The organism is Pseudomonas sivasensis, assembly GCF_021391435.1.
In the GTDB taxonomy this organism is placed as follows: Bacteria; Pseudomonadota; Gammaproteobacteria; order Pseudomonadales; family Pseudomonadaceae; genus Aquipseudomonas; species Aquipseudomonas sivasensis.
In genome coordinates this window covers 4045414-4102297 of record NZ_CP090029.1, presented here as the reverse complement: position 1 = coordinate 4102297, position 56884 = coordinate 4045414, and the positions used below count along the sequence as shown (strand labels likewise).

At 61.7% G+C, this 56884-nt stretch carries 52 protein-coding genes (2 of these 52 running past the window's edge); 24 read left to right on the top strand and 28 right to left on the bottom strand.

The window, feature by feature from the left end; genetic code table 11:
- Positions 1–298, top strand: the 3' portion of a protein-coding gene (locus tag LRO94_RS18360; protein WP_032888179.1) for a hypothetical protein. It extends 83 nt beyond the left edge of the window; only the last 298 of its 381 coding nucleotides appear in the window; its start codon lies off the left edge, out of view; the stop codon is at positions 296–298.
- A 317-nt stretch (positions 299–615) separates the two neighbouring features.
- Here LRO94_RS18360 and LRO94_RS18355 read toward each other — a convergent pair whose 3' ends face one another.
- The 7 genes from LRO94_RS18355 to LRO94_RS18325 all read right to left on the bottom strand — a co-directional run bounded on the left by LRO94_RS18355 (position 616) and on the right by LRO94_RS18325 (position 8815).
- On the bottom strand, positions 616–1716 hold the full coding sequence (locus LRO94_RS18355; protein ID WP_179178739.1) for an SMP-30/gluconolactonase/LRE family protein: 1101 nt from the start codon (positions 1714–1716) through the stop codon (positions 616–618).
- Positions 1713–2390 carry a sterol desaturase family protein gene (locus LRO94_RS18350; RefSeq protein ID WP_122680579.1) on the bottom strand — a complete coding sequence of 226 codons (678 nt, stop codon included), beginning with the start codon at positions 2388–2390 and terminating at the stop codon, positions 1713–1715. The genes LRO94_RS18355 and LRO94_RS18350 overlap by 4 nt, the downstream gene beginning before the upstream one ends.
- A 76-nt stretch (positions 2391–2466) precedes the next feature.
- Entirely contained in the window at positions 2467–3330 is an 864-nt protein-coding gene (locus LRO94_RS18345; protein ID WP_179178740.1) for a LysR family transcriptional regulator, read from the bottom strand.
- A gap of 70 nt (positions 3331–3400) precedes the next feature.
- Positions 3401–4162, bottom strand: a complete 762-nt coding sequence (locus tag LRO94_RS18340) for an alpha/beta fold hydrolase (RefSeq protein ID WP_179178741.1) — start codon at positions 4160–4162, stop codon at positions 3401–3403.
- 106 nt (positions 4163–4268) lie between these two features.
- Complete coding sequence (locus LRO94_RS18335) at positions 4269–5681, bottom strand: efflux transporter outer membrane subunit (protein ID WP_179178742.1); 1413 nt, start codon at positions 5679–5681, stop codon at positions 4269–4271.
- The gene (locus LRO94_RS18330; protein ID WP_179178743.1) at positions 5674–7644 is read right to left on the bottom strand and encodes a MacB family efflux pump subunit; all 1971 of its coding nucleotides are present in this window, start codon (positions 7642–7644) and stop codon (positions 5674–5676) included. The genes LRO94_RS18335 and LRO94_RS18330 overlap by 8 nt, the downstream gene beginning before the upstream one ends.
- Before the next feature lies 1 nt (position 7645).
- The gene (locus tag LRO94_RS18325; RefSeq protein WP_032888167.1) at positions 7646–8815 is read right to left on the bottom strand and encodes an efflux RND transporter periplasmic adaptor subunit; all 1170 of its coding nucleotides are present in this window, start codon (positions 8813–8815) and stop codon (positions 7646–7648) included.
- A gap of 260 nt (positions 8816–9075) precedes the next feature.
- Between LRO94_RS18325 and LRO94_RS18320 the strand changes: the two genes are divergently transcribed.
- The 4 genes from LRO94_RS18320 to LRO94_RS18305 all read left to right on the top strand — a co-directional run bounded on the left by LRO94_RS18320 (position 9076) and on the right by LRO94_RS18305 (position 13132).
- The gene (locus LRO94_RS18320) at positions 9076–9558 is read left to right on the top strand and encodes a sigma-70 family RNA polymerase sigma factor (RefSeq protein WP_099600935.1); all 483 of its coding nucleotides are present in this window, start codon (positions 9076–9078) and stop codon (positions 9556–9558) included.
- A 119-nt stretch (positions 9559–9677) separates the two neighbouring features.
- Positions 9678–11015: a lysine N(6)-hydroxylase/L-ornithine N(5)-oxygenase family protein gene (locus LRO94_RS18315; RefSeq protein WP_032888163.1), complete on the top strand. Its 1338-nt coding sequence runs from the start codon at positions 9678–9680 to the stop codon at positions 11013–11015.
- A 66-nt stretch (positions 11016–11081) separates the two neighbouring features.
- Entirely contained in the window at positions 11082–12302 is a 1221-nt protein-coding gene (locus LRO94_RS18310; RefSeq protein WP_032888160.1) for a putative DNA modification/repair radical SAM protein, read from the top strand.
- Entirely contained in the window at positions 12299–13132 is an 834-nt protein-coding gene (locus LRO94_RS18305) for a TIGR03915 family putative DNA repair protein (protein WP_032888158.1), read from the top strand. Before LRO94_RS18310 ends, LRO94_RS18305 begins: the two co-directional genes overlap by 4 nt.
- 15 nt (positions 13133–13147) lie before the next feature.
- On the opposite strand, the gene LRO94_RS18300 is transcribed toward LRO94_RS18305, so the two are convergent.
- The 7 genes from LRO94_RS18300 to ctlX form a co-directional block, all read right to left on the bottom strand.
- Positions 13148–13645, bottom strand: coding sequence for an Lrp/AsnC family transcriptional regulator (locus LRO94_RS18300; protein ID WP_032888155.1), 498 nt, complete (start codon positions 13643–13645; stop codon positions 13148–13150).
- Between the two features lie 5 nt (positions 13646–13650).
- The gene (locus LRO94_RS18295) at positions 13651–14481 is read right to left on the bottom strand and encodes an ABC transporter ATP-binding protein (protein WP_233896853.1); all 831 of its coding nucleotides are present in this window, start codon (positions 14479–14481) and stop codon (positions 13651–13653) included.
- Between the two features lie 3 nt (positions 14482–14484).
- Positions 14485–15198 carry an ABC transporter permease gene (locus LRO94_RS18290; RefSeq protein WP_032888153.1) on the bottom strand — a complete coding sequence of 238 codons (714 nt, stop codon included), beginning with the start codon at positions 15196–15198 and terminating at the stop codon, positions 14485–14487.
- Positions 15195–15896 (bottom strand): ABC transporter permease, encoded by a 702-nt coding sequence (locus LRO94_RS18285; protein WP_032888150.1) that lies wholly within the window; start codon positions 15894–15896, stop codon positions 15195–15197. Before LRO94_RS18285 ends, LRO94_RS18290 begins: the two co-directional genes overlap by 4 nt.
- 165 nt (positions 15897–16061) lie before the next feature.
- Entirely contained in the window at positions 16062–16841 is a 780-nt protein-coding gene (locus tag LRO94_RS18280; RefSeq protein ID WP_032888149.1) for an ABC transporter substrate-binding protein, read from the bottom strand.
- 257 nt (positions 16842–17098) lie between these two features.
- Positions 17099–18145: an ornithine cyclodeaminase gene (locus LRO94_RS18275; RefSeq protein ID WP_032888147.1), complete on the bottom strand. Its 1047-nt coding sequence runs from the start codon at positions 18143–18145 to the stop codon at positions 17099–17101.
- An 11-nt stretch (positions 18146–18156) separates the two neighbouring features.
- Positions 18157–19083, bottom strand: a complete 927-nt coding sequence (ctlX, locus tag LRO94_RS18270; protein WP_099600937.1) for a citrulline utilization hydrolase CtlX — start codon at positions 19081–19083, stop codon at positions 18157–18159.
- A gap of 238 nt (positions 19084–19321) precedes the next feature.
- On the opposite strand from ctlX, the gene LRO94_RS18265 reads away from it, so the two are divergent.
- The gene (locus tag LRO94_RS18265; RefSeq protein WP_081797742.1) at positions 19322–20215 is read left to right on the top strand and encodes a GNAT family acetyltransferase; all 894 of its coding nucleotides are present in this window, start codon (positions 19322–19324) and stop codon (positions 20213–20215) included.
- Positions 20216–20342: 127 nt separating this feature from the next.
- Here the strand turns inward: LRO94_RS18265 and LRO94_RS18260 are convergent, their stop codons facing one another.
- The 5 genes from LRO94_RS18260 to LRO94_RS18240 all read right to left on the bottom strand — a co-directional run bounded on the left by LRO94_RS18260 (position 20343) and on the right by LRO94_RS18240 (position 26518).
- Complete coding sequence (locus LRO94_RS18260; protein WP_032888142.1) at positions 20343–21362, bottom strand: branched-chain amino acid aminotransferase; 1020 nt, start codon at positions 21360–21362, stop codon at positions 20343–20345.
- A 219-nt stretch (positions 21363–21581) separates the two neighbouring features.
- On the bottom strand, positions 21582–22961 hold the full coding sequence (lpdA, locus tag LRO94_RS18255) for a dihydrolipoyl dehydrogenase (RefSeq protein ID WP_032888140.1): 1380 nt from the start codon (positions 22959–22961) through the stop codon (positions 21582–21584).
- Positions 22962–22965: 4 nt separating this feature from the next.
- Positions 22966–24222 carry a dihydrolipoamide acetyltransferase family protein gene (locus tag LRO94_RS18250; RefSeq protein WP_032888137.1) on the bottom strand — a complete coding sequence of 419 codons (1257 nt, stop codon included), beginning with the start codon at positions 24220–24222 and terminating at the stop codon, positions 22966–22968.
- Positions 24223–25281, bottom strand: a complete 1059-nt coding sequence (locus LRO94_RS18245; protein WP_032888135.1) for an alpha-ketoacid dehydrogenase subunit beta — start codon at positions 25279–25281, stop codon at positions 24223–24225.
- Between the two features lies 1 nt (position 25282).
- Entirely contained in the window at positions 25283–26518 is a 1236-nt protein-coding gene (locus LRO94_RS18240) for a 3-methyl-2-oxobutanoate dehydrogenase (2-methylpropanoyl-transferring) subunit alpha (RefSeq protein WP_032888133.1), read from the bottom strand.
- A gap of 194 nt (positions 26519–26712) precedes the next feature.
- Between LRO94_RS18240 and LRO94_RS18235 the strand changes: the two genes are divergently transcribed.
- Both LRO94_RS18235 and LRO94_RS18230 read left to right on the top strand, forming a co-directional pair.
- Positions 26713–27195, top strand: coding sequence for an Lrp/AsnC family transcriptional regulator (locus tag LRO94_RS18235; RefSeq protein ID WP_015884756.1), 483 nt, complete (start codon positions 26713–26715; stop codon positions 27193–27195).
- A gap of 181 nt (positions 27196–27376) precedes the next feature.
- A complete protein-coding gene (locus LRO94_RS18230) occupies positions 27377–29002 on the top strand; it encodes a methyl-accepting chemotaxis protein (protein ID WP_179178744.1) in 1626 nt (541 codons plus the stop codon).
- 58 nt (positions 29003–29060) lie between these two features.
- On the opposite strand, the gene LRO94_RS18225 is transcribed toward LRO94_RS18230, so the two are convergent.
- Complete coding sequence (locus tag LRO94_RS18225) at positions 29061–29924, bottom strand: MBL fold metallo-hydrolase (protein ID WP_032888127.1); 864 nt, start codon at positions 29922–29924, stop codon at positions 29061–29063.
- A gap of 94 nt (positions 29925–30018) precedes the next feature.
- On the opposite strand from LRO94_RS18225, the gene LRO94_RS18220 reads away from it, so the two are divergent.
- The 6 genes from LRO94_RS18220 to LRO94_RS18195 all read left to right on the top strand — a co-directional run bounded on the left by LRO94_RS18220 (position 30019) and on the right by LRO94_RS18195 (position 37130).
- Complete coding sequence (locus LRO94_RS18220; RefSeq protein ID WP_017527038.1) at positions 30019–30354, top strand: ArsR/SmtB family transcription factor; 336 nt, start codon at positions 30019–30021, stop codon at positions 30352–30354.
- 51 nt (positions 30355–30405) lie between these two features.
- Positions 30406–31650: an NAD(P)/FAD-dependent oxidoreductase gene (locus LRO94_RS18215; protein ID WP_179178745.1), complete on the top strand. Its 1245-nt coding sequence runs from the start codon at positions 30406–30408 to the stop codon at positions 31648–31650.
- Positions 31651–32463, top strand: coding sequence for a sulfite exporter TauE/SafE family protein (locus LRO94_RS18210; RefSeq protein WP_032888123.1), 813 nt, complete (start codon positions 31651–31653; stop codon positions 32461–32463).
- 157 nt (positions 32464–32620) lie between these two features.
- Positions 32621–33796, top strand: a complete 1176-nt coding sequence (locus LRO94_RS18205) for a porin (RefSeq protein ID WP_032888121.1) — start codon at positions 32621–32623, stop codon at positions 33794–33796.
- 303 nt (positions 33797–34099) lie between these two features.
- Positions 34100–35245, top strand: a complete 1146-nt coding sequence (gene nosP / locus LRO94_RS18200; protein ID WP_032888119.1) for a nitric oxide-sensing protein NosP — start codon at positions 34100–34102, stop codon at positions 35243–35245.
- Positions 35187–37130: a PAS domain-containing hybrid sensor histidine kinase/response regulator gene (locus LRO94_RS18195; RefSeq protein ID WP_050442845.1), complete on the top strand. Its 1944-nt coding sequence runs from the start codon at positions 35187–35189 to the stop codon at positions 37128–37130. Before nosP ends, LRO94_RS18195 begins: the two co-directional genes overlap by 59 nt.
- Positions 37131–38230: 1100 nt before the next feature.
- Here LRO94_RS18195 and LRO94_RS18190 read toward each other — a convergent pair.
- The 6 genes from LRO94_RS18190 to LRO94_RS18165 all read right to left on the bottom strand — a co-directional run bounded on the left by LRO94_RS18190 (position 38231) and on the right by LRO94_RS18165 (position 43264).
- Entirely contained in the window at positions 38231–38896 is a 666-nt protein-coding gene (locus tag LRO94_RS18190) for a response regulator transcription factor (protein ID WP_032889994.1), read from the bottom strand.
- 15 nt (positions 38897–38911) lie between these two features.
- Complete coding sequence (locus tag LRO94_RS18185) at positions 38912–39460, bottom strand: PQQ-dependent catabolism-associated CXXCW motif protein (RefSeq protein WP_032889991.1); 549 nt, start codon at positions 39458–39460, stop codon at positions 38912–38914.
- Positions 39461–39567: 107 nt separating this feature from the next.
- Complete coding sequence (locus tag LRO94_RS18180) at positions 39568–40359, bottom strand: ABC transporter permease (protein WP_095184363.1); 792 nt, start codon at positions 40357–40359, stop codon at positions 39568–39570.
- Positions 40356–41096 (bottom strand): ABC transporter ATP-binding protein, encoded by a 741-nt coding sequence (locus LRO94_RS18175; RefSeq protein ID WP_179178746.1) that lies wholly within the window; start codon positions 41094–41096, stop codon positions 40356–40358. The genes LRO94_RS18180 and LRO94_RS18175 overlap by 4 nt, the downstream gene beginning before the upstream one ends.
- Positions 41093–42052 (bottom strand): YVTN family beta-propeller repeat protein, encoded by a 960-nt coding sequence (locus LRO94_RS18170; protein WP_032889983.1) that lies wholly within the window; start codon positions 42050–42052, stop codon positions 41093–41095. Before LRO94_RS18170 ends, LRO94_RS18175 begins: the two co-directional genes overlap by 4 nt.
- Positions 42053–42082: 30 nt before the next feature.
- Positions 42083–43264: an ABC transporter substrate-binding protein gene (locus LRO94_RS18165; RefSeq protein ID WP_032889981.1), complete on the bottom strand. Its 1182-nt coding sequence runs from the start codon at positions 43262–43264 to the stop codon at positions 42083–42085.
- Positions 43265–43416: 152 nt separating this feature from the next.
- Here LRO94_RS18165 and LRO94_RS18160 point away from each other — a divergent pair, with 152 nt between their 5' ends.
- Both LRO94_RS18160 and LRO94_RS18155 read left to right on the top strand, forming a co-directional pair.
- Entirely contained in the window at positions 43417–44679 is a 1263-nt protein-coding gene (locus LRO94_RS18160; protein ID WP_179178747.1) for a sensor histidine kinase, read from the top strand.
- Positions 44676–45302, top strand: a complete 627-nt coding sequence (locus LRO94_RS18155) for a response regulator transcription factor (RefSeq protein ID WP_032889977.1) — start codon at positions 44676–44678, stop codon at positions 45300–45302. The genes LRO94_RS18160 and LRO94_RS18155 overlap by 4 nt, the downstream gene beginning before the upstream one ends.
- Positions 45303–45442: 140 nt before the next feature.
- On the opposite strand, the gene LRO94_RS18150 is transcribed toward LRO94_RS18155, so the two are convergent.
- The gene (locus tag LRO94_RS18150) at positions 45443–46090 is read right to left on the bottom strand and encodes a pentapeptide repeat-containing protein (RefSeq protein WP_179178748.1); all 648 of its coding nucleotides are present in this window, start codon (positions 46088–46090) and stop codon (positions 45443–45445) included.
- A 999-nt stretch (positions 46091–47089) separates the two neighbouring features.
- Positions 47090–48982 (bottom strand): quinoprotein ethanol dehydrogenase, encoded by a 1893-nt coding sequence (gene exaA, locus LRO94_RS18145; protein WP_032889973.1) that lies wholly within the window; start codon positions 48980–48982, stop codon positions 47090–47092.
- A 255-nt stretch (positions 48983–49237) separates the two neighbouring features.
- Here exaA and pedF point away from each other — a divergent pair, with 255 nt between their 5' ends.
- The 8 genes from pedF to ercA form a co-directional block, all read left to right on the top strand.
- The gene (gene pedF, locus LRO94_RS18140) at positions 49238–49699 is read left to right on the top strand and encodes a cytochrome c-550 PedF (protein WP_032889971.1); all 462 of its coding nucleotides are present in this window, start codon (positions 49238–49240) and stop codon (positions 49697–49699) included.
- Between the two features lie 3 nt (positions 49700–49702).
- The gene (locus LRO94_RS18135) at positions 49703–50578 is read left to right on the top strand and encodes a substrate-binding periplasmic protein (protein WP_179178749.1); all 876 of its coding nucleotides are present in this window, start codon (positions 49703–49705) and stop codon (positions 50576–50578) included.
- Between the two features lie 9 nt (positions 50579–50587).
- Positions 50588–51337, top strand: a complete 750-nt coding sequence (locus LRO94_RS18130; RefSeq protein ID WP_032889967.1) for a quinoprotein dehydrogenase-associated SoxYZ-like carrier — start codon at positions 50588–50590, stop codon at positions 51335–51337.
- 16 nt (positions 51338–51353) lie between these two features.
- Complete coding sequence (locus tag LRO94_RS18125) at positions 51354–52283, top strand: quinoprotein relay system zinc metallohydrolase 1 (RefSeq protein WP_032889965.1); 930 nt, start codon at positions 51354–51356, stop codon at positions 52281–52283.
- 107 nt (positions 52284–52390) lie between these two features.
- On the top strand, positions 52391–54166 hold the full coding sequence (locus LRO94_RS18120) for a PQQ-dependent methanol/ethanol family dehydrogenase (RefSeq protein WP_032889964.1): 1776 nt from the start codon (positions 52391–52393) through the stop codon (positions 54164–54166).
- A 121-nt stretch (positions 54167–54287) separates the two neighbouring features.
- Entirely contained in the window at positions 54288–55808 is a 1521-nt protein-coding gene (gene exaC, locus LRO94_RS18115; protein ID WP_032889961.1) for an acetaldehyde dehydrogenase ExaC, read from the top strand.
- Between the two features lie 240 nt (positions 55809–56048).
- Positions 56049–56120 (top strand): pyrroloquinoline quinone precursor peptide PqqA, encoded by a 72-nt coding sequence (gene pqqA, locus LRO94_RS18110; protein ID WP_010209364.1) that lies wholly within the window; start codon positions 56049–56051, stop codon positions 56118–56120.
- A 127-nt stretch (positions 56121–56247) separates the two neighbouring features.
- Positions 56248–56884, top strand: partial view of an alcohol dehydrogenase-like regulatory protein ErcA gene (gene ercA, locus LRO94_RS18105; protein ID WP_032889958.1) — the 5' portion only. It continues 527 nt past the right edge of the window; the window shows 637 of its 1164 coding nt (coding positions 1–637); it begins with the start codon at positions 56248–56250; the stop codon falls past the right edge of the window.

Below are 56884 nucleotides of genomic sequence, written 5' to 3'. Positions count from 1 at the left end.
GAAGCTCGACGAGCTGGAAAGTTACTTCAGTGAAAATGAAAAGGTTCGTAGACATAAGCGTTTTTGGAAAAGAAATCAGCGAATCGACCGGTATCATCGCATGGGGTTGATGGTCGACATTCTGTCGATGCCCAAGGCCTTCCTGAAAGCAGGCCTTGTGACTGAGGCCGAACTGGCATCTGTTCCTTTAGCGCTTAAGCGTTGGGCGTTGTGGCCGTATCGTCTTGGTTATGTTTGGACTATTGCCGCAGTCGTCTGGGCCGTTTGGCGAAGCTGGTGCGACATCCCGATTGACTGAATCTCAACGGGCAGCTTGACTGCATACATAGCTGTCGGCCTACGTGGTTGACCGGGCGACTTCAGATTAAAGGCAGAAGCGCGGCAGCCTTAGAGTCGATCGATTTTTTAGTGAACTCAGTCCAGATGTGCGATGGGGCCTGACCCCAGTGGCAGTGGGTCAGTCATAGATGTATCAACTGACACTCCCTCATCGCGGGCAAGCCCACTCCCACATTTGATCTTCATGCATCAGATAGACCTCCGGCTGGCTTAGGCTTGTTCTCTGCTTTTAATTTTGATCTCAGGCGTCCCGTCCGGACCAAACTGACCCTCTCTTCACTCCGGCTTTAACGCCAGTTGCAACGGCACGCGCGCCATGCTCGTGTTCGTCAACGAGCCCAGGTACAACCAGTCGCCATACTCCCGCGCCGTGGTAATCGGTGAGTAGTTGTCCGCGCTGCCATCCTGCAAGTTGGCGATGACCTTGCCGTTGGTATCCAACCCCAACACAAAGGCTTTGCGCTCGATGGGCTTGGGCACCACCATCAGTGCGCGCACCATCACTTTGCGCAGCAGTGGGTAGCCGGCGAAGCTGTCCAGCAACGGGTTGCGCGGTGAGTAGAGCGCTACCCAGAAACGGTCCCGGCCATTGAAACTCAGGTTGTCCGGCAGGCCGGGCAGGTTGTCGATAAACAGGTCGTGGCTGCCAGTACGTTCGCCTTTGAGCCAGTAACGGCTGATGCGGTAGGCGCCAGTTTCATTCACCAGTACGTAGCTTTCGTCCGGGCCCAGGGCTACGCCGTTGGCGAATTGCAACTGGTCGAGCAACACCTCGGTGTTGCCGTTGCTGAAGTCGTAACGCAGCAGCCGCCCATCGCCGCCATGTTCGATCACCGCTTCGCCGTCCTGCCCATAACCCCAGCGGCTCGACGCATCGCTGAAATACCCATAACGGCCGCTGGCGTCCACGATGACGTCATTGGTAAAACCGAAGGGCGCGCCATTGGCGCTGGTGCTCAGGGAAGTGAGTTGGCGGTTCGAGTCCAGCGCGAGCAGGCCTTTCACCCCATCGGCAATGATCAAGCGCCCATCCGGGTGCATCGCCAGGCCTAGTGGGCGACCGCCCGTATTGGCCAGTACTTCCAGGCTTTGACTGTCGGGCGATGTGCGGATGATGCGCCCGTCATGCAGGCCGCTGATGAGCAAACCCTGTGCATCCAACAGCAACGCCTCCGGTCCGGCGATGTCCTGGGCGCCGATTTTCTGTACAGCCTTGAGTCGCTGGTTTTCGGCGAAAGGGCCATCCTTCATCGATGGCGCTTTGGGCGGTGACCAGTTCACCGGTTGTACCTTGGTGGGCATCAGCAGCAGAAAGGCGACCACCGCCAGCAGCAACACAAACAGCAGATGGCGCAGTTTTTTTGGACGGGTACTCATGACGATTCCTGGTTGTCGTTGGGGTTCGGCTCCCAGTGCAGGGTGCCGAACAGGTAATCCATCAGGGGAAGGACGATATTGAAATTGCGCCCCTGCATCAGCTCGCGGCGATGGTGCAAGGCATGCAGCCGGTGCATCTGGCGAATCCACGGCAGGCGCGCCACCGGATGCTCCGCAGGCAGGTGCTCGCAGGCGTGGAACACTTCGTAGAACAGGTAGCCCAGGAGCATGCATCCGGCAAACAGCCCAGCAACGTTGGGGCTCAGTTGCTTGAGCAGCCACCAGGCGGGGAGCGTGATGGCCAGGCTGTGCAGCACGATCAACCAGGCCGGGAACAGGATCACCCGCCAGTCCCGTGGGCTGTCGTAAGTCATGTGGCCAGGGGTGAAGAAACTGTGGTGGTCACCGGTATGGCGTGCGTAGAACAAGCGCGCAAAGGCGTGTTTGTGATGGCCGAGATGGCGGTGCACGAGGTAGATGCAGAGGTTGAAGAACAGCAGGGTCAACGGCACGGTCAGCCATTGCAGCGCTGTGATCTGCTCAGTGCTGGACCAGGCCAGGGTAATGCAGGCGATGCCGTAACCCAGTACAAAAAAACCATGAAGCCAGGGGTTGTAGCGAGCGGAAACCGCGGCGCGGTAGCGGGCACGGAAAGCCTCGGTAGCGTCGGGCATGGTCGGGACTCATATTATTTTTGGGTGGTGACTGAGCTTAGTCCGCCTTCGCGATTGTGCGAGTCCATAGTCCGTTTCACAGCAGCGGATCCCAGCGTTGCGACCAGTCACCTTCGGCCTTGACCACGTCGCGCAGTAACTCCAGGGCCTGCTGCAACACCGCCGAATCCCGTGCCCGCGAATACACCAGGTAGGTTGGGAAACTGAACTCCGGCGCCTTGGCCACACGCTGCATCACACCGCTGTCCAGATAGCTTTGCACCACCCGCGTGCGGAAATACCCGGCGCCGCCGTTTTCGAGGATGTACTGCAAGGCCAAAGGCCCGAGGTTGAAGCTCACCGCAGCGCGGGCCTTGTCGGGCAGGGCCGCGTCATGTTGCTGGCGAAAGCCCGGGCCCCAGTCGATGTAGACGTACGGCGCCGGCTTGCTGACCAATTGCACCAGGATCAGCTTTTCTTCCAGCACCTGCTCCACCTGCAACCCCGGCCAGTACTGCGGCTGGAACACCAACGCAGCGTCGAGCACGCCCAGTTCCAGTTGGCGCAACAGGTATTCGCCTTCACGCACTTCGGTGCGCAATGCGTGGCCGGGAATATGCTCGCGCAGCGCCTGGGCCCAGCCGAGCATCAGCGGGTTGCACAGGCTGACCTCTCCGCCGATATGCAGCACATTGCGATAGCCATCGGGCAACGGCAGGTCGCGGCGCGCGGCTTCCCAGGTTTGCAGCAACTGGTTGGCGTACACCACGAAGGCCTCGCCGTCAGCAGTCAGGCGTGCACCCGCGCGGTTGCGGATGAACAGCGTACTGCCCAGTTGGCTTTCCAGGCTTTTGACCCGTGCGGTGATGGCGGTCTGGGTGACGTGCAGTTTCTCGGCCGCCGCCGCGAGGCTGCCGCAGCGGGTGATTTCGAGGAAGGTGCGTGCCAGTTCGATGTCCATGAAAACCCCTGGGGATGAATGGGGGGCATTGTAGAACTGATCACTGAAGAGGGGGGGCGTGGAATGCAATTCAACGGTGGACCTGCTCCCTGGCATGCCCGTCAAGACAGCGAGTGGAGGGCGGCGGCTGTTTGCCAAGGGCCAGGAAATCGCCCACCCATCGGCTGATACACCCTCCGCCGTCCGGTTTGGCGGGCTCCCTGAGGCGCAGGTGTGTGACTTGAAAGGCGTCTGCCGTGCCCTGTTCAGCGTTGACCAGCACCATGCGTGCGACGCGTTCGGGAAACTGCACCGCGTAACGGCTGCCCAGGCGGGTTGCGTGGCCGTTACCCAAAAAATGCAATCGTGGGTCGCCCAGTTGTGCGCGTACATACTCCATGTCCTGAACTGCCTGTTCGACGTCATGGGCCTGAGTGAGTTCGCGAGGGCTGAGTTCAATCACATCGTAGCGGTTGAGCAGAGTGCGGTAGGCCTGTGTGTAGTAGGTCTCCCAACGGCTGACGAGGTGAATGCTGAACGTACTTGCGCTGTTTTCCTGCAGTGTGTCACCGGGTTGGACGAATACCACACCTTCACGACTCAGTGGCTCACGGGCGCCGACACGGGTCAGGTACAGGCGTTGAGTGCCTTCCCCGGGGGCCGCGTGGTTACGCGGTACTGTCACGACGCCGCACTGGGTGCGCGCCAGCACCTCAGGAGCCATCTGTTCGTCTGTGGGGAGGGTGCAATCGAGCAGCCAATCGATGGCGGTGGGCTTGATCAGTGACTCTGCCTGGACAAGATGAGTGACCAGCCAGAGACAGCCGCATGCGAGGTGTTTTGCAACATTCATCAGGAGGTCCCGGGCAGCCGTGTGGAAGCGGCTTTTTACCAAGGATCCTGAGGTGACGAATGTAGGGGCGTGAGACGACTGGTGTACGAAACAAGAGTTTCGTTTATCAGATATTAGTCTTCCAACCGCCACCCAATGCCTTATACAGCGCAATGCTGGCCTGCAGGCGTGACAGTCGCAATTGCACGTTCAAGTCCTGGGCAGCATAAAGCGTGCGCTGGGTTTCCAGTACCGTAAGCAGGTCCTCGGCGCCCGCTTGGTAGCGGCTTTCAGCAATCTGGAAGGCGGTCTGGGCCTGCTGCAATTCTTCCGTTTGCCATTGGCGCTGCTGGTCCAGGCGCGTGATGCTGCTGAGGGCTTTTTCCACATCGGCAAAACCGTTGATGATCGCACCGCGATAGGCGTACAGCAGCTCATCCTGGCGCGCTCGGGCCTTGTCGCGTTCGGCGCTTAAACGGCCGTTGTTGAAGATCGGCCCTGCCAGTCCGGCAGTCAGCGTGTAATACGGGCTGCGCAGGATGTCCACGGCCTTGTAGGCGTCGGAGCCCAGTGTGGCGCCGAGGGTCAAGGCTGGCAGCATCGCGGCGCGCGCCACGGTGACGTCCGCTTGCGCGGCGGCCAGTTGGGCCTCTGCCTTGGCAATATCGGGGCGGCGGCTGAGCAACTGGCTGGGCATGCCGGTGCCGATGGTTGGCCATGTCAGGGCCTGGAAGGGCTCGGCGCCCAGGTCCAGGGTTTGAACCGGCTGGCCAAGGAGGGCCGCGAGGGTGATCTGGGATTCTTCGGCCTGTTGCTGAATCAATGGCAGTTGGCGTCGCTGGCTGGCGACCAGGCTTTTCTGTTGGGCCAGTTCCAGCGCCGTGGCGGAGCCCGCGTCGTAGCGGGTTTGCACCAGGTCGAGCACGTTGCGTGCATTGGCCAGGTTCAGCTCGGCGATTTGCTGGCGCTGATGTGCGGCCAGGGTTTGCGCGTAGCGGTCGGCCACGTTGCTGAGCAAGGTCAGTTCCACGGTGGCCTGATCGAACTCACTGGCCCGCAGGCCCTGCAGGGCGCTGTCTCGGGCGGCGGCGCGGCCGCCCCAGAAATCCACTTCATAACTGGCCGTCAAGCTGGCGCCGAAATTGTCGACCGCGTCGTCGCTCTGCGAGACGTCCAGGTCTGGTCCGCCCTGGCCGTGCAGCAGCTTCTGGTGGCTGGTGGCGAGGTCGAACTTCACCTCGGGTAGCAACGGCGCCCCGGCGATCACTGCACTGGCCTGGGCCTGCCGCACACGGGCCATGGCGGCGGCCACGTCGACACTGTCACGCCGGGCCTGTTCGACCAGCCGATTCAACTGCGGGCTGCCGAATTGCGTCCACCAGTGCTGGTTGGTGCTCTGGGCCGCGTCGCGCTCGGCGAACTGCCAGGCGGCCGGCGGCGCAATACCGCTGTCCACCGCGGGTGGATCGCCGGCGCAGGCATTGAGCAGCAGGCACAGGCTGATCAGGGACAGCTGCGAGGGGATGGATCGTTTATTCACTGGTCAACGCCTTAACCGGATCGAGCCGGGCAGCTTTACGGGCCGGCATAAAGCCGAATACGACACCGGTGACCAGCGCACAACCAAATGCGCCAAGCACCGCCACCAGGGAAAACTGCACCGCCACCTTGGCCAGCACCAGTACGCCGCCCACCAGCAGGGCCAGGGCAATGCCGCACAAGCCGCCGACCACCGAGAGCATGACCGCCTCGGTTAGGAACTGGCGCAGGATGTCGCGTTGGCGCGCACCGGTAGCCATGCGGATGCCGATTTCGCGGGTGCGCTCGCGCACGGTCATCAGCATGATGTTCATCACGCCAATACCGCCCACCAGCAAGGAAATCGCGGCAATTGAGCCCAGCATCAGCGACAGGGTGTTCTGGGTACGGGCCTCGGCCTGAATCATTGCGGCGTTGTTGGTCAACTCGTAGTCGGGTTTGCCGTTGTGCAGCTTCTGCATAAGTTGGTCGATGGCCACTTCGGCTTCGTGGACCCTGCCTGCATCGGCGGCGGCAATCACCACGTATTCGGGGTCGTAGCTGCCAAACAAACGCACGCTGGCGGCGGTGTAGGGGATGGCGATACGATCGTCGCTGTCCTTATCGCCGGAGGCGGCGCCTTTTTCCGCCAGCACGCCGATCACCTGGAAGGGCACGTTCTCGATCAGGATGTATTGTCCGATCGGATTGACCTGGCCCTTGAACAGCTTTTCGCGGATACGGTGGCCGATCACCGCGACCGTAGCCCCGCTGCGCTCGTCGGCGGTGGTGAAGTAGCTGCCCTCGACCACCGGCCAATTGAAGATATCCGGGAAGTTGGTGTCGTTGCCGCCCACGTACGCCATGTAGTCGACGTTGCCATAGCGCACGCCTGCTTTGCTGCCGTTGACCGGCATGATGCGCTTGACCTGGGGCAACGCACCCAGTGCCTCGACGTCATTGAGGGTGATGACGCCCAGTGGCGTGCGTGGGTTGGGCGATGCACCGCTCAGATAAAGAATGTTGGAGCCGAACGCGCCCATCTGCGCCATGACCTGGCGCTTGCTGCCTTCGCCGACCGCCAGCATCACCACCACCGACGCCACGCCGATGATGATCCCCAGCAGGGTCAATGCGGTGCGAAAACGGTTGATCCACATCACCCGCCAGGCGGCTTGTACCGCGTCCACCAATTCGGCTTTCCACGCGCCGTTATGCTCCGCACCGTCGACCAGGCGTTGACGCAGGTCCACGGCTTGCAACGCGCCGCTGGCGGCTGTTGGGGCGGTTTCACTGTCATCGGCCGAGTCGCTGATGATCAGGCCATCGCGGATCTCGATGATGCGGTTGGCCCGCGCGGCGACTTCGCGGTCGTGGGTGATCAGGATCACCACGTGGCCCTGGCTGGCCAGTTCGTCGAGCAGGGTCATCACCTCGGCGCCGCTATGGCTGTCGAGGGCACCGGTGGGTTCGTCGGCGAGAATGATATGGCCGCCGTTCATCAGTGCGCGGGCAATGGACACCCGCTGCTGCTGACCGCCGGACAGTTGATGTGGACGGTTACCGGTACGCTCGGCCAGGCCCAGACGCGTCAGCAGGGCGTTGGCTCGGGCATGGCGTTCGGCCGCGCTGATACCGGCGTAGATCGCCGGCATCTCGACGTTCTCCTGGGCCGTGCCTGAAGGAATCAGGTGGTAGCCCTGGAACACAAAACCAAAGGCCTCGCGGCGTAGCCAGGCCAATTCATCACTGTCCAGGTGGGCGACGTTTTCCCCGGCAAACAGGTAGTCCCCGACCGAGGGCCGATCGAGGCAGCCGAGGATGTTCATCAGCGTGGACTTGCCGGAGCCGGACGCGCCGACGATGGCGACGAATTCCCCGGCATGGATCGACAGGTCGATGCCGCGCAACACGTCCACCTGTGGGCTGTCGCCACCGCCGTAGGACTTGCGGATGTTCTTGAGTTCGATCAGAGGCGTGGTCAACTCAACCCCCGCTGCCAGCAGCCGGGCCGATCAACAGGTGGTCGCCTTCGTTCAGGCCACCGAGTACCTGCACCCGCAGGCGATCACTGATGCCCAGTTGCACCTCGCGCTCCTCGATGCGGCCGTTCTCCGTGACAACACGGGCGATCTGTTTGTCGGCGCTGTGGCTGCCCAGCAGGGCGGCGACCGGCGCGGTCAGGGCATCCTTGACCTGGCTGGCGACAAAAAACACTTGGGTGGTCATTTCGGCCATCAACGCGTTATCGCCGTTGTCCACATCCAGCAGCACGGTGTACAGCACGACGCGGCCGGTGCCGCTTTTGCCGGAGCTATTAGGGCTGCCGCTGCCCTGGGTTTCGTTCAAGGGCTGGGGTGGAATCGGCAAGATCTGCCGCACGGTGCTGGTCCAGCGCCGGTTGCCGCCGCTCAGGGTGGTGAAGTACGCCGTCATGCCGGGTTTTACATGGCCGATGTCGGCCTCCGAGACTTCGGCCCACACGGTCATCGGCGACAACTTGGCGATGCGCAGGATCAACGGCGTCTGCTGCTGGGCATTGAGGGTCTGGCCGACCCGCGCGTCCACGGCAACCACCGTGCCGGTCATTGGCGCGTAGATACGCGTATAGCCCAACTCCGCTTCATCGCTGCGCAGGCTGGCCTGAGCCTGGAGGATCTGCGCCTGGAACATATTGACCCGGGCCTGGGTGGCGCTCAGTTCCGCCTTGGCGGTCTGGACATCCTCTTCGCGGGTGGCGTTGCCGGCGACCAGACGCTGCTGGCGCTGGTACTTCTGCCGCGCCAGTTCGTGCTGGGCCTTCTGCTCCTGCAGCTGGGCCTTGAGGTTTTCGATGGCGTAGCGGCTGGCATCGAGCTTGGCTTTTTGCGTCGAGGGGTCGATCTCTACCAGCAATTGGCCTTCCTGCACCTGGTCGCCGGCTTCAACGTGGATCTTGCGAATCTGCCCGGACGCCTGGGCGCCCACGTCCACGTAACGACGTGGCTGCAGGGTGCCCAAAGCGGTCACGCTGTTTTCGATATCGCCGCGGGTCACGGTGACGGTGGTCAGCGTGTCGCGGCCGGTCGGCAGTACTTGCCAGGCGGCGACCGCGATGACGGGAATCAGGCACGCCACAACTAGCAGGGCGCGTCGGGCAGGTCGAGGGCGTTTCATGCTTAGGTTCCAGCCAGGAAAGTTCGGAGCGCAGTTGCGCAGAGCTGACAGTTAAACGAGAGAAACGCGTGAGGATTTAGGCTGTTACACACTGTGTAACGGGTCGTTTGCGTAAAAAAAACGACCGGTGGCGCAAGACTTGTTTAAAAGTAGATGAGAATTACTATAAATTGCACGCACCCAAACTGCCATTACGCTATGGGTTGTCATTTTCAGGTACTCAAGGAACGGATATCGCCTTTCTGTGGCGGTCGGGAGTCATGTTGGAAAACTACTATCGCGAGCTGGTGTGTTTCCTCAACGCCAAGCTGGGCAACCGTCAGGTGGCCGAAGATGTGGTGCATGACGCCTACGTTCGGGTACTTGAGCGTTCCAGCGCTGTCCCCATCGACCAGCCCCGCGCGTTTTTATACCGCACGGCGCTGAACCTGGTGATCGACGGGCATCGGCGCAACGTACTGCGCCAGCACGAGCCGCTGGAAATACTCGACAGCGAAGAACGCTTCTCCCCCAGTTCCCCTCACGCCAGCCACGACCAAGGCCAACGCCTGGAGCTGCTTGATCGTGCTCTGGCCGAGTTGCCGAAAGCCTGCCGCGACAGCTTCCTGCTGCGCAAACTCGACGGGCTGACCCACCTGCAGATTGCCGAGCGCCTGGGTATTTCCCGCGCCCTGGTGGAAAAACATATCGTCAACGCCATGAAGCACTGTCGGGTGCGGATGCGCGAGTGGGAAGGGCACTGATCGCTGATCAGGTAAATTTTATTTCACTGTCCTCGTTTCCTATCAACACATGACCTGTTGTGCAGGTCTTGAAGGTATTCCTGCCCCATCGCCAAGGGGCTTATCCAGAGGACACTGGAATGACACAGGCAATTGCTTCGCCCGCGGTTCACGACCTTATCGGTATCGGTTTCGGCCCATCGAACCTGGCGCTGGCCATCGCTCTGCAGGAACGAGAGAAAACCCAGGGCAAGCTGGACGCGCTGTTTCTCGACAAGCAGGCCGACTACCGCTGGCATGGCAATACCCTGGTGACCCAGAGCGAACTGCAGATTTCGTTCCTCAAGGACCTGGTGACCCTGCGCAACCCCACCAGCCCGTACTCCTTCGTCAATTACCTGAAAGCCCACGACCGCCTGGTGGACTTCATCAACCTGGGCACCTTTTACCCGTGCCGCATGGAGTACAACGACTACCTGCGCTGGGTCGCAGCGCAATTCCAGAACCAGGGCCGTTATGGCGAGGAAGTACTGGCCATCGAGCCGATCCTGCATCAGCAGCAGGTCGAGGCCCTGCGCGTGATTTCCCGCGATGCCCACGGTGAGCAGCACGTGCGCACGACGCGCTCGGTGGTGGTCAGCGCCGGTGGCACGCCACGAGTGCCTGCGGCGTTCAAAGGGCTCAAGGATGACAACCGCGTATTTCATCACTCCCAGTACCTGGCCCGCGTGGCGCAGCAACCCTGTGTGGACGGCAAGGCGATGCGCATCGCGATCATTGGCGGTGGCCAGAGCGCGGCTGAAGCCTTCATCGACCTCAATGACAGCTATCCGTCGGTGCAGGTCGACATGATCCTGCGCGGTTCGGCGCTAAAGCCGGCCGATGACAGCCCGTTCGTCAATGAGGTGTTCTCGCCGGCCTTCACCGACCTGGTGTTCCAACAAGTGGGGGCCGAGCGCGAGCGTTTGGTCGCGGAGTACCAGAACACCAACTATTCGGTGGTCGATCTGGACCTGATCGAGCGTATCTACGGGATTCTCTACCGCCAGAAAGTCTCCGGCATCGCCCGTCACGCGTTCCGCACCATGACCGTGGTGGAAAAAGCGGTGGCCGGCCCGATGGGTATTGAGTTGACCCTGCGCAACAATGCCAACGGTGACATCACCGTCAATCATTACGATGCGGTGGTGCTGGCCACCGGCTACGAGCGTCAGATGCACCGCGAACTGCTGGCGCCTCTGGAAGCGTATATGGGTGATTTCGAAGTGGCTCGTGACTACCGCATCGTGACCGACGATCGCTGTAAGGCGGGTATCTATATCCAGGGCTTCAGCCAGGCCAGCCATGGTTTGAGCGACACATTGCTGTCGATTCTGCCGATTCGCGCGGATGAAATTGCCGCGTCGTTGTATGAATACGACCGCAGCCGAGGCAAAGCGCGTTCGGTGCAGGACCTGCTGTTGGCCACCGCCAGCTGACAGACTGCACTTGTGACCCGGAGGGCTGCCTGATACTGTACAAAAAACCAGTATCGGTAGCCTTCCATGCAGTTGATCGAAAAACTCAGCATCCTCGCCGACGCCGCCAAGTACGACGCTTCGTGTGCCAGCAGTGGCGCACCCAAGCGCAGTTCGGAGGGCAAGGCGGGGCTGGGTTCAACCGATGGCATGGGCATCTGCCACAGCTATACGCCCGACGGCCGTTGCGTGTCGTTGCTCAAGGTGCTGCTTACCAACTTCTGTCTCTACGACTGCCAATACTGCGTTAACCGCCGCTCCAGCGACGTGCCCCGCGCGCGTTTCAGCCCGGAGGAGGTGGTCACCCTGACCCTCGACTTCTACAAGCGCAACTGCGTCAGCGGGCTGTTTCTCAGCTCCGGCATCATTCGTTCGGCCGACTACACCATGGAGCAGCTGGTACGGGTGGCGAAGCTATTGCGTGAAGAGCATGACTTCCGCGGCTATATCCACCTCAAGACCATTCCCGACGCCGACCCTGCGCTTATCGCCGAAGCCGGGCGCTACGCCGACCGGCTGAGCGTGAACATCGAACTGCCCACCGAGGCCAGCCTGAACACCCTGGCGCCGGAAAAACAAATCGTCACCATCAAGCAGGCCATGCAGACCATCTACACCGGCGAACAGACCGTGTTCAACGAACCTCGCGCCCCGCGTTTCGCCCCGGCTGGGCAGAGCACGCAGATGATCGTCGGCGCCGACGATACCGATGACAGCACCATCCTGCACGGCGCCGAGGCGCTGTATGGCAACTTCAAGCTGCGCCGCGTGTATTACTCGGCGTTCAGCCCCATCCCCAACAGCCCGAAAAGCGTGCCCCTGGCTGCGCCGCCTTTGATGCGTGAGCACCGTCTGTACCAGGCGGATTTCCTGCTGCGCAGCTATGGCTTCAGCGCCAATGAATTGTTCGAAGGCCCCGGCCATCTGGCGTTGGATATCGACCCCAAGCTGGCTTGGGCCCTGGAGCATCGTGAGGTGTTTCCCCTTGATCTGAACCGCGCCGAACCCACGCTTATTGCGCGCATCCCAGGTATCGGCCTGCGCACCACCCAACGCCTGGTGGACCTGCGTCGTGAACGCAAGATTCGCTTCGAAGACCTGGCCCGCATGCGCTGCGTGCTGGCCAAGGCCAAGCCGTTTTTCATCACCAGCGACTACCACCCGCAACAGGCTGACAGCACCAGCGTGCTGCTGCGCGAACAACTGCGCGATCGTCCGCAACCGCAACAGATGGGGTTGTGGGGATGATCAGCCTGGAATGCGACAACCTGTTCAGCACCTGGCGCGAACAGGCGCGCTGGTTGCTCAGCCATCAGGTCGACCCCAGCCAGGTGAGCTGGGGTGAGGCCGAAGTGGCGGATTTGTTCGCCACTGACGAGGCGATTCCTGAAGGTCTCGGTCCGTTTCAGGCGCGTATTCCCAAGGCGCTGATCGAGCTGCTGGAGTCTGCGGCCTGCTATCACGGCGACCAGCGTTGGAGCCTGCTGTATGAGGTGCTGTGGCGGGTCAGCCATGGCGACCGCACGGCGATGCTGGCGGGCGACAAGCTGGGCAGCGAATTGCAGCGGCGCATCAAACAGGTCAGCCGTGAAGCCCATCACCTGCATGCGTTTGTGCGGTTCATCGCGTTACCGGCAGAGGCGGGGCCTGAACTGCCGGAGTATGTGGCCTGGCATGAGCCGGCCCATGACATCTTGAAATCGGCCAGCCAGCACTTTGTCGGGCGTATGGGGCGTCATCGTTGGATGATCGCTACGCCGTTGGATGGGGTGTATTACGACGGTGAACAGCTGATTCATCAGCGCGAGTGCCCCGAGGCGTGGCAGCAATTGGCGCAGAATGTCGAAGACCCGCACAGCGCTATGTGGCTGACTTATTACAGCCATATTTTCAATCCGGCGCGGTTGAATCCCAAGGTAATGGAAGGGCACTTGCCCAGCCGGTTCTGGAAGAATCTGCCGGAGGGCAAGTTGATACCGGGGTTGATCAGCGAGGCGCGTACGGGGAAGCAGAAGGATGGGCAGGCGAAGCTGGTGGCGGCGCGCCAAGGTAAGAAAATCTTAAGCGGGCATGGTTAAAAATGTTGGAGGGGCTCAGGCCAGTTCGATGGCGGTATTTTTCACCACCGCCAACTCCGGATGCGCCACCAACTTATCAATGTGCAACTCATCATTGTTCAGCCAGATCTCCGATACCACCCGGTAATGCTCCATGTCCCGACAGCGCATGCGCAGACTGTAGTCAAACGGCCCGCTGATCAACTGGCATTCGAACACCTGGGGGCAGGCTTTGATGCAAGCTTCGAAGGCCTTTTGCGCCGAGCGCCCGCTTTGGTTGGACAAGGCCACCAGCACCAGCAACGACAGCCCTGGCGAGACCATCTGCACGTCGATGATCGCCCCATACCCACGGATCACTCCACGGCGCTCCAGCTTGCGCACCCGCTCCAGGCAAGGCCTGGGGGTGAGGTGCACCAGTGACGAGAGCTTTTCATAGGTGATCCGCCCCTGATGGCGCAGTACTTCGATGATTGCCTCATCGATGCGATCCAGCGCGGGGGAGGTATGGGGTCCGTTGGCCTTGGTATCCATGGGTTTCACTTCAAACGGTTGGAAAGAAATTGCTGCAAGCGCTCGCTTTTGGGGTGGTCGAGGATCTCGGCGCTGCCTTGTTCCTCGACCCGTCCCTGGTGTAAGAACAGCACTTGGCTGGACACCTGGCGGGCAAAGCCCATCTCGTGGGTGACCATCAGCATGGTACGACCTTCCTCGGCCAACGTCTGTATGACTTTGAGGACTTCTCCTACAAGTTCTGGGTCCAGTGCGGACGTTGGCTCATCGAACAGAATGATTTCCGGCTCCATCGCCAAGGCCCGCGCAATCGCCACGCGCTGTTGCTGGCCGCCGGACAGGAACGCCGGGTATTGATCTGCCACGCGGCCTGGCAGGCCGACCTTGTCCAGGTACATCCGTGCGCGTTTTTCCGCCTCGGCCGCACTTACGCCCAGCACCCGGCGCGGCGCCATGGTGATGTTTTCCAGCACGGTCATGTGGCTCCACAAGTTGAAGTGCTGGAACACCATGGCCAGGCGCGTGCGCAGGTTCTGCAATTGCGCCTGATCCGGGGCACGGGTGCCGGCACGTCCTTGCTGCATTTCTATGCTGATGCCGTCCAGGGTGATGACTCCAGCGTCGGGCTGCTCCAGAAAGTTGATGCAACGCAGCATGGTGCTTTTGCCGGAGCCGCTGGCGCCGATCAGGCTGATTACATCGCCTTGGCGCGCGTTAAGGGAAACACCCTTGAGCACTTCGTGCTCGCCGTAGCGTTTATGAATGCCTTCGACTTGCAGCTTGATGGCAGCAGTTGCAGCCTTGGTAGCGGGTACATCGACAGGATAAGTGGCCAGGGCCTGCGCGGACTGATTCATGGGTTAGCCTCGGGTAGGAACAAGAAAACGCATCCAGCGACGTTCGGCCAGTCGAAACAGGCCCACCAGTGCAAAGGACAGCAACATGTACAGCAGGGCAGCGATGCCAAAGGCCTGGAACGTCAGGAACGTCTCGGCATTGGCGTCGCGGGCCACTTTGAGGATATCGGCGACGGTGGCGGTGAACGCCAGCGAGGTGGCGTGCAACATCAGGATCATTTCATTGCTGTAGGCCGGCAACGCGCGGCGCAGGGCGGCGGGCACCACCACAAACAGATTCAAGCGCCAGCCGTGCAGACCGTACGCGCGGGCGGCTTCGATCTCGCCATGAGGGATATTGCGAATCGCCCCGGCGAAGATCTCCACGGTGTAGGCGCAGGTGTTCAAAACAAACGCCAGCAGGGTGCAGTTCAGCGCATTGCGGAAAAACTGGTTGAGCAGGGCGTTGTCCTGTACCACTTCAAGGCTGTAGAGCCCGGTGTAGCAAATCAGCAGTTGGATATACAGCGGCGTGCCGCGAAACAAGTAGGTGTAGACCTCCACCGGCCAGCGCAGCCAGAAGTGCTCCGAGACCCGCGCCAGTGCCAGGGGAATCGACAGAATGAAGCCCAGCACCACCGAGATGATGAACAGCCACAGGGTCATGGCCACGCCGGAAAGGCCCGAGCCATCACTGAACAGGTAGGCCAGGCCGTATTGCTGGAACAATTCGATCATCGCGCCATCCCCTTGATGCCGAGGTTATAGCGCCGCTCGAGGCGCTTGAAGATGCGGTTGGAGAGGGTGGTGATCACCAAGTAGACCAGGCCGGCAAGGATCAGGAAGTACAGCGGCTCGTTGGTGGTCTTGCCGGCGTTTTGCGCGGCTTTGACCAGGTCCGACAGGCCGATGATCGACACCAGCGCCGTGGACTTGAGCAGTACCAGCCAGTTATTGCCCAGGCCTGGCAGAGCGAAGCGCATCAACTGCGGAAACAGCACCAGATGAAACCGCTGCCAGCGACTCAAGCCATAGGCGGTGGCGGCTTCCAGTTGGCCGACCGGCACACTGAGGATTGCGCCACGGAAGTTCTCGGTGAAATACGCGCCGTAGATAAACCCCAGTGTGATCACGCCGGCGGTAAATGGGTCGATTTCAAAATAGTCCCAGCCGACGCGTTCGGTCAGGTCGTTGAGCCACAGTTGCAGGCTGTAGAAAATCAGCAGGATCAGCACCAGGTCCGGCACGCTACGGATCAACGTGGTGTACAGCGTGGCCGGCACCCGCAGCCATTTGGCGCTGGACAGCTTGGCGCCCGCGGCGAGCAGGCCGAGGGTGAGGCTCAAGGCCAGCGCGAGGAACGCCAGCTTGAGCGTCATCCAGGCACCCTGGGCCAGCATGGGGCCGTAGCCTTGCAGGTTGAGGAGTTCGTTCATGGGGGAATCTCTAAAGGGCGCAGACATACCCCTGTGGGGGGGCTTTTGTGGGAGGGGGCTTGCTCCCGATGAGGGTGTGTCAGTTGATGCAGTTGTGACTGACCCACCGCTATCGGGAGCAAGCCCCCTCCCACACAAATCTTTTCCCACAGGGATTGTGTTGGCTTATTCGTTGTAGATGTCCTGATCGCCGAAGTACTTCTTCTGGATCTGCGCGTAGGTGCCATCGGCCTGGACGGCGGCGATGCCCTTGTTGATCAGCGCACGCAATTCCTGGTCGTTCTTGCGCAACCCCATGGCGATATCCAGCGGCAGGGTCGGGTCCTTGAAGGCCGGGCCGGTCTTGAAGTCGGCGCCTTCAGGTTTGGACAGGAAGTTGAGCTGGGCTTCGAGTTTGTCGGTGAGGGTGGCGTCGAGGCGGCCGTTTTGCAGGTCGGCGTAGTTCTGTTCCTGGGACTGGTAGGCCTTGACCTGAGCCCCGAGCTTAGCCAGGTGCGCACGGGCATAGGCTTCCTGCAACGAGCCTTGCAGTACGCCGACCTGCTTGCCTTTCAACGATTCAGGCGTGTCGCCGAAGTCGGCGCTTTTGCGGGTGATCACGGAGGTTGGGCTGAGGAACAGCCGGTCGCTGAAGTCGATGACTTTTTCACGGGCCGGCGTCACGGCCATGGACGACATGATGGCATCGAATTTGCGCGCGCGCAGCGCCGGGATCATGCCGTCGAATTCGTTGTGCACCCAGGTGCATTTGACTTCGAGCTTGGCGCAGATGGCATTGCCCAATTCGATATCGAAGCCTTGCAGGCTGCCGTCAGCGGCCACGGATTCAAAGGGTGGGTATTCGGGGAATACGCCGAAGCGGATTTCTTTCCAGTCCTGGGCGTGGGCGGCGCTGGCGCACAGTGGCAACAGCAACGCAGCGAAAAGTGATCGCAGTGGAATCATGTGTCAGTCCCTATATTTTGTAATTGATGTCAGGGCAGTAAAAAGGGTGCGGCTTGCATTCATTCGGTGACTCTTCGGTCGGGCTCAGAATGCTTGATGGTGGTGCTTTTTTTGTGTCGTTTACCCGGTGCTCAAAGCGCAAATTGCGCTGTTAAAACGAGCATTGCAGCGGAATCGGCTGTTGCACCCGCTGAATCGGCTTTTCAGCTCTGTAAATCGGGCCTGCCCTCGGCGCAAAGGGGTAGGCCAGAGCGGTCTCACGCGCGCTTTTTGTGCTGTGCGCGTGGCTGCTGGGCCAGGCGTGCGAACAGGTCTTTCGGGTCGGCCAGGTCCGGCACCAACTCCAACTCGCTGCCCACATCCAGAGCCTTGGCCACGTCGAGCACGTAGCGCAGGGCCGAGTAGTCTTCGATGGCAAAACCTACCGAGTCGAACAGTGTGATCTGGCGCTCATTCTCGCGGCCGGCTACCTGGCCGTTGATCACCTGCCACAGCTCGGTCACCGGCGAGTCTTTCGGCATGTGCTGGATCTCACCTTCGATACGGCTTTGCGGCTCGTACTCGACGATGACCCGGGCGCGCTCGACGATGCGTTGGTCCAGTTCGGTCTTGCCTGGGCAGTCGCCGCCCACGGCATTGAGGTGCATGCCTGGTTCGATCATCTCGTCAGTAAGGATGGTCGCGTAGGCCTTGTCTGCGGTCACGGTGGTGACGATATCCGCGCCCTTGACCGCTTCCGCCACGCTGCCGGCCAGGATCACCCTGATCGCCGGGAAGGCCTTGAGGTTGGCTGCCAGTTTGGCAGTGGCCTTGGCGTCGATATCGAACAGGCGGATTTCGTTGATGCCGAGCATGGCGTGGAAGGCCAGGGCCTGAAACTCGCTCTGCGAGCCGTTGCCGATCAACGCCATGCTGCGGCTGTTGTCTCGGGCCAGATAACGCGCGACCAGCGCCGAGGTGGCGGCGGTGCGAATGGCGGTAGTCAGGGTCATTTCTGCCAGCAGCACTGGTTTGCCGGTGTCCACGTCGCCCAACGCACCGAACGCCATGACGGTGAGCATTCCGGCGAGGGTGTTTTTTGGGTGGCCGTTGACGTACTTGAAGGCGTACAGCGACGCGTCTGACACCGGCATCAACTCGATCACGCCATCCGGCGAGTGGTTGGCCAGGCGCGCGCACTTTTCAAACTCCTGCCAGCGCAGGTAGTCAGCGCGAATGTACTCGGCCATCTCGGTGATGCAGGTTTGCAGGCCTTTTTGCGAGACCAGGTAGCTGAGGTCGTTGACGTCGATATAGCGGGTCATGGCAAGACTCCTTATTGAAATGAGGGGCGGGCGGGCAGGTGCACTTCCGCGAGCATGCAGCGGGCACTGCCGCCGCCGATGCGTTCGATGTTGTCGATATTCACCACCACAGGCCGCGTATGGCGTTCCACATGCTGGCGCTGGGCCGGTTGCAGTGCGCCCCAGGCGCTGGCAGACATCACCAGCAGCGGCTGGCCGTCGCGGTCGTGGACTTCAAGCATGTTGCCGGCGAAGGCTTCCAATTGGTCGAAGTCGAGGGCGAGGATGTCCTTGCCGGTGTCGCGCAGGGAGCGTTCCAGGGCCAGGCGTTCGTTTTGGTCGGGCAGGGCTTGCAGGCACACCACCGAAAGGTCGCGGCCGACGCTCATCATCACGTTGCTGTGGTAGATCGGCGCGTGGTGGCGGTCAACCGCATGGAATACGCAGAGCCGGTAGTCGAGGCGTTCGGCGAATTCGCGCAGCGCATCCTGATGGGTGCGCCCGGAGTGGCAGGCGTAGCTGATGCGGTGTTGGCGGTCGAGCACCATGCTGCCGGTGCCTTCGAGGAATATGTTCTGTTGTTCGAGGTGGCTGAGGTCGATGGTGCTGTTGATCGCAAAACGTTGCTCCAGCACTTGCAACACACCCTTGTTGCGCTCCAGTCGTCGGTTCTGGCCTTCCATCGGGTACAGCACCAGGCTGCCGTCGGCGTGGCTACTCCACCAGTTGTTGGGGAAGATTGAGTCGGGAGTGTGGGGCGCCGGAGTGTCCTGCACCACCAGCACTTCCACGCCGTGCTGGCGCAGGGTGTCGACATAACCGTCGAACTCTTCCAGCGCTTTCTGCTGTGCGCTGAGCGGGTCAAGGGGCGGGCGTTGAAAGCGGTTGTTGATCGCAGTGTCCGGGTTGAAGGCAAAGCGCGCCGGGCGAATCATCAAGACGGTGTTGGTGGTTTGCATGGGTGCACGGATCCATGAGTAAGGCGGTGAACAAAGATGCAGTGGGGCTATTTTGTGGCTTGTGCGGGATGAATCCCGGCTGAAACCAAGGGGCGGCTCAGCCGGGAAAGCTGAAAAGGGGGGTAGGCCAGCCGAATCGGCTGCGAGAGGTGGAATGCGGTCAAAATGTGGGAGGGGCAAGCCCCCTCCCACATTGGTACAGTGGCGCCTGTTATAGCGCCGTCAGCCAGGAGGAATCATGTCTACCGCCGTTCGTCTCGCCCAACCCACCGATGCCGAAGGGATCAGCCAGGTCATCCTGGCGGCCCTGCACAGCAGCAATGCGCGGGATTACCCGGCGGACGTGATTGCCCGTGTGGCGAGCAACTTCACGCCGGACGCGGTGTTGGCCTTGCTCAAGCGCCGTGTCGTGCTGGTGGCGATTGAGGATCAGAGGGTGGTCGCCACGGCGGCACTTGATGCCAATGTGGTGCGCTCGGTGTTCGTCAACCCGACCTTGCAAGGGCAGGGCATTGGCCGGTTGCTGATGATGGAAATCGAACTACGCGCCCGCGAAGCAGGAGTCACCGTATTAAGTGTGCCGTCTTCGCTGACCGCCGAGCCGTTCTACACCAAGCTGGGGTTTCACACGGTGCGCGATGTTTACCATGGCAACGAGCGCACGCTGGTGATGGAAAAGACGTTGTCATCGCGCTACCCCATCGGGCCATATCGCGATCGTCCGCATCGCGCGCAGGTGATTGAGCTATGGCAGGCGGCGTTTGGTTATGACACGGCCCATAACCTGCCGAGCCTGGCGATCGATAAGAAGCTGGCGGTCAATGACGGGTTGTTCTTCGTGGCGACGGATAAAAAAAACGTGATCGGCACCATTCTCGCCGGGTACGACGGGCATCGTGGTTGGCTCTATTCGGTGGCGGTGCACACGGACTACCGGCGTCATGGCCTGGGCTCTTCGCTGGTGCGGCATGCGGAACAGGCGTTGACGGCGCTGGGCTGCATGAAGATCAACCTGCAGATCACCAGTGGCAATGAGGCGGTGGCGGGGTTTTACGAGGCGCTGGGGTATGGGGTGGAGGCGAGGGTCAGCATGGGTAAGAAGATTGCCGAGAATATCCCGAAAGAGTCTTGAATACGCCGGAGAGCAAATGTGGGAGGGGGCTTGCTCCCGATGGCGGTGTATCAGTCAACAGATTCATTGACTGACCCACTGCTATCGGGGGCAAGCCCCCTCCCACATGGGATATGCGTTGAGGCTGTTAGACCTTCACGATCCAACCCGCTGGTGCTTCGACGTCGCCGGTCTGCACACCGGTCAGCTCTTTGTAGAGCTTCTGGGTGATCGGGCCGACTTCGGTTTCGCTGTGGAACACATGCAGGTTGCCGTTGTACTGGATGCCGCCGATCGGCGAGATCACCGCAGCAGTACCGCAGGCGCCGGCTTCCTTGAAGTCAGCCAGCTTGTCGATGAACACTTCGCCTTCGACCACTTCCAGGCCCAGGCGGGTCTTGGCCAGTTCGATCAGCGACAGGCGGGTGATGCCTGGCAGCACCGAAGGCGACTTCGGCGTGATGAACGTGTTGTCGTGGGTGATCCCGAAGAAGTTGGCCGAGCCGACTTCTTCGATCTTCGAGTGAGTCATCGGATCCAGGTAGATCGCATCGGCGAAACCGGATTTTTTCGCTTCAGAGCCCGGCATCAAGCTGGCCGCGTAGTTGCCGCCCACTTTCGCAGCACCGGTGCCTTGTGGCGCGGCGCGGTCGAAGGTGGAGATCTGGAAGTTGTGTGGCACCAGGCCGCCCTTGAAGTAGGCACCGACCGGAATGCAGAACACCGAGAAGATGAACTCCGGCGCGGTACGCACGCCGATGTTGTCACCGGTACCGATCACGAACGGGCGCAGGTACAGCGCGCCGCCACTGCCGTACGGCGGGATGAAACGCTCGTTGGCCTTGACCACCTGTTTGCAGGCGTCGATGAACACGTCGGTCGGCACATGGGGCATCAGCAGGCGGGCGCAGCTGCGTTGCATGCGCGCGGCATTCTGGTCCGGACGGAACAGGTTGATCGAGCCGTCCTTGCAGCGGTAGGCCTTGAGGCCTTCAAAGCACTGCTGGCCATAGTGCAGAGCGGTGGAGCCCTCACTGATGTGCAGCACGTTGTCGTCAGTCAGGGAGCCTGCTTGCCACTCGCCGTCTTTAAAGGTCTGGATATACCGTTTGTCGGTCTTGATGTAGTCAAAACCCAGCTTGTCCCAATTGATGCTTTCGTTACCCATGACACCCTCTATCTTTGGTCAAGTCGGTTTTTTTCTGAATGGGCGCAACAATACTTCATTCTTGGCTTGTGTGGGAGCCACTGGGTGGAAGCCTTCAGCCTCTGTTTTGACCGATCCACCGCTATCGGGGGGCAAGCCCCGTCCCACATGTGGAATGCATTCCCCTGTGGGAGGGGCGGTGCGACGATTCGACTTGCCCCCGATGGCCTCACCACGGTTTTACAGATGCAACGCGTGGCCCAATGCGCGCAGCGCAGCTTCCTGCACCGCCTCGCCGAGCGTCGGGTGAGCGTGGATGGTGCCGGCTACATCCTCCAGGCGCGAACCCATTTCCAGGCTCAGGCCGAACGCAGTGGACAGCTCAGATACACCCACACCCACGGCCTGCCAGCCGACAATCAGATGATTGTCACGCCGCGCCACCACTCGCACGAAGCCGGTTTTCGACTCCAGGGTCATCGCCCGGCCGTTGGCTGCGAAGGGGAAACTCGACACGATGCAGTCCAGGCCTGCCGCCTTGGCGTCGTCCGGGGTCTTGCCGACCACCACCAGTTCCGGGTCGGTAAAGCACACCGCCGGGATTGCCGCCGGGTTGAATTCGCGGTGTTGACCGCTGATCAGTTCGGCAACCATTTCGCCCTGGGCCATGGCGCGGTGGGCGAGCATCGGCTCGCCGCTCAAGTCGCCGATGGCGTACACATTGCGCATGCTGGTCTGGCAACGGCTGTCGATCTTGATTGCCGCGCCATTCATCGCCAAGTTCAGCGCTTCAAGGTTCCAGCCTTGGGTGTTGGGTTTGCGACCCACGGCCACCAGGACCTGATCGGTCTTCAGCGACACCGTATCGCCGTTCGGATCACGCACTTGCAGGCAGTTGTCGGCAAACCCGGTGACGCTGTGCTTGAGGTACAGCTTCACCCCCAGTTGCTTGAGAGATTCGTTCACCGGCTGGGTCAGCTCGGCGTCGTAAGCCGGCAGGATGCGATCCTGGGCCTCGACCACACTCACCTCAGCACCCAGCTTGCGATAGGCAATCCCCAGCTCAAGGCCAATGTAGCCGCCGCCCACCACAATCAGGCGCTTGGGCACCCGGGTCGGCGCCAGGGCTTCGGTGGAGGAGATGATCGGCCCGCCAATTGGCAGCATCGGCAGGTTGACGCTTTTCGAACCGGTGGCCAGCAGCAGGTGTTCGCACTGGATGCGCTGGTCGCCAACGTCGACGGTCTTGCCGTCCACCACCTTGGCCCAGCCGTGGATCACCTGCACTTTGTGCTTTTTAAGCAGTGCGGCGACGCCAGTGGTCAGGCGGTCGACGATGCCGTTTTTCCATTCAACGCTTTTGCGGATGTCCAGGGTCGGCACATCCACTTCGATACCCAGTTGCGAACCCTGGCTATGGTGGATGGTTTGCTGAAACTGCTCGGCCACATGGATCAAGGCCTTGGACGGAATGCAGCCGATGTTCAGGCAGGTGCCGCCCAACGCCTGGCCTTCCACCAGGATGGTCGGGATGCCCAGTTGGCCGGCACGAATGGCGGCCACATAACCGCCAGGGCCGCCGCCGATAATCAGCAGCGTGGTATGCAATGTCTGAGTCATGCCATTACTCCAGGAACAGGCTGGCGGGTTGTTCGAGCAGGCCGCGAATGGCCTGGATGAATTGCGCCGCGTCCATGCCATCGACCACGCGGTGATCGAAGGAGCTGGAGAGGTTCATCATTTTGCGAATCACGATCTGGCCCTTGATCACCATTGGCCGCTCAACGATACGGTTGACGCCAACGATAGCCACCTCCGGCAAGTTCAGCACCGGGGTGCTGACGATGCCGCCCAAGGCGCCCAGGCTGGTCAAGGTAATGGTCGAACCCGACAACTCGTCACGACTGGCCTTGCCATTGCGCGCGGCCGTGGCCAAACGCGCGATTTCCTCGGCATTGCCCCACAGGCTGCGGGCTTCGGCGTGACGCACCACCGGCACCATCAAGCCCACGTCGCTCTGGGTGGCGACGCCCACATGCACCGCGCCGAGGCGGGTGATGACCTGGGCTTCGTCGTCATAACGCGCGTTGATCTGCGGGAAATCCCGCAGCGCCACGACCATGGCGCGCACGATAAACGGCAGTAACGTCAGCTTGCCGCGCGTTGCGCCATGCTTCTCGTTGAGGTGCACGCGCAGCTCGTCGAGGGCGGTGACGTCGATCTCTTCCACATAGCTGAAATGCGCGGCACGGCGGGTGGCGTCCTGCATGCGCTGGGCAATCTTGCGGCGCATGCCGATCACCGGGATCTGTTCTTCGGTGTTGCGTTCGGCGTAAGGGTTGGCTGCCGTCGAAGCGTTTGACGCCCCTTGTTGCAGGTAGGCGTCGAGGTCTTCGTGCAGGATCCGCCCGGCGGGGCCGGAGCCCTGGACCAGACGCAGTTGAATTCCGGCATCCAGCGCATGCTTGCGCACGGCGGGGGAGGCCAGGGGGCGTTCATCGGCATCGCGGGCCACAGGGGCCTGTGCGGTCACGACGGGCGCGGGCTTGCTTTCAACCACTGGTGCAGGTTTGGCCTCGACAACGGGAGCAGCTTTCACCGGCTCCGCCACCACGGGCGCCTCCTTGGCGTTGCCCGCACCTTCTACTTCAATGCTGATCAGAATACTGCCCACGGCCATCACTTCACCCGGCTCGCCGCCAAGGGAAATCACTTTGCCGTGCACCGGCGAGGGAATATCCACCATCGCCTTGTCGGTCATCACATCCGCCAGCACCTGGTCTTCGACGACCATGTCGCCGACCTTCACATGCCAGACCGACAGTTCAACTTCCGCGATGCCTTCGCCAATGTCCGGCATCTTGATAACGTGCGTGCCCATTCAGACCTCCATGACCCGTTTCAACGCCGCGCCCACTCGGGACGGGCCTGGGAAATACGCCCACTCCTGCGCGTGCGGGTAAGGGGTGTCCCAGCCGGTGACGCGTTCGATCGGCGCTTCCAGGTGGTGGAAGCAATGCTCTTGCACCAGCGCCACCAACTCGGCACCAAAACCGCAGGTGCGGGTGGCTTCGTGCACCACCACGCAACGGCCGGTTTTCTTCACGGATTTGACGATGGTCTCCAGGTCCAGCGGCCACAGGCTGCGCAGGTCGATGACTTCGGCGTCGATGCCGGTTTCTTCGGCAGCGACTTGGGACACATAAACCGTGGTGCCGTAGGTCAGCACGGTGACTGCCGACCCCGGACGCACAATGGCGGCCACGTCCAGCGGCACGGTGTAGTAACCGTCCGGCACTTGCGCTTGCGGGTGTTTCGACCACGGTGTTACCGGGCGGTCGTGGTGGCCATCGAACGGGCCGTTGTACAGGCGTTTAGGCTCAAGGAAGATCACCGGGTCATCGTTTTCGATCGAGGCGATCAGCAGGCCTTTAGCGTCGTATGGGTTGGACGGCATCACCGTGCGCAGGCCGCAGACCTGGGTGAACACCGCTTCGATGCTCTGGCTGTGGGTCTGGCCGCCGTAGATGCCGCCGCCACAGGGCATGCGCATGGTCAGCGGTGCAGTGAACTGGCCGGCCGAGCGATAACGCAGGCGCGCCGCTTCGGAGATGATCTGGTCGGTGGCGGGGTACACATAGTCGGCAAACTGAATCTCAGCCACCGGGCGCAGGCCATAGGCACCCATGCCCACGGCCACGCCGATAATGCCACTTTCCGAGATCGGTGCGTCGAACACCCGCGAGCTGCCGTACTTGGTCTGCAAGCCTTCGGTGCAACGGAACACACCGCCGAAGTAACCCACGTCCTGGCCGAACACCACCACGTTGTCATCACGTTCAAGCATCACATCCATGGCCGAGCGCAGGGCCTGGATCATGGTCATGGTGGTGGTGGTCATGGCGGTTTCCAATTCGATGCTGTTGTTGTGATCGTTCATGTCAGACCCCCAACTCTTGACGCTGGCGCTTCAAGTGCTCCGGCATCTCTTTATAGACGTCTTCGAACATGGTCGCGGCGCTTGGGATCTGGCCACCGGCCAGGGTGCCGTACTGTTCGGCCTGTTTCTGCGCGGCGATCACCTCGGCTTCAAGTTCAGCACTGACCGCCGCGTGTTCCTCTTCGGACCACTGGCCAATCTTGATCAGGTGCTGTTTGAGACGAGCAATCGGATCGCCCAACGGGAAGTGGCTCCAGTCATCGGCGGGGCGGTATTTGGACGGATCATCTGACGTGGAGTGCGGGCCGGCACGGTAGGTGACCCACTCGATCAGGCTCGGGCCGAGGTTGCGCCGCGCACGTTCAGCGGCCCAGGCGGAGGCAGCGTACACGGCGATAAAGTCGTTGCCGTCCACGCGCAGGGAGGCGATGCCGCAACCGACGCCGCGTCCGGCGAAAGTGGTGGCTTCACCGCCGGCGATGGCCTGGAAGGTGGAGATAGCCCATTGGTTGTTGACCACGTTGAGAATCACCGGCGCGCGGTACACGTGGGCAAAGGTGAGGGCGGTGTGGAAGTCGGATTCGGCGGTGGCGCCGTCGCCGATCCAGGCCGAGGCGATCTTGGTATCGCCCTTGATCGCCGAGGCCATGCCCCAGCCCACGCCCTGAACGAATTGGGTGGCGAGGTTGCCGGAAATGGTGAAGAAGCCGGCGTCTTTCACCGAATACATGATCGGCAACTGGCGACCCTTGAGCGGGTCGCGCTCGTTGGACAGCAACTGGCAGATCAGGTCCACCAGTGGCACTTCGCGGGCCATCAGGATGCTTTGCTGGCGGTAGGTGGGGAAGCACATGTCGTCGATGTTCAAGGCCAGGGCCTGGGCGCTGCCGATGGCTTCTTCGCCGAGGCTTTGCATGTAGAACGACATTTTTTTCTGACGCTGTGCGACCACCATGCGGTTGTCGAAGATGCGCGTCTTGAGCATCGCACGCATGCCTTTGCGCATGATGTCAGTGGAGACGCCTTCGGCCCACGGTCCCAAGGCTTGGCCCTGGTCGTCGAGTACGCGGATCAGGCCCTTGGCCAGGTCGGCGGTGTCGGCGGGTTCTACGTCGATGGCGGGTTTTCGCACCAGGCCGGCGTCGGTCAGGCGCAGGTAGGTGAAGTCGGTCTTGCAGCCTGGTCGGCCCGAGGGTTCAGGGACGTGCAGGCGCAGTGGTTCGTACTGCTGGGTCATGGCTTCTACGCTCGATCTTGTGAATTTCTTGTAGTGGGCGCGCTAGCTGACAGTCAGTCTTCGGGTAGAAGAAATCTTGTCCTACAACAATCATAGGCGTGGCGTAGAAGAATATTTATCTCTGTTTCGTTGCGCCTGGGATCAATTGCGGATAAAAAACCTGCATAAACATAATAAACAGGTGATTTTGTCTCATGCGCAAACTGGACCGTACCGATATCGGCATTCTCAACGCTCTGCAGGAGAATGCCCGCATCACCAACGCCGACCTGGCCCGCTCGGTCAACCTGTCGCCCACGCCGTGTTTCAACCGGGTCAAGGCGATGGAGGAATTGGGCCTGATTCGCGAGCAGGTCACGCTGCTCGACGCCGATTTACTGGGGCTGCACGTCAACGTGTTTATCCATGTGAGCCTTGAAAAGCAGAACGAACTGGCGTTGCAGCAGTTCGAAGGCGCGATTTCCGACCGGCCCGAGGTGATGGAGTGCTATTTGATGGCCGGTGATCCGGACTATTTGATTCGGGTGTTGGTGCCGACGATCCAGTCGCTGGAGCGGTTCATGATGGACTTTCTGACCAAGGTACCGGGGGTGGCGAATATCCGCTCCAGTTTTGCCCTCAAACAAGTGCGTTACAAAACAGCATTGCCGCTGCCAAGAGATGGACTGATGGTCTAATAAAGTGGCGCGGTTTCCCTTGGCACGTTAATAGTTAGCTAGACAACTAAACTCGCTATTTAAATATTTAGGGTTGCCAATAAAAAAATACCTAATTAGTCACGTATTTTTCACGTCTGGTTTAACACATTAATCCCCATCAGGCCGTGAAGTTCGCGGCCCAGGAAAGGGGTGCGCCGCGATGTCCATGAGAGCCTTGAAGCTGAACTTCCGTACCACACTTTGTTTTGGCGTGGTGTGTCTTCTGCTGTTGATCCAAGGAGCAATGACGCTGATAAAAGTCGATAAAGTCTATTCATCGACGGTTGAAATCGAAACTAACTGGCTTCCCAGTATTCGTTCGGCAGGTGAAATAGATTCGGCTTTTTACAAACTGCGTCTTGATCTACGCCGTTATGCCATGGATATCGGGCGCCAGGATCCGGCCTCCCTTGAGAAGCTCAAAGCGACGCGCAAGGAAGCCCTTGATATTGCAGAGCGTTATGCGCCGTTAGTCTCAAGCCCCGAAGAACAAGCCAAGTACAACGACGCATTGACTGGCATAAAGAACTACAGCCAGAAGATGGATGAGTTCCTCGCGCAATCCTCGACGTTGTCTGCTGAACAGATGTCGACTTATTTGCGTGACGTCAATGGGCCGATTGCCCTTGATGTACAGCGTTCCATCAGCGAGTTGATCGCGTTGAATTCCGGTGGCTCCAATACGGCGGTTCAGGTGGCTTCCAGCGAATATGACGCGGCGCGTCTGTTCACTTGGATATTGATGGGCACCTCCTTGATGGTCACCGTCGTGGTTGCAAGCCTGTTTACCCGCAGCATCATTACTCCGGTCCGTGAACTGTTGGTATCAACCGGCAAGATTGCTGACGGCGATCTGCGCGTGGCGATTGCCATCAATGGCAACGACGAGTTGACCGAGTTGCAACGATCTACCGCGTCTATGCAAATGAACCTGAAAAGCACCTTGCAGCATATCTCGGAGGCGTCCGGGCAATTGGCTGCGGCGGCGGAGGAGATGAGCGCCATTACCCGCGAGTCCAGCGCCGGTATTGAACGCCAAAGCATGGAAACCGATCAGGCCGCCACGGCGGTTAACGAAATGACGGCGGCCGTGGAAGAAGTGGCGCGCAATGCGGTGTCGGCTTCCCAGTCAACACAGGATTCCCAGCGCTCGGCCAAAGTCGGCCAGGAGCGTGTGAAGCAAACCATCGCCTCCATCGAGAAGCTCAGCGCCACGGTGCAGCAGACCGGCGTCGAAGTCGAAGGGTTGGCCAAGCAGGCCCAGGATATTGCCCGAGTGGTTGAAGTGATCCGTTCAATTGCCGAGCAAACCAACCTGCTGGCCTTGAACGCCGCCATTGAGGCGGCCAGGGCAGGGGAGCAGGGCCGAGGCTTTGCGGTCGTCGCCGACGAAGTACGGGCATTGGCCCATAGAACCCAGACCTCGACCCAGGAAATCGAGCAGATGATCGCGAAAATCCAAACATGCTCCAGCGAAGCGGTGTCTTCCATGGCCCTTAACCGCAACGAAGCAGTGGATTCATTGAAGATCGCCCATGAAGCGGGCGCCGCGATTACTCAGATCACCGACGCCATTACCGACATCAATGACCGCAACCTGTTGATCGCCACGGCCTCTGAAGAACAGGCCCATGTGGCCCGCTCGGTGGACCAGAACCTAATCAGCATCCGTGATCTTTCCATCCAGAGCTCTTCGGCGGCTGGTCAGACGTCGATTGCCAGCCAAGAGCTGTCGCGGCTGGCGGTGGACCTCAAGCAGATCGTGTCGAAATTTGCCGTAGCCTGATCACACCTGCGTAACACCCACGGAACATTCAATGGCATGGACGCCATGCGGGGCGGCTTTAGAGCTGGTTCAACGGAATCTTCAAGTAAACCACCCCGTTTGCCTCCGCTGGCGGCATATGACCGGCCCGCACATTCACTTGGATCGCCGGCAACAACAGCGTGGGCATCCCCAGCCCAGCATCGCGTTGGGTGCGCATCGCCACGAACGTCGCTTCATCCACTCCGTCATGCACATGAATATTGCCCGCTCGCTGCTGCGCCACGGTCGTCAGGCATTTTGCCTCGCGACCCTCGGGCGGGTAGTCATGGCACACGTACAGCTGCGTGTCGGGAGCGAAGGCCAACAGCTTGCGCATCGACGCATACAGCTGCCGCGCATCGCCGCCAGGGAAGTCGCAGCGGGCCGTGCCGACATCGGGCATGAACAGGGTGTCGCCGACCAGGATCAATCGATCCTCGATCAGATAAGCCATGTCCGCCGGGGTGTGGCCGGGCACGTGCAACGCCTGGGCCTTGAGGTTGCCGATGTGAAAGATTTCATCCGGCGCAAACAGGTGGTCGAACTGCGAGCCGTCGACGCGAAATTCCGGCTCCAGGTTGAACAGGTTCTTGAACACGCCCTGCACCTTGCTGATCGACTGACCAATGGCGATCTTGCCGCCCACTGTCCGGCGCAGGTACGGCGCGGCGGACAGGTGGTCGGCATGGGCGTGTGTCTCCAACAGCCACTGCACTTGCAAGCTGTGCTCACGCACAAAGGCAATAACCTTGTCGGCCTGGGCGGTGTCAGTACGCCCGGAGGCCGGGTCGTAGTTGAGAACCGAATCGACGATGGCACAGGGGCCGCCGTCCGTTTCATAGACGACGTAGGTGTAGGTCGACGACGTCTCGTCCAGAAAGGAATGAATCAACGCTGACATGACGGCTGCCCCTGATGCTGAAAAAAGTGATTACAATCACTTTACATTTACACATAATGTTTTGAGCTTAAGTGAGGCAAAGGACCCGAGGCAAATGGAATCTACTCTGAGTGAAGGCGAAGTCGCCCAGTTGCGCGCGTCGGCGTCCAAGGCCTGTGCGTTGCTCAAGGCCCTGGCCAATGAGGATCGCCTGTTGATCCTGTGCCAGTTGACCCAGGGCGAGCGCAACGTCGGCGAGCTGGAAACCATGACCGGTGTGCGCCAGCCCACCTTGTCACAACAGTTGGGCATCTTGCGCGACGAAGGGTTGGTCGCCACCCGTCGGGAAGGCAAGTACATCTTCTACGGGCTGGCCAGCCACGAAGTGATCCAAGTGATGAAAACCCTGTCCGGGCTGTACTGCGGCGCGGTCATAAAAAGCTGGGCGTGACGCCATACGGCAACGACCCTTGTGTGCATTGACGATAAAAGGCATCAGACCATGACCGAACAACACTGGGGCCCATCCATCAGTGGCGATATCGTTGTCATCGGCGGCGGTTCGGCTGGCATCGGCCTGCTGGCCAGCCTGCTCAAGCGCGACCCCGACCTGAACATCACCCTCATCGAACCCAACGACCACCATTGCTACCAGCCGGCCTGGACCCTCGTGGGCGGCGGCGCCTATGACCTGAAAAAGACCCGCCGCCCGTTGGCCGACGTGCTGCCTAATGGCGTCACTTGGATACAGGCAGCGGTCAGCGAGGTGCTGCCGGACGAGCAAACCCTCTTACTCGACAGCGGCCAGCGGGTGAGTTGGCAACATCTGATCGTGTGTCCCGGCCTGCGCCTGGCCTGGGAGGCTATCGAGGGCTTGCAAGACACCCTCGGTCGGCACGGCGTCACCTCCAACTACAGCTACGAATACGCCGCCTACACCTGGCAGTTGGTGCAGCAGTTGAAGGGCGGCAAGGCGATCTTCACCCAGCCGGCCATGCCGATCAAATGCGCCGGCGCGCCGCAGAAAGCCATGTACCTGTCCTGCGATCACTGGCTCAAGCAGGGCCGTCTCAAGCACATTGATGTGGAATTCAACCTGGCCGGCGCGGCGCTGTTCGGGGTGGCGACCTTTGTGCCGCCGTTGATGAAGTACGTTGAAAAATACAACGCGCGCCTGGCGTTCAATTCCAATCTGATGAAAGTTGACGGTCCGGCACGCAAGGCCTGGTTTGCAGTGAAAGACGCCGAGGGCAATACGACGGTTGAAGAGAAATCCTTCGACCTGCTGCACGTCGTCCCGCCGCAAGTCGCCCCGGACTTTATCCGCCAAAGCCCGCTGGCCGACGCCGCCGGTTGGTGTGAAGTGCACCCCCATACCCTGCAACACCTGCACTACCCGCACATCTTCGGCCTGGGCGATGTGTGCGGCACCACCAACGCCAAGACCGCCGCCGCTGTGCGCAAGCAGATCGTGGTGGTTGCCGAAAACCTGCTGGCCCTGCGTAAGCAAGCAACCTTGCCGCTCAAGTACGACGGCTACGGGTCCTGCCCGCTGACGGTGGAGAAGGGCAAGGTGGTGCTTGCCGAGTTCGGCTACGGCGGCAAGTTGCTGCCGACCTTCGCCCTCGATCCGACCAAGGCGCGCCGTTCGATGTGGTTCCTCAAGGCTACGCTGCTGCCGTGGTTCTACTGGAACGGCATGCTCAAGGGCCGCGAGTGGCTGACCCGTCTGAGCAAGGTGGACTGAATGCTGCTGGCCAGTGTGTTGGGTGTGTTGATGGGCCTGGTCATGGGCCTGACCGGTGCGGGCGGCGGCATCCTTGGGGTGCCGGCGTTGGTGCTGGGATTGGGCTTGAGCATGACCCAGGCCGCGCCGGTGTCTTTGCTGGCGGTGGGCGCGGCGGCGGCCGTCGGTGCGATTGATGGCTTGCGCCACGGCCTGGTGCGTTACCGCGCCGCGCTGCTGATCGCCTTGCTAGGCGCGCTGTTCTCGCCGCTGGGGGTATTTCTTGCTCACCAAATGACGGAACCGGTGCTGATGGGCTTGTTCAGTGCGCTGATGGTGCTGGTGGCCTGGCGCATGTTGCAGCGTGAAAAGGTCGAGGCCGGGCCGAGTGATCACGGCGCCGCCTCCTGGGGCCAGAAGAACTGCATGCTCAATCAACAGACCGGACGCCTGGCCTGGACCGCCAAATGCAGCGCCACCCTGGCCGCGCTCGGCGCCGTGACCGGTGCGGTCTCCGGTTTGCTCGGCGTGGGCGGAGGCTTCCTGATCGTGCCGGCGTTCAAACAACTCACCGACGTGCAGATGCGCGGCATCGTCGCCACCTCGTTGATGGTGATCAGCTTGATCTCGCTGATCGGCGTGGCCGGTGCGTTGCATGCCGGGGTGAGCATCGAACCGGTGGGCTGGGTGTTTATCGGCGCCAGTATCGTCGGCATGCTGGTCGGCCGGCGCCTGTGTTCCGTGATCCCCGCGCGCACCTTGCAGGTGGGGTTTGCCAGTCTGTGTGTACTGGTGGCTGTGGGCATGTTGGCCAAGGCCGGTCTTACGCACTAAGTGCCGGGCCTGTGACCGGGCCCGTCTTACACCAGAGTTGCCGGGCACCCGCTGCCCGTCCAAAGCACCCTGAAACCACGGCCAAGGCAGCGTAGGCCGTGGCCTGGCGCTTTTCGATAATCGCCTCCGACATCAAGTCCCCGTTGCGGAGCGCGCCATGCATAACAATAAAAATCTCCCCCTGCGTCTGTTACCTGCTTTTATCGTCGGCCTTAGCCTCAGCCCGTTCGCTGACGCCGAAATCATGCTGTACGACAAGGACGAAACCACCTTTTCCACCGACGGCTACATCAACGCTTTCTACGTCAACAGTGACGTGGACCGCGCCGGCGACCAATACGACCGCCGCCAGTCCCGGGTGAAGATGGGTTTTCTGCCCAACTACTTGGGCTTCAACATGGGCAAGCAGGTCGACGACCTCAAGCTCGGCGCCCGCGCCTCGTTTTGGGTGACGATCAACGACAGCGAAACCAACGGCACCGACACCGCCATCGATGTGCGCCAGTTTTACGGCACCGTGGCGAACCCAGAGTGGGGCGAAGTGCTGATCGGCAAGGACTTCGGCCTGTTCGCCCGCTCCAATATCCTGCTCGATGAACTGCTCGCCGGTTACGGCCAGGTCAGCGACAGCCTTGGCCTGGTGGACGGCGGCGGTGTGTCGTTCGGCAATATCGGCAGCGGCTACCCGTACCCGTTCCCCACCTCGCAGATTACCTACCGCACCCCAATGATGGACGGCCTGCGCGTGGCCGTCGGCATCATGGACCCGGTGGACACCAACGACAGCAGCGCACTGGGCAAGGCCTACCAGAAGAACCCGCGCACCGAGAGCGAGATCACCTACCAGTTCGACCTGGGCGGGGCGAAGATCTACAGCTGGCTCAATGGCAGCTACCAGACTTCGGACAACACCGACTCCACCGTCGAATCGGTGACGTCCAAAGGCCTGGGCTATGGCGTACAGGCGAAAATCGGCGGCTTGTCGCTGACCGGTTCGGGCTTCCAGGCCAAGGGCATCAACCCGTTCTTCACCAACAATGCCGGGGAAGCCACCCTGCGCAACGTGGACAGCAACGGATACCTGGTGCAAGGCTCGTACAAAGTGGGCAAGAACCGTCTGGCGCTGTCCTACGGCAAGACAGAGGACGACGGCAACGGCGTGGTGGGCAGCGGGGCGGATTATGAGACGCGCGGGATTGCGTTGTTTCATGACGTGAACGACAACCTGAAGCTGGTGGCGGAGTACAACCAATTCCAGATCAAGGGGCATGACACCCGTGCGCAGAATGAAGACACCGATACCTTTGCGGTAGGTGCGGTCCTGACTTGGTAAGCCATTCAAAAATGGGGGAGGGGCGGTGCGATGATTCGACTTGCCCCCCACAGGCAAAGATATCTATGCCTCTTTGGTGAAAACACATTCTGGGAAAATAGTGCTTTCGTGGTGAGCGGGGCAAGCCCGCTCACCACAGCGTTATGCGTCGGCTTTTAGGCAAGGTGTAGATACCTATGCCCCGATGGGGTGGATCGGTCAGTGGAGAGACTCATCCCATCGCATCCCCCCACCCAGTACCCAAGTAGCATAGGTCCCACCCCCCGCCCTTCGTACACTCATGCCTCAGAGGGGGAACCAACGATGCATAACAGTGAAGGCGTAATCAGCGCCATGTCCCAGGCCACCGACGCCGGGCAGGCGGCTGAGGAGTTGGCCCGTCAACTGCTGCACCCTTACCTGGGGTTTGTGCTGTTTTTCTGTTCGGCCTCCTACGATTTGCAGGCGTTGGGCCAGGCCCTGCAACAGTGCTTCGGTAACGTGCGCGTGGTGGGTTGCACCAGCGCCGGCGAGATCACGCCCCAGGGCTACGGCCGCAATTGCGTGACGGCGATGGGCTTTAACCACGCGCACTTTTCCATCGCCACCGAGCTGATCGATCAGGTGGAACACTTCAGCCTGATCGACGCCCAGCAGATGGTCGAACGCCTGGTCGGCGGTTGCCGCAGCAATACCCTGGCGCCGATCAAGGGCAACACGTTCGCCCTGACCCTGCTCGATGGCCTGTCCAGCCGTGAAGAAGTGGTGCTCGCGGCCCTCAGCGCCGCGCTTGGCGACATCCCGCATTTTGGCGGTTCGGCCGGCGACGACAACTTCCTCACCCACACCCACGTGTACTTTAACGGCGCCTTCCACAGCGGCGCGGCGGTGGTGGTGTTGGTCAATACCTGGCTGGACTTCGAGGTGTTTACCACCCACCACATTCTGCCGCGCAGTGAAAAGCTGGTGGTGACCGGCGCCGACAGCCCGTCGCGCCGGGTCTTCGAGCTCAACGCCGAACCTGCCGCCGAAGAGTACGCGCGGCATATCGGCGTGGCCGTGGCCGATCTCGATCACCGCGTGTTCGCGGCGCACCCGCTGGCGGTGCGCATCCACGATCAGTATTACGTGCGCGCGATCCAGCAAGTGCACGACGACTTGAGCCTGAGTTTCTACTGCGCCGTGGAAAACGGCATCGTCCTCACCGTAATGAAGCCCGGGCCGATCCTGCCGAACCTGCAAACCCTGTTCGACGGCCTGCAAGCGCGCCTTGGCGACCTGCTGTTGACCATCGGCTGCGACTGCTTCCTGCGCCGCCTTGAGCTGGAAGACAGTGACAATCTGGAACAGATCGGCGGCTTCCTGCGTGACCAGCGGGTGATGGGTTTCAACACCTACGGAGAACAGTTCAATGGCATGCATATCAACCAGACCTTCACCGGGGTCGCCATTGCCCGAGGCCGGCGCTGAACTGCTCGCCCAGGTTGCCCAACTGCAACAGGACAACCACAAGCTGGCGCGGATCAACGCCGCGCTGATCGAGCGCATCGAGTCCGGCGTGACCCAGGGCAACAACCCCTACACCACCTTCCAGCATTCGGTGGTACTGGCCGAGCAAGTGCGTGAACGCACCGACGCGCTGAACCAGGCGATGGCCGAACTCAAGGCCAGCAACCACTTGCTGATCAACGCCCGGCTGCGTGCCGAAACCCTGCGCGGCGAACAGGTGGCGGCGCAGAAAGCCCAGGAAAGCGAGCGCTGGATTCGCTTGATCACCGACCACGTTCCGGCCCTCATCGGCTACCTGAATGCTGACCTGGTCTACGAGTTCACCAACAAAGTCTACGAAGAATGGTATTGCTGGCCGCGCGGCATGATGCTCGGCCAGAGCCTGCGCGAAGTCCACAGCGAACAGCACTGCCAGCGCCTGGACGCCTACGTCGCCCGCGCCTTGGCGGGGGAGAGCGTGACCTTTGAATTCGCCGAGACCAATATCAATAACCAGGAGCGCTACATGCTGCGCTCCTATGTCCCCAATCTGCTGGCCAGTGGCGAAGTGGTGGGGATCTTTGTGCTGATCCGCGACATCACCGAACGCCGCCGCACCGCCGAGGCCCTGCATCAGGCCTATCAACACTTGGAGCAGCGTGTCGCCCAGCGCACCTCGGAACTCACTGCGCTTAACGACCAGTTGCTCAAGGAAATCGACGAGCGCCGCCGCATGGAAACCCGCCTGCGCGAAGCCAAGCTCGAAGCCGAACAGGCTAACCTGTCGAAAACCAAATTCCTCGCCGCCGTCAGCCACGACCTGCTGCAACCGCTGAACGCCGCGCGATTGTTCACCAGCGCTTTGCTCGAACGCCCCAGCGAACAGTTGGTGCGCAACGTGAGCAATTCCCTGGAAGACGTGGAAAACCTGCTGGGTACTCTGGTGGATATTTCCAAGCTGGATGCCGGGGTGATCAAGGCCGACATCGCGCCGTTTGCCCTGAGTGAATTGCTCGACAACCTGGCAGCCGAATACACCGAATTGGCTCGCAGCGAGGGCCTGGAGCTGCATTTTGTCGGCTGCTCGGCGCTGGTGCGCAGTGATATTCAGTTGCTGGCGCGGATTCTGCGCAACCTGCTGAGCAATGCGATTCGCTATACCTACAAAGGGCGTGTGGTGCTGGGATGTCGCCGCCAGCACCAGCGCCTGTCGATCCAGGTGTGGGACAGCGGCATGGGCATTGCCGAGGAGCGGCTGGAGGAGATTTTTCAGGAGTTCAAACGCGGCGATGTGCAGCGTCCGGATCAGGACCGCGGGTTGGGCCTGGGGCTGGCGATCGTGGAAAAAATCGCGGGGATACTGGGTCATCGCATCAGCGTCAAATCCTGGCCGGGTCAGGGCTCGATGTTCTCGGTGGAGGTGCCGTTGAGCGCCACGGCACCCAAGTCACTGCCGATGCTGGCCATGAGCGAACCGATGCTCGAACGCCTGCAAGGCGCACGGGTGTGGGTGCTGGATAACGACGCGGCGATCTGCGCGGGCATGCGCACCTTGCTGGAAGGCTGGGGCTGCCGGGTGATTACCGCCTTGTCGGAACAGGATTTGGCACGGCAGGTGGACAACTACCATGCCGAAGCCGACTTGCTGATCGCCGACTATCACCTCGACGACGACCAGAACGGTGTAGATGCCGTGGCACGCATCAACGCACGCCGGGCCAGTGCAATCCCGGCGCTGATGATCACCGCCAACTACAGCAATGAGTTGAAGCAACAGATCCGCGAATTGGGGCACACCTTGATGCACAAGCCAGTACGCCCGATGAAACTCAAGACCGCCATGAGCCACCTGCTCGGTCGGCCCTGACAAACGGAGATCAAGTGTGGGAGGGGGCTTGCCCCCGATGGCGGTGTTTCAGTCAAGTAGATGTCGACTGACCCACCGCTATCGGGAGCAAGCCCCCTCCCACATTTGACCGGTGTTGTGTTTGGAAGATTGGCTGCGCAGTTACGGCCAATGAAGCCCAAGACTGCCACGAGCCCCCCCTCGGTCGGCCCTGACAAACGTAGATCAAGTGTGGGAGGGGGCTTGCCCCCGATGACGGTGTTTCAGTCAAGTAGATGCCGACTGACCCACCGCTATCGGGAGCAAGCCCCCTCCCACATTTTATTTGTATTGTGTCTGGAGGATTGGCGGCTCTGGTACGGCCAATGAAGCTCAAGACCGCCACGAGCCACCCCTCGGTCGGCCCTGACAAACGTAGATCAAGTGTGGGAGGGGGCTTGCCCCCGATGGCGGTGTTTCAGTCAAGTGGATTCCGACTGACCCACCGCTATCGGGAGCAAGCCCCCTCCCACATTTGACCGGTGTTGTGTCTGGAGGATTGGCGGCGCAGTTACGGCCAATGAAGCTCAAGACTGCCACGAGTCACCTGCTCGGTCGTCCCTGACAAACGGAGAACCAATGTGGGAGGGGGCTTGCCCCCGATGGCGGTGTTTCAGTCAAGTAGATGCCGACTGACCCACCGCTATCGGGAGCAAGCCCCCTCCCACATTTGACCGGTGTTGTGTTTGGAGGATTGGCGCCGCAGGTTCGGCCAATGAAGCTCAAGACCGCCACGAGCCACCCCTCGGTCGTCCCTGACAAACGTAGATCAAGTGTGGGATGGGGCTTGCCCCCGATGGCGGTGTTTCAGTCAAGTAGATGTCGACTGACCCACTGCTATCGGGAGCAAGCCCCCTCCCACATTTGACCGGTGTTGTGTTTGGAAGATTGGCGGCGCAGTTACGGCCAATGAAGCTCAAGACCGCCACGAGCCACCTGCTCGATCGGCCCTGACAAACGGAGATCAAGTGTGGGAGGGGGCTTGCCCCCGATGGCGGTGTTTCAGTCAAGTAGATGCCGACTGACCCACCGCTATCGGGAGCAAGCCCCCTCCCACATTTACCACTGTTGTGTCAGGCGGGTCAGCGGCGCAGGTACGAGCCGAAATCGATATCCCCGGCACTGAGGATTGCCTGCACCCGGTTGTGCACGTTCAACTTGCGCAGGATCGCCGACACGTGGGCCTTCACGGTGGTTTCGGCAATCTCCAGGGTGTAGGCGATCTGCTTGTTCGACTCGCCCTTGGTCATCCGCTCCAGCACCAGCAATTGCTTGCGTGTCAGGGCTTGCAGCAGTTCGGGGGCGAAGCCGGGGTTTTCGTTGAGGCGCCGGTGGGTGCCGGGCTTCTGGGTGCGGATGATGTCCGGCGGCAGGTACACGTTGCCGTTGAGAATCTGCTGGATCGCCTCGGTCATTTGCAGGCGTGGCGAGGACTTGGTGATAAAACCCACGGCGCCATAGGTGATGGCTTGCAGCACGATCTGCTTGTCCTGCTCGGCCGAGACGATCACCACCGGAATGGTCGGTGCCTCGTTGCGCAGGTTGATCAGGCCATTGAGGCCGTGCATGCCGGGCATGTTCAGGTCCAGCAGGATCAGGTCGAGGTCGTCGTGTTCCTGGGTCAGCGCCAGGGCGCTGTCCAGGTCGGCGGTTTCCATCACTTCGCTGCCGGGAAAGCCGTCGCTGATGACGTTATGGATCGCTTCGCGAAACAGTGGGTGATCGTCGGCAATCAGGATTTTGTACATGGCCGTTCACCTTTCTTATTGTGATGTTTGAAATGGCTCGGGTTGGGCGACCGTCACCGGCAGCTTCGCCGCCTCCCAGGCATCCAGACCGTCGCGATACCAGTACACAGAGGTATAGCCGAGGTTGGCGGCACGTTTTACCGCGTTCCAACTCAGCCAGCAATCGGAGCGGCAATAGAAGACCAACGGTCGCGTGAGGTCGCCGCCGCTGTAGGCATACAAGTGGCGCACGAAATAGCTTTGCCACTCCGGCGTGAGGTCGCCGTCGCCGGTATTGGCCAGCCAGTGGCTGCCGGGCAGGTTGGCGTGGGGCTGGTCTTCGATGAAGCGGCCTTGCAGCCATTGGCGGCGGTACACATCGATCAGCACCGGCGCCGGGCTTTGGCCGAGCAGGGTTTGCAGGGCCGCGGTGTCGACAATCGTGGCGCCAGGCAGGTGGTCGGGCGTGGGGCTGCGGTACAGGCTGATGCGGTAGCCGTCGGCGGAAAACAGTGGGGTGTCGGCCTGGACGTGGGCGACGAACAGGCACAGCAGTGCCAACAGAGGCAGTCGGGCGTGCAGCATGGCAGGGCGATCCTTATCGTTATGCGCGCATTACACGTGAGTCCCGAGCCCTTGGGAATGCGACGATAGACAGGAAAACCAGTACCAAAGTAGTAGTTTTATCGGCTTCAGCCTTTTTTGCGCAGTACGGCATGCTGGGGATTGAAGGTCAGCACCGCCAGCAGCGTGAACAACAGGGTCAACCCCAGGCACACCGCCAGGGCCAGGCCGGCGAAGCGTTCATACAGGGCAAAGCGCACCAGTTCCACGGCGTGGGTAAACGGGTTGACCGCGCACAGCCAGTACAGCCATTCGCTGGAGTCGCGCATTTTCCACAGCGGGTACAACGCCGACGACAGGAAAAACAGCGGGAAAATCACGAAATTCATCACCCCGGCAAAGTTCTCCAATTGGCGAATCGCGTTCGACAGCAGAAGGCCCAATGCACTGAGCATCAACGCCACCAGCAGCAACGCCGGCAGGGCAGTCAACAGGCCCATGGCTGGCGGTTGCACGCCGTAGACCCAGGCAATCGCCAGGAATCCGTATACCTGCAACAGCGAGATCAATGCCGTGGCCAACAGTTTGCTGCACAGCAAAAACGTGCGCGGCAACGGGCTGGTCAGTAACACGCGCATGCTGCCCATCTCGCGGTCGTAGACCATCGACAACGAGCCCTGCATGCCGTTGAACAGCAGGATCATGCAGGCCAGTCCCGGAATGATGTAGACCTCGTAGGGGATGTAGGTGTCGTAGGGCTCGATCACCGAGATGCCCAACGCGGCACGGAACCCGGCGGCAAACACCACCAGCCACAGCAACGGGCGCACGAGGGCGCTGAGAAAGCGCGTGCGCTGCAACACAAAACGCAGCCACTCACGCAGCACGATGCCGCGCAGGCATTGCCAGTAAGCGTTCATGCGGCGGCTCCCGTCACAGTGGGTCGGGTCAATCGGGCGAACACACTGCCCAGGTCGCCGCCTTGTTGCTGGATCAACTCATCAACTTGCCCGCTGGCCACCAGGCGGCCTTGGTGCAGAATCATCAGTGCATCGTTGGCCTGCACTTCGTCGAGCAAGTGAGTGGTCCACAGCACGCTGATGCCGTGCTCGGCGCACAGGCTGCGCACATGCTGGTTCAGCGCCAGGCGGCTGGCCGGGTCGAGGCCGACGCTGGCTTCGTCGAGCAACAGCACGCGCGGTTCGTGCAGCAGGGCGCGGGCGATTTCTACGCGGCGCCGGTGCCCGCCGTTGAGTTCGCGGACTTTTTCGCGGCGGCGCTCGGTGAGGGCCTGGCGCGTCAGTTCGGCGTCGACCCGTGCGTCGGTCTGGCGCCGCGACAAACCGTGCAGCGCGGCGTGGTAGCGCAGGTTCTGCTCAACGCTCAAGTCCAGGTCCAGGGTGCTTTGTTGGAATACCACGCCCAATTGCTTAAGGGCGGCGCGCGGCGCATCGCGCAGGGAATGACCGCCCACGCGAATGTCGCCGCTTTGCAAGTCATACAGCCGCGTGAGCAGGGCGATCAAGGTGGATTTGCCGGCGCCATTGGGCCCCAGCAATGCCGCAAAACGCCCTGGCGCCAGGCTGAAACTCACCTCGCACAAGGCCTGCCGTGCGCCATAGGCGAAGCTCACGTCGCGCACCTCCAGGGCGTTCATGGCGTCACCACCACACCCCACGGGTAACGCCCGACTTTCACCGACTTGACCACCTTGAGGCTGTCCACGTCGATCACCGACACATCACCGCTCACGCCGTTGGTGGCGAGCAACTGTTTCTCGTCCGGGGTAAATGCCATCTGCCACACGCGGCGGCCCACCAACAGATAGTCGAGAATCTCAAAGGTCTTGGCATCAATCACCGCCACATGGTTCGCCGGGCCGAGGGCGACAAAACCGTATTTGCCGTCGGCGCTGAGCTTGATGCCGACCGGCTGGACTTTGTCCGGGTGCACGCCCTTGATCTTGAAGGTCAGGGTCTTGAGGATCGCGCGGCTGGCCACGTCGAGGATGGTCACGGTGCCGCCGATTTCTGCCGAGGCCCACAGCTGCGAGCCATCGTGGTTGAACTCGACGAAGCGCGGGCGCTGGTCCACCAGGGTGCTGTCGGCCAGGGTCTGGGTGCTGGTGTCGATCCAGTGCAGCATGTTGGTGGTTTCGCTGGTGTTCACCGCCCACTTGCCGTCCGGGCTGACGGCCATGCCTTCGGGTTCGACGCCGACGTTGATCTGGCCGAGCACTTTGGAGGTCTCGGTGTCGATCACGGTGACCAGCGCATCGTCTTCGTTGGACACGTACAGCCAGCGGTTATTGGGGTGCAGGGCGAACTGCTCGGGGTCTTTGCCGGAGGGCAGTTCCTTGATGATCTTGCGCGTGGCCACGTCCATCACCTGCACGCGGTCCGAGTCGCTGGCGCAGATGTACAGCAGCTTATTGTCATGGGACAGCAGCAAGCCTCGCGGGCGCTGGCCGACTTTGAGGGTGTCGGTGACTTGCAGGGTCTGCATGTCGATCAGGCTCAGGCTGTTGTCTTTCTCGTTGGAGACCCAGGCGGTACTGGCCACGGCGTGCCCGGCGGCAAGCAGCAGGGCGCATGAGAGCAGGGTGCGGCGCATGGCGGATTCCTTATTATTGTGGGTAGGTGATCAAGGGAAGCGGCAGGTCACCTCGGGTTTGTCATAGCCCAGGCTGTCCATTTCGTTAGTGGGGTGCAGGAAGCCTTCCTGGGGCGATGTGCTGACCAACGCGCGGGGTTGCACGATGGGAATCGGTTGGCGCAATTGGCCGTTCCAGGCGCGGTAACTGAGCTTGCGGCCCTTGAAGCCATCCAGGGGCAGTTGCTCGCTGATTTCCAGATCACGGATCGCCATGGGCTCGACCTGACGCAGCTTGCTCACGGCACTGGCGACGCTGCGTACGGCCATCCAGGCGGCGAAGTCGCGGTCGTTCATCCAACGTCCGGCCAGGGCCTCGAAGCGTTTCTGCAGTTGGGCGGCGCCGTAGGTCTCGACGGTCTTGTGCCAACCGGTGGGCGTCAGGCCCTGGGTGCCGGCGACGGGGCGCGGGTACCAGGTCTGGTAGGGCACGTACTCGCCGAAGTCGCCGCGCTCGTCGGCCACCAGCACCACGTCGTATTCGGCGGTCTGAGTGAACAGCGGCATATCCGCCTGGGCGCTGCGGCGTTGGTCGTTATCGAAGCGCCAGGCTTTCTCCGCCACCAGACGCACGCCGAAGCGTTTGGCGGCGCGGCGCAGAGCGGCGGCGTAGGCTTGGTCATCCTCGGTGGGGCCGACGATCAACAACGCTTTCTGCCATTTACGGACGACCAGGAACTGCGCCAGCGCATCGGCGAGCATCGCCCGGCTGGGCAGCGTATGCAGCACGTTGCCCAGGCAGTCGGTGCTGCGCAGGCTGTCATCCGGGCTGCCGGCATTGAACAGCAGGCTGTCAGGCAACGCGGCGCTGAGTTGGCGAAGGCTTGCGGCGGGGGCGTTGACCACGAACAAACGCAGGCCCTGGGCATGCTGGGCTTGGGCCGCGGCGAGCAGGGCGTCCGGCGTATCAACCGTGGCGGTCGTCAGGCTGTAGCGCTGGTTGAGAAAGGCGCCGGTGCTGTTGCTGTCGATGATCGCCAATTCGGCGCCGCGCTGCCCGGCATCGATGGGCTCGGGAATTACATTCGACAGCAGCGGGCCTGGATCGGGCCGATAACCCAAGTAGCCGATCTGCACCTGCAAGGGCTCGGCGGCCTGGCTGGCGGTGGCCACCCCGGCTGCGCAAGCAATCGCCAGCAGATAGATCACGGCGTAAGGGGCGAGCTGGCGCATAAGGCACTCCATGACAGGAAGCGCCAGCATAGAAAGCCTTAAGGTCGCTGCAAATATGCAGAAAGTAGCGCTGGGGCAGTACCAAGGTAGTAGCTCGCAGCGCGTGAAGCGGTCTTAGCATGACGCTTCAGTGTGTTGTTCGGGAGTTGGCTATGTCGGCGTTGTGGCGCATCAATCTATGGGTCTGCGGCTTCTTCGCCCTGGTGACCTGCGCCTGCACCGCGCTGTTGCTGCACCAGGCCCTGGCCGATGTGGAGCGCGAGTTGCAATCGGCCGAAGCGGTGGTGCACTACCTGAGCGAAACCGCCGAGCGCGACCCGGCCAGCCTGCAACCCCGCCTCACCGCGAGTTTGCGTCATGTACGCGTGCACTGGCTGGCGAGCGGCGACACCGCGCAAGCGCCGGCCTCGGACGGACTGGACGCCTGGCTTGGGCGCCTGCTGTTCGTCGAGGCGCGACGCAGTGCCCAGGTGCTGGACTTGCCGGACGGTCGGCGCGTGTCCATCGCCGTCGACCCACGGGATGAAATCGACGAAGTCTGGGATTCCTTGCAACAACTGTTGGGCCTGTGCGCCCTGGCGTTGGCCCTGAGTCTGTTGACTATCCGCTGGGCCGTGCGGCGGGGCATGGGCGTGCTCGATGAATTGCTGCGCGCCCTGCAACAGGTGTGCGCCGGCCAGCTCAATGTGCGTCTGCGCGGTGAAGGCGCGCCGGAAGCGCGGCAACTGGCGCTGCACTTCAACCGCATGACCGACGCCCTGGAGCAGGCGCGCACCGATAACACCCGGCTCACCCAGACCCTGCTGGCGGTGCAGGAGCAGGAACGCACCCACCTGGCGCAGACCCTGCACGATGACCTCGGCCAATACCTGGCCGGCATTCGCGCCCAGGCCTGCCTGTTGCGGCTGGTCGCCGATCAGCCGCACGTGCTGACCCGTACGGTGGGGCTGCTGGAAGATCATTGCGAGCACTTGCAGCAAGGTTTCCGCGCCCTGGTCCACGACCTCTACCCGGTGGCGTTGCAACACTTGCCGATGGGCGAGGCGTTCTCGATGCTGGTAACGCAGTGGCAGGCCAGCCATGGGATTCCCTGCCAATTGCAGGTCAGTGCCGACCTGCCGGCGTTGTCCGGCGCCAACAAAACTCACCTGTACCGCCTGCTCCAGGAAGCGCTGACCAACATCCTGCGGCATGCCGATGCCAGCCAGGTGCGCGTGCGCCTGCAACACCGCGGTTCACGTCTGCGCCTGTGGGTGCGTGATAACGGTCGCGGTGCAGTCACGCCCCAGCGGCCCGGCGTGGGCCTGTATTCGATGGCCGAACGCGCCCGCTGCCTGGGCGGCGAATTAAAGATCATCAGCCACCCCGGCGGCGGTTGGGCGCTGGCGTTGAACATGCCGTTGGAGGCCTCATGAATATTCTGTTGGTGGATGACCACGCCGTGGTGCGCCAAGGCTATGCCAGCCTGCTGCGCGCGCTGCTGCCAGCGGTCGAAGTACGCGAAGCGGCCAGTGGCGAAGAGGCCCTGAGCCGGGTGCAGGAGGCGGTGCCGCATCTGGTGATCATGGACTTCGGCCTGCCAGGCATCAGCGGCCTGGAAACCACGCGCCGCCTGCGCCAGCGCTTGCCACAATTGCGCGTGCTGTTTTTCAGCATGCACGACGAGCTGCCGCTGGTGCGCCAGGCGTTGGACGCCGGAGCCTCCGGTTACCTGACCAAAAGCTCGGCGCCCGAGGTGTTGATTGAAGCCGTGCGGCGCATCCTCGACGGCCACGCCTATATCGAACAGGCCCTGGCCACCGAGCTGGCCTACACCCCCAGTGATCAACGTTTGCAGGGCATGACCCCGCGCGAACTGGAAATCTTCCTGATGCTGGCCAAGGGCACGCCCACCCGAGCGATTGCCGACCAGCTGAATATCAGCAGCAAGACCGTGTCCAATCACCTGACCTTGCTCAAGAGCAAACTGCAGGTGAGCTCCCATGCCGAGCTGGTGCATCTGGGAATCGACATGGGGGTGGTGCGGGTGGTTGGATAATTGGGTGTGCACAAACCCACTGTGGGAGGGGCGGTGCGACGATTCGACTTGCTCCCGATAGCGGTGTATCAGTCAGCTCATCTGTCACTGACACACCGCTATCGGGAGCAAGCCCCCTCCCACATTTCAATGGCGTCGTTTCAGCGATCCCAGGTCGTTGGGCAATCCTGGCAGCCCTCCATATTCGCATCCTGAAAATTCCCATAATGTTGCCGCGCACCGGTTAGCGTGGCGTTTTCAAGGTTGCTCTCGCCGAACTTCGCTTCTTGCAGATTGGCGTCGCTGAGGTCAGCATTTTGCAAGTCGGCCTTGCTCAGCCAGGTCATCTCCAGGTCGGCCGCACGCAGGTTGGCCTTGTGCATTTTGGCCCCTGACAGCCGTGCAAATTGCAGGTAGGCCGCACTGAGGTTGGCGTTTTCGAACTGCGCCCCTTGGGCGAACAGGCCCCAACCCTGGATCGCCATCAGCGTGGCACCGCTAAAGTCCGCCAAGCGCAGGTTGCTTTGTTGCAGGCTGGCGCGGGTCAGGTTGGCGCCTTGCAGCTGGGCCTTTTCCAGGTTGGCCAGGTCGAGGTTGGCATGGCGCAGATCTGCATCGCGCAGGTCAGCGCCTGCCAGGTTCATTTTGCTCAGGTTCTGATTTCGAAGGTTGGCGCCCTTGAGGTTGGCGCCGGGGCATTGGCTGTGTTCGGCGATGGTGCAGCCGTTGACGATCAACGGGGCGTCGTCGCCATCGTCGGCGTGGGCCAGGGGTAGGGATAACAGGAGTAGCAAGGGCAGGTAGTTCATTGCGAGACCTCTGGAGATACTGTGGTGAGCGGAATTGTTATGGTGAGCGGGCTTGCCCCGCGCTGGGCTGCGAAGCGGCCCTGGCATTCCTCCAGCACCTGCGTGCGCTCAGGTTCTACGACTGCTGCGCAGCCGAGCGCGGGGCAAGCCCGCTCACCACAAAAAAACGCGGCCCGGCATTTTCTGACGGGTTACTTCTGGGCGTCGTCGCCATGGTCGGCGTGGGCCAGGGGTAGGGATAACAGGAGTAGCAAGGGCAGGTAGTTCATTGCGAGACCTCTGGAGATCCTGTGGTGAGTGGGCTTGTTGTGGTGAGCGGGCTTGCCCCGCGCTGGGCTGCGAAGCGGCCCTGGCATTCCTCCAGCACCTGCGTGCGCTCAGGCTCTACGACTGCTGCGCAGCCGAGCGCGGGGCAAGCCCGCTCACCACAAAAAAACGCGGCCCGGCATTTTCTGACGGGTTACTTCTGGGCGTCGTCGCCATCGTCGGCGTGGGCCAGGGGTAGGGATAACAGGAGTAGCAAGGGCAGGTAGTTCATTGCGAGACCTCTGGAGATCCTGTGGTGAGTGGGCTTGTTGTGGTGAGCGGGCTTGTCCCGCGCTGGGCTGCGAAGCGGCCCTGGCATTCCTCCAGCACCTGCGTGCGCTCAGGTTCTACGACTGCTGCGCAGCCGAGCGCGGGGCAAGCCCGCTCACCACAAAAAAACGCGGCCCGGCATTTTCTGACGGGTTACTTCTGGGCGTCGTCGCCATGGTCGGCGTGGGCCAGGGATAAGGGATAACAGGAGTAACAAGGGCAGGTAGTTCATTGCGAGACCTCTGGAGATCCTGTGGTGAGCGGAATTGTTGTGGTGAGCGGGCTTGCCCCGCGCTGGGCTGCGAAGCGGCCCTGGCATTCCTCCAGCACCTGCGTGCGCTCAGGTTCTACGACTGCTGCGCAGCCGAGCGCGGGGCAAGCCCGCTCACCACAAAAAAACGCGGCCCGGCATTTCCTGAAGGGTTACTTCTGGGCCGTTTTGTTATCCCAGCTCGGGATCTTGAACACCCAGAAGGACCCGCCTTGCGCTACCGGTTTGGTCAGCTCGGCCATGTCGCCGCCCCACAACGGCACCGCGCCGCCGTAGCCGACGGTCACGCCGATGTACTGTTCGCCATCCTGTTCCCAGGTGATCGGCGGCGAGACGATGCCGCTGCCGGTCTGGAACTTCCACAGCTCCTTGCCGGTTTTGGCGTCGAAGGCCTTGAAGAAACCGTCGCCGGTGCCGGTAAACACCAGGTTGCCCTTGGTGGCCAACACGCCGGCCCACAGTGGCAAGGCTTCCTTGTGCTCCCACACCACCTTGCCGGTAGTCGGGTTCATCGCGCGCAGGGTGCCGACGTGGTCGTCATACATGCGCTTGATGCGGAAACCCATGCCCAGGTAGGCCGAGCCCTTCTTGTAGTTGACCTCTTCGGTCCAGTATTCCTCTTTCCACTGGTTGCCCGGAATGTAGAACAGGCCGGTGTCCTGACTGTAGGCCATGGGGTTCCAGTTCTTGCCACCCAGGAACGGCGGCGAGACTTCCACCGGCTTGCCTTTGGTTTCACCCGGCAATGGCTTGGCCGGACGCTGGCCTTCGTTCTCCACCGGACGCCCGGTCTTCAGATCGATATGGCTGGCCCAAGTGATGTTGTCGACAAACGGGAAGGCGTTCTGCAGCTTGCCGTTGTTGCGGTCCACCACGTAGAAGAAGCCGTTGCGGTCGGCGTGGCCGGTGGCCTTGACCACTTTGCCGTCCTTGTCCTTGTAGTCGAACAGCACCAGTTCGTTGTTGCCGGAGAAGTCCCAGGCGTCGTTCGGGGTGTGCTGGTAAAACCATTTCACTTCGCCGGTGCTCGGGTCGACGCCAACCTGGCCCGAGGTGTAGAGGCTGTCGAAGTCGTGGGGGTTGCCGTCCTTGGCGGTGCGCGCCCAGGTGTTCCAAGGGCCAGGGTTGCCGGCGCCGACGATGATTGTGTTGGTCTCGGCATCGAAGCTTGCGCTCTGCCAAGGCGCGCCGCCGCCGTGGCTCCAGGCCTCGACCTTGCCGGTTTCGGTGGTGGGGTCATCCGGCCACGAAGGGGCCTTGACGTCGCCGGTGGTGGTGCTGTCCTTGCCGTTGAGGCGGCCCATATGGCCTTCCACGAACGGGCGCATCCACACTTCTTCACCGGTGTCGGGGTCGCGGGCAAACAGCTGGCCGACCACGCCGAATTCATCGCCGGAGCTGCCGTGGATCAGCAGCACCTTGCCGCTGACCTTGTCTTTGATCAGCACCGGGGCGCCGGTCATGGTGTAGCCGGCGGCGTGGTCGCCGAATTTCTTGTTCCACACCACTTTGCCGGTGTTTTTGTCGAGGGCGATCAGGCGCGCGTCGAGGGTGCCGAAGTAGATCTTGTCGCCGAAGATCGCCGCGCCGCGGTTGACCACATCACAGCACGGGCGAATGTTGTCGGGCAGGCGGTGGTTGTAGGTCCACAGGCGCTTGCCGGTCTTTGCATCCAGGGCGAACACGCGGGAGTAGGAGCCGGTGACGTACACCACGCCATCGCTGACGATGGCCTGGGATTCCTGGCCGCGCTGTTTCTCGTCGCCGAAGGAATAGGACCAGGCCGGGGTGAGTTTGAACACGTTCTTGTCGTTGACCTGGGCCAGTGGGCTCCAGCGCTGGGCGTTGGTGCCCATGCCGTATTGCAGCACGTCCTTGGTGGTCAGGTGGTCGTTGGCAATGTCTTCCCAGGTGACGTTGCGTGTCGATTTGGCAGGCTCGGCGGCTGCGAAGGTTGCAGCACTGAGGGACAGGCTGCCCACCAGCATAAAGGCTTGCACGGCAAGGCTTAAAGGTGAGCGGGCGGGTAGCGATCTTATTGTCATGGTTGCAGTTCCCAGTGGAGGTTTTGGCCTGCACAGGGTGGAACGCCGGGGCGCCGGGCGGATACGGAAAAAGTCCCGCTGTGGCCGGGAAGACTTCCCGGACCGCCGCTGTTTTAGGTGTGCCCCACAAGCCCTACTACCAAGGGAGGAGAGGGCGGCCACCAAAGCAGCATACGGCCCATGCCCCGGGGTTTCTAAGATGGTTGCCATAGCCTCTGCAATGAGGTTTTGCGTGCAATCCTGAGGGCAAAAATAATGACAACAAAACACAATGCCTGGCTCGTGGCTGGCCTGTTGGTGGGTGTATTCGGCGCCGGCTCTGTTTGGGCCCATGGCAACGTGGTCCCGCAAGCAGTGGAAACCAAGGGCCTGACCTCGATCAAGGACGCCGGCGTGCCGGTCAACGAAGACGGCTGGGCGGCGGTCAATCCGTACCGCACCTCGCCTGAACACGACCGGGCCGTGGAGATTGGTTCGTCCGCCTACAACCAGAACTGCGCCGCTTGCCACGGCCTGGAAGCCAAGTCCGGTGGTATCGCCCCCGACCTGCGCATGCTCGATGTGGGCGAAGCCGGTGATGAGTGGTTCGTCGAGCGTGTGCGCCATGGCGCGGTGCGTGACGGCCGCGTGTACATGCCCAAAATGGCCGACTACCTGAGCCAGGAAGCCTTGTGGGCCGTGCGCACCTACTTGGACAGCGTGCACGTCGAGGAGTAAGCCATGCGCCTGTTCGCTTATGTGCTTGGCCTGGCCCTGCTGTGTTGCCAGCCGGCACAGGCGCAGGTGCGCAGCTATGACCAGATGATCGCTGACGGCGAAATCAAGGTGGCGGTGTACAAGGACTTCGCCCCCTACAGCTTCGAAGACGGCGCCAACGCGCGGGGGGTCGATGTGGAACTGGCCCAGGCCCTGGCCACGGCGCTGGGGGTAAAGCTCAAGTTGATCTGGGCGCCGGCCGGCGAGAAGCTCGATGACGACCTGCGCGACTACATCTGGCGCGGCAGCCAGTTGCATAACCAGCAACTGGCCGACCTGATGATGCGCGCGCCCTACGATCGCGATTACGCACAAAAGCGCAACGACCAGGGCGAACTGGAAAACGGCCATGTGGTGATGTTCGGGCCGTACCAGAACGAACAATGGCAGGTGGCCTATGACCATCGGCGCCTGGACACGGTCGCCAGCGTGGCGGTGTTCGAGCAGCACCCGATTGGCGTCGAAGTCGACAGCGTGCCGTCGTTCTACCTCACCTCGGTGTTCAACGGCATGCTCGCCGCCAAGACCCATCACTACCCCGACGTCCCCCAGGCCTTTGCGGCGATGAAAGCCGGTGAGGTCGATGCGGTGATGGCGATGCGCGGCGAAGTCGATTGGCAGGTGCATGAAGCCCACGACCCGCAACTGGCCCTCGCCGAAAACGCCTACCCGAACATGGGCAAGCAACGCTGGGAGATCGGCATGGCGGTGCGCGAGAGCAATCGCCAGCTGGCCTACGCGGTGGAAGAGGCGCTGGAAGGCCTGATCCGCGACGGCGCGGTGCAAGCCATCTATGCCCGTTACGGCCTGCAGTACGAAGTCCCCGAGATGTATCAATAGGAGCAGGCGATGAACTGGCGACTGAGCTGCATCCTGGCGTGCTGGCTGCCGCTGGCGGCTCACGCCGTGGAGATCGACCCGGTGCCGTCGGTGATGTGGGACTTCTATCACAAGCAGTTCCTGGCGCAGGCGCCGTTCGTGTTCGACGACCGAGTCAAGCTGCTCGCGCCGCCGTTCGCCGAAGATGCGCGCCAGGTGCCGCTGGAAATCGACGCCCGCGCCTTCAACGGCCATGTGGTGAAAATCCTCGCCTGGGCCGAGCTCAACCCATTGCCGAAAATCGTCGACTTCCAGCCCAAGGCCGGCGTGCTGCCGTGGCTGTCGCTGCGGATTCGTATCGAACAGGCCACGCCGTTGCGTGCAGCGGTGCTCACCGATGACGGCCTGTGGCATGTGGGCTCGACCCTGATCGACGCGGCAGGTGGCGGCTGCACCGCGCCCAGCGTGGTACGCACCCAGCCCGGTTGGGAAGAGCACATCGGCGAAGTGCTCGGCGGCCGTTACCCGCGTGGTGAGTTCAGCCGCGTGCGTGTGCAGGTGGCGCACCCGATGGACAACGGCATGGTCAGCGGCATCCCCGAGTTTTTTATCAACCATGCGCAACTGCGCGGCCAGGACGGCCAGGTGCTGGCTGATCTTGAGCTGTTCCCGGCGGTCAGCGAGAACCCCAACCTGGCCTTCGACATCGACGCGCCGGGGCCCACCCGACTGGTGCTGCGTGACAACAGCGGCAACGAGTTCGACGCGGCCATCCCCTGACCAGAAGGAGCGCGGCATGCGCTGGATTCTATTGTTGTGCCTGGGCCTGAGCTTGCCCGCCCTGGCAGATCTCGACTACGCCCTCAAGCCCCGGCTGATCGCCGACGACACCTGGCTACTCGAAGGCAGCACTGACAATTTTGCCAAGGCCAATGGCGGCAATATCGTCAACACCGCCTTCATCGTCACCGAGGCCGGCGTGGTGGTGATCGACACCGGGCCGTCGCGGCGCTACGGCGAAGCGATGCGCGAGGCCATCGCCCGCGTCACCCCCAAGCCGGTGATCCAGGTGCTGATTACCCATCATCACCCCGACCATGCGCTGGGCAACCAGGCCTTCAAGGACGTGCCCATCGGCGCCCTGGCCGAGACCACGCGGCTGCTGCATGAGCAGGGCGACGGCATGGCGGAAAACCTCTACCGCATGGTCGGCGACTGGATGCGCGGCACTGAAGTGGTGTTGCCCACTCAGGTGCTGGAACCCGGTGTGCTGAGCGTCGGCCGTCACGACTTGCGCCTGCTCGCGCTCACCGGCCACACCGGCGCCGACCTAGCGATCTTCGACCAGAGCACCGGCGTGCTGTTCGCCGGCGACCTGGTGTTTTACCAACGCGCGCTCACCACCCCCAACAGCCCGGGGCTGGCGGTGTGGCTGGCCGACCTCGGCACCCTGCAAGCCTTGCCCTGGACCCTGATCGTGCCCGGCCATGGCCCGGTGGCCAGCGACGCGCAACCCTTCACGCAAATGCGCGACTACCTGACCTGGCTCGATCAACTGCTGCGTGACGGCGCTGCCAAGGGCAACGACATGGCCGAGATGATCCGCAGCCCCATCCCCGAACGCTTCGCCGCGATCAGCTTGAGCCGCTATGAACTGATCCGCAGCGTCAGCCACCTGTACCCGCGTTACGAGCGCGAGCAGATGCAACCGCTACTAAGGAACTAGCAAACTCGATACTGCGGTCAATTGTGACAATGGCCCCTGCGCCCAAGAATCTGCACCAGACCGGGAAAATTTCCCGGGTATAACAAAAAACCGCAGAGGTAGCCGTCATGACCCAACCCGCACGTCGCCAACCCTTCGCCTTGAGTGTGTTGCTCGGTGCCATCCTGTTATCCGGCCAGGCCATGGCCTCGGTCACCGATGAGGACATCCTCCAGGACCCGAAAAACCCCGGGCAGATCGTCACCAACGGCCTGGGCGTGCAGGGCCAGCGCTACAGCCCCCTCGACACCCTGAACGTCGACAACGTCAAGGAACTGCGCCCGGTCTGGGCGTTTTCCTTTGGCGGCGAAAAGCAGCGTGGGCAACAGGCGCAGCCGATGATCAAGGACGGGGTGATGTACCTCACCGGTTCCTACTCGCGGGTGTTCGCGGTGGATGCGCGCACCGGCAAGAAGCTCTGGCAGTACGATGCGCGTCTGCCCGATGACATCCGCCCGTGCTGTGACGTGATCAACCGTGGCGTGGCGCTGTACGGCGACCTGGTGTTCTTCGGCACCCTCGACGCCAAGCTGGTGGCGCTGAACAAAGACACCGGCAAAGTGGTGTGGAGCAAGCAGGTCGCCGATCACAAGGAAGGCTACTCGATCAGCGCCGCGCCCCTGGTGGTCAACGGCAAGCTGATCACCGGCGTGGCCGGTGGCGAATTCGGCGTGGTCGGCAAGATCCAGGCCTATGACCCGAAAAACGGCGAGCTGCTGTGGAGCCGCCCGACGGTCGAAGGCCATATGGGTTATGTCTACAAAGACGGCAAGGCTGTGGAAAACGGCATCTCCGGCGGCGAGGCGGGCAAGACCTGGCCGGGGGATTTGTGGAAAACCGGCGGCGCGGCACCGTGGCTGGGCGGCTATTACGACCCGGAAACCAACCTGCTGCTGTTCGGCACCGGCAACCCGGCGCCGTGGAACTCGCACCTGCGCCCTGGCGACAACCTTTACTCGTCCTCGCGCCTGGCGCTGAACCCGGACGACGGCACCATCAAGTGGCACTTCCAGAGCACGCCCCACGACGGTTGGGACTATGACGGCGTCAACGAGCTGGTCTCCTTCAACTACACCGAAGGTGGCAAGGAAATCAAAGCGGCGGCCACCGCCGACCGCAACGGCTTCTTCTACGTGCTCGATCGCACCAACGGCAAGTTCATCCGTGGCTTCCCGTTTGTCGACAAGATCACCTGGGCCACGGGTCTGGATAAGGACGGTCGTCCGATCTACAACGAAGCCAGCCGCCCAGGTGCGCCGGGCAGCGAAACCAAGGGCACTTCGGTGTTTGTCGCACCGGCGTTCCTCGGTGCGAAGAACTGGATGCCGATGGCCTACAACCGTGACACCGGGCTGTTCTACGTGCCGTCCAACGAGTGGGGCATGGACATCTGGAACGAAGGTATCGCCTACAAGAAAGGCGCGGCGTTCCTCGGCGCGGGCTTCACTATCAAGCCGTTGAACGAAGACTACATCGGCGTACTGCGCGCCATCGATCCTAAGACGGGTAAGGAAGTCTGGCGCCACAAGAACTTCGCGCCGCTGTGGGGCGGGGTGCTGACCACCAAGGGCAACCTGGTGTTCACCGGTACGCCGGAAGGTTTCCTGCAAGCATTCAACGCCAAGACTGGCGAGAAGGTCTGGGAATTCCAGACCGGCTCCGGCGTGCTCGGTTCGCCTGTGACCTGGGAAATGGACGGCGAACAGTACGTCTCGGTGCTCTCCGGCTGGGGCGGCGCGGTGCCGTTGTGGGGCGGTGAGGTGGCCAAGCGCATCAAGGACTTCAACCAGGGCGGCATGCTCTGGACCTTCAAGCTGCCCAAAGAGCTGGTCGCCAAACACTGAATCTACGACCAAATGACAAGTGCCCCCCTGCCAACGGCGCATTCGCCCGGCAACGGGGGCTCTTTACTATCGGGTCATCGCCTGTTGACCGACAGGCCCGGACCCAGACAGAGGCTTTAACATGATCTACGCACAACCTGGCACCCCTGGCGCTATCGTCAGCTTCAAGCAGCGCTACGGAAATTACATCGGCGGAGAGTTCGTCGCCCCGCTGAGCGGTGAGTATTTCACCAACACCTCGCCAGTGACCGGTGAAGCGATCGCTGAATTCCCGCGCTCCAACGCTGCCGATATCGACAAAGCCCTCGACGCCGCCCATGCCGCCGCTGACGCCTGGGGCAAGACGTCGCCCCAGGATCGCTCCCTGGTGCTGCTGAAAATCGCCGACCGTATCGAGCAGAATCTCGAAGTACTGGCCGTGACCGAAAGCTGGGACAACGGCAAGGCCGTGCGCGAAACCCTCAACGCTGACGTGCCCCTGGCCGCCGACCACTTCCGCTACTTCGCCGGCTGCATCCGCGCCCAGGAAGGCGGCGCCGCCGAGATCAACGAACACACCGCGGCCTATCACTTCCATGAGCCATTGGGCGTGGTCGGGCAGATCATTCCGTGGAACTTCCCGCTGCTGATGGCCGCCTGGAAACTCGCCCCGGCCCTGGCTGCCGGTAACTGCATCGTGCTCAAGCCGGCCGAGCAGACGCCGCTGTCGATCATGGTGTTTGCCGAGCTGATCAATGACCTGCTGCCACCGGGCGTGCTGAACATCGTTCAGGGCTTTGGCCGCGAAGCCGGGGAGGCGCTGGCCACCAGCAAGCGCATCGCCAAGATCGCCTTTACCGGCTCGACCCCAATCGGTGCGCACATCATGCATGCGGCCGCCGAGAACCTCATTCCGTCTACCGTGGAACTGGGCGGCAAGTCGCCGAACATCTTCTTCGAAGACATCATGCAGGCCGAGCCGCAATTCATCGAAAAAGCGGCCGAAGGCCTGGTGTTGGCGTTCTTCAACCAGGGCGAAGTGTGCACCTGCCCGTCGCGGGCGCTGGTGCAGGAGTCGATCTACGACGACTTCATGAAAGTGGTGATGAAGAAGATCGTTAAGATCAAGCGCGGCAACCCGTTGGACACCGAGACCATGGTTGGCGCGCAGGCGTCCGAGCAGCAATACGACAAGATCCTCTCCTACCTCAAGATCGCCCAGGAAGAGGGCGCCGAGCTGCTCACCGGCGGCGCGGCCGAGCGCCTGGAAGGCGACCTGTCCAGCGGTTATTACATCCAGCCGACCCTGCTCAAGGGCCACAACAAGATGCGCGTGTTCCAGGAAGAAATCTTCGGCCCGGTGGTGGGTATCACCACCTTCAAGGACGAAGCCGAAGCCCTGGCCATTGCCAACGACAGCGAATTCGGCCTCGGCGCCGGGCTGTGGACCCGCGACATCAACCGCGCCTACCGCATGGGCCGGGCGATCAAGGCTGGCCGCGTGTGGACCAACTGTTATCACCTGTACCCGGCGCATGCGGCGTTTGGCGGCTACAAGAAGTCGGGCGTGGGGCGTGAGAACCACAAGATGATGCTCGATCACTACCAGCAGACCAAGAATTTGCTGGTGAGCTACGACATCAATCCATTGGGTTTCTTCTAACCCTCGCATTGCAACGCGGTCCCCTGTGGGAGGGGGCTTGCTCCCGATGGCGGTGGGTCAGTCAACAGTGATGTGGCTGACACATTGCTATCGGGAGCAAGCCCCCTCCCACATTTTGATCGGCGTATACCCGCTACCAATGCGGGTGCGAGCTCCTTCGAAAGTAGCATTCGCACCCCCATCCCCCCATGCATTAATGCCTCTACCGGAATCTTCCGGCACAACAAGAGGACTCTCCCCATGTGGACCAAACCCGCCTTCACCGACCTGCGTATCGGCTTCGAAGTGACCATGTACTTCGCCAGCCGTTGATCCATCTCCGGCCAGCCTCGCGCTGGCCGGTGCCGTATTGGGAATGACCCTTTGGTCTGATTGCATTCGCCTGCGAATGGGTTAGTGTGAAGCGCATCTCCCAAAAATAATAAGAACAGGCTTTCCAATGAGCCCCAATCTGAGCCTCCTGCGTAAATTCGTCTCGCCTGAAATCATCTTCGGTGCCGGCTGCCGGCACAACGTCGGTAACTACGCCAAGACCTTTGGTGCGCGCAAGGTGCTGGTGGTCAGCGACCCCGGGGTGATCGCCGCCGGTTGGGTTGCCGATGTGGAAGCCAGCCTGCAAGCCATCGGTATCGACTACTGCCTGTACAGCGCTGTGTCGCCCAACCCGCGCGTCGAAGAAGTAATGCTCGGTGCCGAGGTGTATCGGGAAAACCATTGCGACGTGATCGTGGCCATCGGCGGCGGCAGTCCGATGGATTGCGGCAAGGCCATCGGCATTGTGGTCGCCCATGGGCGTAGCATTCTTGAGTTCGAGGGCGTGGACACCATTCGTGTGCCCAGCCCGCCGTTGATCCTGATCCCCACCACCGCCGGGACGTCGGCGGATGTCTCGCAGTTCGTGATCATTTCCAATCAGCAGGAGCGCATGAAGTTCTCCATCGTCAGCAAGGCGGTGGTGCCGGATGTGTCGCTGATCGACCCGGAAACCACGGCGAGCATGGACCCGTTCCTGTCCGCCTGTACCGGCATCGACGCGCTGGTGCATGCCATCGAGGCGTTCGTGTCCACCGGCCACG

Excerpts from the sequence above, each read along its gene's own strand:
- LRO94_RS18355 (WP_179178739.1), bottom strand. The coding sequence starts at position 1,716 with ATGAGTACCCGTCCAAAAAAACTGCGCCATCTGCTGTTTGTGTTGCTG.
- LRO94_RS18350 (WP_122680579.1), bottom strand. The coding sequence starts at position 2,390 with ATGCCCGACGCTACCGAGGCTTTCCGTGCCCGCTACCGCGCCGCGGTT.
- LRO94_RS18345 (WP_179178740.1), bottom strand. The coding sequence starts at position 3,330 with ATGGACATCGAACTGGCACGCACCTTCCTCGAAATCACCCGCTGCGGC.
- LRO94_RS18340 (WP_179178741.1), bottom strand. The coding sequence starts at position 4,162 with ATGAATGTTGCAAAACACCTCGCATGCGGCTGTCTCTGGCTGGTCACT.
- LRO94_RS18325 (WP_032888167.1), bottom strand. The coding sequence starts at position 8,815 with ATGAAACGCCCTCGACCTGCCCGACGCGCCCTGCTAGTTGTGGCGTGC.
- LRO94_RS18320 (WP_099600935.1), top strand. The coding sequence starts at position 9,076 with ATGTTGGAAAACTACTATCGCGAGCTGGTGTGTTTCCTCAACGCCAAG.
- LRO94_RS18315 (WP_032888163.1), top strand. The coding sequence starts at position 9,678 with ATGACACAGGCAATTGCTTCGCCCGCGGTTCACGACCTTATCGGTATC.
- LRO94_RS18310 (WP_032888160.1), top strand. The coding sequence starts at position 11,082 with ATGCAGTTGATCGAAAAACTCAGCATCCTCGCCGACGCCGCCAAGTAC.
- LRO94_RS18305 (WP_032888158.1), top strand. The coding sequence starts at position 12,299 with ATGATCAGCCTGGAATGCGACAACCTGTTCAGCACCTGGCGCGAACAG.
- LRO94_RS18300 (WP_032888155.1), bottom strand. The coding sequence starts at position 13,645 with ATGGATACCAAGGCCAACGGACCCCATACCTCCCCCGCGCTGGATCGC.
- LRO94_RS18295 (WP_233896853.1), bottom strand. The coding sequence starts at position 14,481 with ATGAATCAGTCCGCGCAGGCCCTGGCCACTTATCCTGTCGATGTACCC.
- LRO94_RS18290 (WP_032888153.1), bottom strand. The coding sequence starts at position 15,198 with ATGATCGAATTGTTCCAGCAATACGGCCTGGCCTACCTGTTCAGTGAT.
- LRO94_RS18285 (WP_032888150.1), bottom strand. The coding sequence starts at position 15,896 with ATGAACGAACTCCTCAACCTGCAAGGCTACGGCCCCATGCTGGCCCAG.
- LRO94_RS18280 (WP_032888149.1), bottom strand. The coding sequence starts at position 16,841 with ATGATTCCACTGCGATCACTTTTCGCTGCGTTGCTGTTGCCACTGTGC.
- LRO94_RS18275 (WP_032888147.1), bottom strand. The coding sequence starts at position 18,145 with ATGACCCGCTATATCGACGTCAACGACCTCAGCTACCTGGTCTCGCAA.
- ctlX (WP_099600937.1), bottom strand. The coding sequence starts at position 19,083 with ATGCAAACCACCAACACCGTCTTGATGATTCGCCCGGCGCGCTTTGCC.
- LRO94_RS18265 (WP_081797742.1), top strand. The coding sequence starts at position 19,322 with ATGTCTACCGCCGTTCGTCTCGCCCAACCCACCGATGCCGAAGGGATC.
- LRO94_RS18260 (WP_032888142.1), bottom strand. The coding sequence starts at position 21,362 with ATGGGTAACGAAAGCATCAATTGGGACAAGCTGGGTTTTGACTACATC.
- lpdA (WP_032888140.1), bottom strand. The coding sequence starts at position 22,961 with ATGACTCAGACATTGCATACCACGCTGCTGATTATCGGCGGCGGCCCT.
- LRO94_RS18250 (WP_032888137.1), bottom strand. The coding sequence starts at position 24,222 with ATGGGCACGCACGTTATCAAGATGCCGGACATTGGCGAAGGCATCGCG.
- LRO94_RS18245 (WP_032888135.1), bottom strand. The coding sequence starts at position 25,281 with ATGAACGATCACAACAACAGCATCGAATTGGAAACCGCCATGACCACC.
- LRO94_RS18240 (WP_032888133.1), bottom strand. The coding sequence starts at position 26,518 with ATGACCCAGCAGTACGAACCACTGCGCCTGCACGTCCCTGAACCCTCG.
- LRO94_RS18235 (WP_015884756.1), top strand. The coding sequence starts at position 26,713 with ATGCGCAAACTGGACCGTACCGATATCGGCATTCTCAACGCTCTGCAG.
- LRO94_RS18230 (WP_179178744.1), top strand. The coding sequence starts at position 27,377 with ATGTCCATGAGAGCCTTGAAGCTGAACTTCCGTACCACACTTTGTTTT.
- LRO94_RS18225 (WP_032888127.1), bottom strand. The coding sequence starts at position 29,924 with ATGTCAGCGTTGATTCATTCCTTTCTGGACGAGACGTCGTCGACCTAC.
- LRO94_RS18220 (WP_017527038.1), top strand. The coding sequence starts at position 30,019 with ATGGAATCTACTCTGAGTGAAGGCGAAGTCGCCCAGTTGCGCGCGTCG.
- LRO94_RS18215 (WP_179178745.1), top strand. The coding sequence starts at position 30,406 with ATGACCGAACAACACTGGGGCCCATCCATCAGTGGCGATATCGTTGTC.
- LRO94_RS18210 (WP_032888123.1), top strand. The coding sequence starts at position 31,651 with ATGCTGCTGGCCAGTGTGTTGGGTGTGTTGATGGGCCTGGTCATGGGC.
- LRO94_RS18205 (WP_032888121.1), top strand. The coding sequence starts at position 32,621 with ATGCATAACAATAAAAATCTCCCCCTGCGTCTGTTACCTGCTTTTATC.
- nosP (WP_032888119.1), top strand. The coding sequence starts at position 34,100 with ATGCATAACAGTGAAGGCGTAATCAGCGCCATGTCCCAGGCCACCGAC.
- LRO94_RS18195 (WP_050442845.1), top strand. The coding sequence starts at position 35,187 with ATGGCATGCATATCAACCAGACCTTCACCGGGGTCGCCATTGCCCGAG.
- LRO94_RS18190 (WP_032889994.1), bottom strand. The coding sequence starts at position 38,896 with ATGTACAAAATCCTGATTGCCGACGATCACCCACTGTTTCGCGAAGCG.
- LRO94_RS18185 (WP_032889991.1), bottom strand. The coding sequence starts at position 39,460 with ATGCTGCACGCCCGACTGCCTCTGTTGGCACTGCTGTGCCTGTTCGTC.
- LRO94_RS18180 (WP_095184363.1), bottom strand. The coding sequence starts at position 40,359 with ATGAACGCTTACTGGCAATGCCTGCGCGGCATCGTGCTGCGTGAGTGG.
- LRO94_RS18175 (WP_179178746.1), bottom strand. The coding sequence starts at position 41,096 with ATGAACGCCCTGGAGGTGCGCGACGTGAGCTTCGCCTATGGCGCACGG.
- LRO94_RS18170 (WP_032889983.1), bottom strand. The coding sequence starts at position 42,052 with ATGCGCCGCACCCTGCTCTCATGCGCCCTGCTGCTTGCCGCCGGGCAC.
- LRO94_RS18165 (WP_032889981.1), bottom strand. The coding sequence starts at position 43,264 with ATGCGCCAGCTCGCCCCTTACGCCGTGATCTATCTGCTGGCGATTGCT.
- LRO94_RS18160 (WP_179178747.1), top strand. The coding sequence starts at position 43,417 with ATGTCGGCGTTGTGGCGCATCAATCTATGGGTCTGCGGCTTCTTCGCC.
- LRO94_RS18155 (WP_032889977.1), top strand. The coding sequence starts at position 44,676 with ATGAATATTCTGTTGGTGGATGACCACGCCGTGGTGCGCCAAGGCTAT.
- LRO94_RS18150 (WP_179178748.1), bottom strand. The coding sequence starts at position 46,090 with ATGAACTACCTGCCCTTGCTACTCCTGTTATCCCTACCCCTGGCCCAC.
- exaA (WP_032889973.1), bottom strand. The coding sequence starts at position 48,982 with ATGACAATAAGATCGCTACCCGCCCGCTCACCTTTAAGCCTTGCCGTG.
- pedF (WP_032889971.1), top strand. The coding sequence starts at position 49,238 with ATGACAACAAAACACAATGCCTGGCTCGTGGCTGGCCTGTTGGTGGGT.
- LRO94_RS18135 (WP_179178749.1), top strand. The coding sequence starts at position 49,703 with ATGCGCCTGTTCGCTTATGTGCTTGGCCTGGCCCTGCTGTGTTGCCAG.
- LRO94_RS18130 (WP_032889967.1), top strand. The coding sequence starts at position 50,588 with ATGAACTGGCGACTGAGCTGCATCCTGGCGTGCTGGCTGCCGCTGGCG.
- LRO94_RS18125 (WP_032889965.1), top strand. The coding sequence starts at position 51,354 with ATGCGCTGGATTCTATTGTTGTGCCTGGGCCTGAGCTTGCCCGCCCTG.
- LRO94_RS18120 (WP_032889964.1), top strand. The coding sequence starts at position 52,391 with ATGACCCAACCCGCACGTCGCCAACCCTTCGCCTTGAGTGTGTTGCTC.
- exaC (WP_032889961.1), top strand. The coding sequence starts at position 54,288 with ATGATCTACGCACAACCTGGCACCCCTGGCGCTATCGTCAGCTTCAAG.